The sequence below is a fragment of the Microcoleus sp. AS-A8 genome (assembly GCA_039962225.1).
In the GTDB taxonomy this organism is placed as follows: domain Bacteria; phylum Cyanobacteriota; class Cyanobacteriia; order Cyanobacteriales; family Coleofasciculaceae; genus Allocoleopsis.
The window spans coordinates 1-50,490 of sequence record JAMPKV010000037.1; the positions used below are offsets into that span (position 1 = coordinate 1).

The following is a 50,490-nucleotide window of genomic DNA, read 5'->3' on the forward strand; positions in this document are numbered from 1 at the left end:
ATCGACTCTCAAGGTCGCGTGATTGGCACCTGGGCTGATGTACTCAACCGCGCTAACTTGGGATTTGAAGTAATGCACGAGCGTAACGCTCACAACTTCCCCCTCGACTTGGCAGCGGGTGTTGCTGCTCCTGTAGCTCTAACCGCTCCGGTTATCAACGGCTAAGAACTCGCTTCTAGCAAAAAACAATCCCTAAATCAATAAAGAGCGCTCCCTGAAAGGGGGGCGCTTTTTAGTAGTATCTTTTACCCCCCCAACCTCCTCACGCTTAGCTCCGGCTTATCAAGGGGGGAGTAAGAACTCTATGTGTAGCAAACATTTAGAGAATAGGTCAGCAGAAGCTGGTCTTTATTCGCCTTTTTGAGATTCTTTATCCTTCAACGTTTTAAATTCCCCTTTTTCCTTAGCTTCCCTGATAGAAGACTCCACTAGATAAGCGGCTAGATTGGCGACTGGTCTGCCTTGGTATTCAGCCCAAGCTTCCAATTCGTCATAAACAATGTCAGGAAGCGTTAAATTGACTCGTTTGCTCACGTCGCTTGGGGTTTTTGAACTCGAAATCACGCTTCCATAGTACATTTCAGGCTCTACCCGTGAGAAGAAGGGTCAAATAAGTTACTAATCAGGTTCTTCTGGTTAAGAGTCGTCCTCACCAGCTTCTTGTTGCTGCTCCTCGTACAACTTCAGCAACTGTTCGCGTCTTTGTTTCACCTTTTTGATTTGCAACTCGTGATAAGCCAACTGCTCGTCTGCTTCCTCAATCAGTTGGCGTAAGATTCCCCCAAACGCTGTTCCTCTGGGGCTGCAACTGGAATCAGACCACGACCGATTTTCTCCACCAGTTCTGACCGAGAGATTTTCCTGTACCGCGCCATCTTGTCCAAACCCTCGATGCTTGTAGGAGTCAGAGAGAAGTGCGCGTCCTTCTTGATTTCTCCGTACTCTGAGTGCTTGGCTTTTGGCATCTTTTTCGGTCATGAGGAACATCCTGTCTAGGATAGCAAGATTAACTTTACAGTTTTAGCGCCAGGATGTTATGTTTAATCTAGATATCCTAGACAGGATATCGACCTTCGCTAGCGGGTGGACTATCCCGAAAGCGATAGCGAAGCGCTGCTGCGAAGCGCAGATCGCTCCAGCGCTGGAATAAGTCCTAAAGGGGCATTGGCTTGCAGGCCATAGAAGACCTAGTTGAGGCAGTGTCTCGTGTGACGGCACACGGGCTGTGATAGCGAAGCGCTGCTGCGAAGCGCAGATCGTTATGCTTTCGAGAAATAGCCAAAGCTAGTACGGCGAAGCTTTGCCACTTCTTACTTAATTACTTAATTACCGAGTTAAGGAAATGGCAGAACGAGGAGCACGATATTATGCGGTTCGCACTGAACCCCAAGCCTATTCAACACAAGCAATCCAGGAAGTAAGAATTCAACAGCTCGAACAGGAAATCGCGGTCTTGAAACAGCGAAATGCTGACCTGACCCTGTGCCTGGATGAAGCTGTGGCGCACATTCATCGGCTCAGTCCGAGGATTTCGGCGCGGATTGTTGCGGAGATTGACAAGCTGAAACCAAGAGGTAAACCGCCTCAGCCCTATGTGCAAGAAGAGATTCCGTTTTCAAGTCCCTACGGGAGGTGATGATTAGAGGATAAGTTTTTTTGTGGCTACTTCCATTTAGTTCGTGTTGGCGTTGGGCGATCGTTTTTTTGGGTGCGATCGTCCTTTTTTTTTGGCTTTCACTAAAGATGGAAAACCGTACACGGCAAGAACGGTAAACGCTATAGGACTGATTATTGTTGAGTTTGCTAAGTTGGGATTAGATAACAAACACTTTTAACAAACAATGAATCCGAGAAAACCCAAGCCTACGCCTCCCAAGTTTCCCCGCCGCTTTTGGGGCAGCAATGGAGATATTCTCACAATACCCTTCTACAAGCTGCTACCTACTTCGAGAGCCTACAAGCTTAAGGAGATTTGCCAGAAGCATGGAATCCCCCTTCATGAGGTTAAGGATAGGAGGACAAAAGAGGCGTATATCGAGAGGTTGCGACAAGAGTTCTTTGCCAGAATTAAGGCAAAGGAAGCTTTAGAAGCCTATCGCGTTCGACTTGCAAAGTGGGTTGAGGAAAACGGCGATACTCTTGTCTAACTTCTAGACGGAAGCTGAAAGGGCACGACAATGTCGTGCCCCTACCATCATGCGGAGATTAAAACTAAACGGGATTAATACCGCTCCCAAACTGTAGGGTGGGCAATGCCCACCCGTCTCCGAAGTGTAGATACTGGTGGGGATAGCGATCGCCAGGATTCACGCCATACTGAAACTATCACTTGAAGAGTTTTTGGAGCGATACCCAGACAATGGTTAGCAATCTCAAAGAACTCATTGACGAGCCAGAACTTGCAGGAATTGACGATCCAGAAGAGAGGTTCACCACCAGCAGCGTGAGTTGGCAAATCTATGAAGCCTTACTAACCAAACTGGAAAACAACTCTCATTACCGCATCACCTACTTGGATGGAGTCCTAGAAATCGTGTCGCCGTCCGCAAGACATGAAAAACTCAAAAAACGTCTGGCTACACTGATAGAGTTCTATCTCATCAGAAAACGAATTCAACACACTCCAATGGGGAGTACTACTATCAGGAACAAACTCAAAAAAGTTGGAGCAGAACCTGATGAATGCTACTGCATTGGAGAAGAAAAAAATATCCCAGACCTAGCTATAGAAGTAATTATTACCAGTGGCAGCATTGACAAGCTAGAAACCTACCGACGATTGGGAGTGGCTGAGGTTTGGCTTTGGGAAATTAATCGTCTCAAGCTCTACCATTTACGGGAAGAAACACCAACAGTATTTTTCTCAACTCACGGGTACGAACAGCTCACAGCGAGTGAGTTATTGCCAGAACTTGACCTATCTCTACTCGAACAATGCGCCCTAATTTCAGACCAAATTCAGGCAATTGACGAGTTTGAAAAAGGTATTCATTAACCCCAAGCAACACGTAAGGGCACGACAATGTCGTGCCCCTACCATCATGCCCAGATAAAACTCGCGCGGGATTAATACCGTTCCCAAGGCGGCTGGAACCCGCGCCGCTTCAGAATATCCACCTCCACCTGCTGGATGCGAGTATCCAATTCAGGATTGGTCTGCCCAGACTGCGCCTGTTGCTCCGCGTTCAATTCCTTGAACTGATCCAGTGCCGTAAAGCGCTGGTCATCCGCAACATTCAGTTCAGCCAAATTGGTACGGGCGATTAAGTTTTTCGGCTCAATTTTCAGTACCCGCTGGTAAATTTCCCTCGCCTCAGCAAATTTCTGCTGAGTAAAGCGAACGCCTCCCAAACCTAAGAGCGCTCCTGTATTATTTGGCTCCCGCTGCAAAATCTCCTGGTAAGACGCAATGGCGAGTTCATAATCCTTCAGCGCCGTTGCTAAGTCAGCCTGGACGAAGTAAGCCCCAATATTATTTGGATTACGGGCAATTAACTTCGCCACCTCTTCCTTCGCCGCGACGGGATCGCGCTTGGCAATCACCTGAAGCCTGCGAAGTTGTACCGGCGTATTATCCGGGTCGATCGCCAACAGGGAATTATACAGCGCCTCCCGTTCAGCCGATGCAGGCAGAGAGCCTACCAGACTGAACAATTCTGGCGGTGCATCATTCGGCCTTTGTTGCAGCCATTCGTTGAGAACCGCAGAAGCTTCCGCTTCCGTCATGCGATTGGCTTGGTAAGCGAGACTAGCGCGTCCCAATTTCACGACCAAATCGTTGGGATCGCGAGTTAGCAGTTGGTCGTAAATGGCGATCGCATCATCCGCTCTTCCCTGAGCCACGCGAATTCCCGCTAACCCTCGCAGGGCACTCGATAGCAGCCTATCCGAGGGATTACGACTAATAATCGACTCATACCGCCGCGCACTGGCTTCCAAATTTCCCTCGCGACGGTCAAGATCCGCCAGCAATAACTCTGGAGTCAAGTCCTTAGCCCCCATTGCCGTCGCTTGGTAAGCCGCTAGAGCCTGCCTCGCTTGGGCAACTTGATTGCGCTGGAGGTACATCTGAGCCACCCGGACATTCAAGAACGGCGCATCCACGTTCGATGCCAGCAAACTCTCGTAAATTGGCAGTAATTCTGGGTCGGGTGGGTCGATGGGCACCAACGCTTGAGCCAGCGCCAGTCGATCTGTGGCATCCTCCGGCAGCGGTTGGAATTGGGACAGCAAGCGCTCCCGGAATTCGGCTTGGGAGAGTTGACCCAGTTGGTTAGCCAAAATTAACTGCTTTAGCTGTAGGGTCTTATTATTCGGTTGCGCCGCTGCCGCCTGTTGATACAGCGAAAGCGCCTGAGCTCGTTCCGACGGCACTTCACTTAAGACATCAGCAATTTCTCGCACCAAAGCTGGATTTGGGTCTGGCGTAGAGGCGAGTACCTGCTGATAAAGCGCTACGCCTTCGGAGTAAAGGTCGGTTCGCCGCTGATCTCGACCAATCGTGGTGAGGGCACGCGCCAAGGGCAATGCTGAATCCTGTCTGCCTCGCAAGGGTTCTAGAGTTGCCAAGGCTTGGTCAATCTGTCCATTGGCGGCATAGGATTGGGCTAACTCCGATCGCAGTTCAATCGCTAACCCATCGAGTTTCTTGGATTTACGCAGCTCTTGCTCTAGGACTTGAACCGATTGAGCGGTACTGCCCGTTTTCCGCAGGGCGATCGCATAAGGGGGTACGCCATAGTCGGTAATCTTTTTCCCGGTGGCTTGGTAACGCCTAAAGAATTCCAGCGCTTGCTGATAATTGCCACTGTAAGTATAGATTTTGGCGGCTCCCAGGAGGGTGTCGGGGGAGGGATTGTTGGCTAAGGCGACTTGATAATCCGCAAACGACTCCGAATAACGCCCTTGAAATCCTAAGAGTAATGCACGCTGGGCGCGGGCTTCGTTGTCGTTGGGGTTTTGGCTTAACAAGGTGTTGAGTGCCTCAATCCCCCGAACCTGCCACTCTGGACGATAACCACCGAGTACGCCCACGGCTTTGAGGGCGGGGACGTTGTTGGGAGCTTGTTCGAGTACGCGTTGATAAGCCCCCCACGCTTCGGCGTCTTTCCCGGCTTTTTGATAGGCTTGGGCTAATCCTAATTTCGCTTCTAAGGAGTTGGGAGAGCTGCGGAGGGCTTGTTGAAAGGCGGCGATCGCATCATTCGCCAATCCCCTTTGGAGGAGAGATTGTCCCCGACGCACGGCAGCCGGAATCGCTTGTGCAGAGGCCGATGGGACGATCCCATCTACAGGGATGAGGGGCAGTCCCCCCGCTAGTCCGCACATGATGAAGCAGGTCAACAAACGTGACCAGCGAGAATTACTCCTATCTGGAGAATACTCCGATCTCATCATTTAAAAGCCCTCCCAAGGTTAAGAAGATCGAATTCGGTTTTTACCCGGAACCCAGCCACGAGATCGGAAAACTCATCGCGGGCTTGTAGCGTTACACCGGCTCGGAGATAGGATGTGAGGCGGAAATCATAGAACACTTCCCACACATCGGGCAGCTTTGCCTTATTGGCGCGGCGCAGGCTACTGCTGGACAAATCTCGCCCATAGCCGAACCCTAAGCGGTCATCTTTCATAAATAGGTCTAAGAAGTTGAAGCCGGCGCTGTAGGTATCTCCACCCCGACCCATGGATGTATTTTGGTAGTGACCGTAGCGACCAAACAGCCCCATCTTAATTTCTGGAATATAGTATTCCGCATTGATGCCGTAGGAGGTTTCGCGATCGCTCGTGCGGGGACCCAATTCCCCATTGCCTCGCGCAAGTCCGTAGATTTCCTCGAATCCATTCCTCTGATCATCGCGATCGGAGGCGTAGGTGGCACGGATAATCCCGTTGTCAAACCGATAAGCCAACTCGCCGGCAAAGCCATCGACGGCTAATTCTCCCAGACTTCGAGAGGAAGAAAAAGCGGCGGCTCTGGCATTAAGATTGTCCGCGATATCCCAGTTCAACAGGGCGGCAGGACGAGAGCCAATTCCCGTTCTCGCCAGTGCCGGGTTAGTTTGAAACACCGGGTTGAAGAAATGGGTGAGGGAATCTTTGGCGAAGCTATTGCGGTCAAAATACGAAGTCAGATCCAAAATACCGGCGGTGAAGCGCAGGTTGGGATAGCTGGGTAACGAAGCCGTAACATACAGTTCAGTAATATCTAATCCCGTTCCGGCGGTGTCGGAAAACCCCTCTCCGGTGGTTAAATCTACCGTTCCCCCAAACAGCAAATTGGGAGAAACAGGATTTAGTCCAGTCAACCGTGCCCGTGCTCCTGTCTCTCCCTGGGTGATAAAACCGCCTTGGAACACGAGGGAGGGAGCTAAGGGATTGTTGGTTCTTAGAGCGTTCTCCGATTGTGCCTCTTGGGCGGCATCTATGGATGATTGGGCTTGAATATTGTCCCCAAGCAGACGCGCAGCGCCTGGACCCGAATATGGCTCCGACGTAGCGGCGGTTGCTCTGGTGTCGATGGCTTGAGCCAGCATTGTGGGTTGATTTCCCTCTACCACGGACTGGGGCACGCGGGGTTCAACTGAGTTCAGGGGTGCATCAACATCACGCAGAGCAACCGATGGCAGAATCGTTGTGGGTTGATTTCCTTCTGCCACGGACTGGGGCACGCGGGGTTCAAGGGCTGAAGGAAGGGGTGCAGGCGCATCCAAAAGGGCAAACGTCGGGAGAATCGTTGTCGGTTGCATTCCCTGTGCCGACTTTTCCAGAACCTTATATTCAACCCCATCTAAGGTCGGGGAAAAGGCCGTCGCGGCGGCTCTAACCCCTGGAACAATTGTAGTGGGTGGCTCTGTCTGTGCTTCCAGTTGGGGAACTTGAGGCTCAACCGCGTTCGGTGTCTCTGAAAGCTCTGTTGCAGGGGGAACAAAGCCCGGAAGAACCGTCGCGGGTTTGTCGGATGAAACGTTAGCTGGAGAGTTGGGATTTTGGGTGGTTGTCCCGTCTTTGGCAAAGGATAGGGAATTGGCAATCGGTACCGTGTTCACAGCCTCCTCAGTAGAGGCTTGCGGTTGTAACGAGGAGAAATTCCCTGTCTCTATAGCCGATGGGGCAAAATTATATTCGGTAGCTTGAGTTAGACTTTTTGAGGTAAACGCAGGAATCCGAGCTCTTGACGTGATTGTGTCCTGTTGGGCTACGCTTGGCTGGGCTAACGCCTCAAGCCGTTGAGTAGGTGCCAAACCGGCTGGTTCTGGTTGACCTTGGCTTAATTTAGCTTGAGCATCAAGCTCACTCTCAGGGGAATTGGTAAGACTGGCTTGTTCTTCTTCAGCCGTCTGATTCGTTATATTAGCGGCTTGGTCTGTAATATTAGCTTGAGCTGGTTTTATCCCCAAGAAGGCAGCAACCGCAAAGATGGATAATCCTCCAGTTGAAATCGCTCCAAAGGTCTTTAGGTAACTCAACCAAACAGACCGCTCTTTAGCGATTGCATTTGGCACTGCGCTATGCGCGATCTGCGCTTCGCAGCAGCGCTTCGCTATCGCTATTTGCTTATCAGTATCACTAGTTTTTTGATTTATGTCTCTCATGAACACCACAGCTACATCTAGGCGGACTTGGGTAGCAACACTGTTGGTTGTTTTATTGTTCAAGGCGGGAAAAGAGCCTCCGGACAATTCTTCCAATTAGGTCTCATCAGCTTTCTTGGCAAAAAATCCCACTGGAAGATTGCCATGAAAGCTGTTGCTGGGTAGAAAGCAACGGTTAAAGATAATCTCTAAATTGAGTCGTTTAGTTTCTTCATTTCAAAAAATAATCAGTTCTGAAGAAATCAGCGTAATGAAGAGTCTCTCAAGTCGGAACAATTCCGCCAATCATGGCTCCCGTTCAGTGAGATCAGCTTTCACCCTGAAAAGCGGCATTGTCGCTCTTTAGCCCAGATTTATGGAGTTCATCTCTCCTATTGATTGATTCAACTTTTCTGATTTTGTTCCTTGATATAGGAAGCAAAATTTAGAGAATTAACAATTATGATTTTTCAGGATAATTAGGGTCGTTAAGTGACTTGAATAAATTTAGCTAATGAACGACAAACAGGATGAAATTTGAATCAATTTTCAATCCATTTGCAGACCTTATTTAACTATATAGCCGCCGCTTAAATCCTAATTTTTACCGAAAAATGCACCTTTTAAGTGAGACTTGTTTTCAAAACTTATGTTTCCCGTTTTCCTAACAAAAACCTGGTTATTTGTTTTAATTTTTGTTACTTTAGCTCCAGCCAATTTCACAGCAAAACCAAGGTTTTCCTTTCGATTGAATCAACACGGGTAGAACGTTTTCGCCCGAGTTCGCCGTACACTAGCTCTCTTATTGCCGCTTTTTTGGCGTAGCCAACTCCTGCGAGTTCTCACGGAAGGCAAGGCTCGACAGAAATACAGAGTGCGAGCGCTCCTGCAATTCATTTCTCTTGAACAGCCATTCAACCCGACAAGTCCTTTTCTTACCTTGAAGGAGGCTAAAAATGGCTCACTCAATCGGCGCGAACATGGGGTCTCTCTACCTTTGTAACCTGAATTGATAAAGATTTGACGAAGAACTGTCGCAGCCAGTATAAAGAAAGAATAAAGTTTATTTTTGTTATCCGGGTCATACTGATTAGCTGACCTGTACGAGGGAGAGTAATAAGAGACAACCCTTGTAAACGGAAGGAGCAATCCCTAGCACAGAGTTAGCCATTCACCCAAGGTTCCGAGATTCAACACAAAACGCTCAACCAACTAGGACTCGCTTAGGCGGAAGTCTCCCTATGTTACGGTCGAGATAGGATTTTAGACAAAAACTCACCCAAAAGTGAAAATCCTGGTGGGTCTGGATGATTAGGTCTTGAATTTTGACGATAGGGGTGCGATTCAACCTGAAAACTGAGTCATTTTTGCGAGAATCTGCTCTTACATTCGTTATCGTTCAGAGCCGGATTTTACAAAGATTTGAATACTGGCGCATCGGTTTTCTGAAACCTTTTATCTACCCGCTCTCATTCTTCCTTCTTATCCATCAATTCAGCTATCAGCTATGGGAATTCTGTCTCACCCTTCTTTCCAAAAGAAAGTCCTAACCTCACCCCCTTGGTGTTATCTCCGAGGCGGAGTGACGCTTGCCCTCCTCGCCGTTTTAACAACGGGATGTAACGAGGTGTCCTTAAAAGCAGGGCAATTACCTAGTCTCATACCCGACTTATCAACCAAGGCGGATTTTAAACTTGGGGTGACTCCCGCAGAACGTTCGGGAGTCTATACGGTAGCAGGAACCACCAATCTTCCAGACAAGAGTCGCATCGGAGTCGCGGCTGTTCGCTATCTGCAAGTCGGTAAGGCTGAAACTGAAAACTTCAAGCCGCATCAAACCTATTCAATTCTGGCTTATCAAGATGTTGAGGTAAATAAAGGGAAATGGCAAGCCGCCCTAAATCTCTGGAAAGTGGCACCGAATGGTCAGTTTAAAGAAGCTTGGCAACTGGAGCAGCTCTTACTGGGAATTTCGTTCAAACCCGAATCAGAAGTACTCTTCCTAGCCACCGTTGCGCCAACGGATTCGTTGTCGGAACTCGAACAACAATTACAAAAGCAAGACATCAAGCTAGTTAGTAACATTGTTCGCAATACAGTCGAGGGGGAACGGTATGTTCAGGCTAGTCAAATTCTGACGGTGGCTTTACCGATTGGTCAAACAACAGCCCCCCCAAAACGCCCGGAAGACCTTAATGGTGGCTGGGGACCTCGGTACCTGCTCATTGATGAGCCGCCAAATACGAACAAGTTTGAACAACCCAATAAACGTCGAACGAATGCTCCAATGGCACCGGCTGAGTATTTGCAGTAACGCATTCCCGCTTTAAGCCTAGTGGATGCGGGCGCAGTGGGTGCCCGCTTGAAGGCGCGACGGACTCTTAATCTATCCTCGGTTGATTGCTCTTTTATCTGCCTTCAGGTAAGGAGTAAGAATAACTCTCTTTAGAGAGAATTTTAAAACTCTCTTCAGATAGAATTTTCGGCTTTTTTAAGCCTTTTTGGAGGGAATAAAGAAACAGTGAAGCGACGTTTATTTCCCGTAAAGAAACTATGAATCCAAGCCCTTTTGCTTGCAGGGCAACGAAATGAATCCGTATAGTTAGTTGAAGGTTTATGAAGCAAACAGGTTCCTTGACTTGGATAAGGGAATTTTCCAAGAAACAGCCTCAAGGACACGTAAAAGTAGGATGAATTCAGATGAGCAAAGTTAAACTTCTAAATATCTCTATTGATAATATATCACAGGCAGAATTCTTTGAAAAGTGTAAAAGCGGGGTTGTTTTTACTCCGAATGTCGATCACTTAATGAAGTTACAAAGTGACCCAGAATTTGTCAACACTTACAAGGATGCAACCTACAAATTGTGTGACAGCAAAATTCTGTTTTTTATCTCTCGCTTTTTGGGAACACCCATCAAAGAGAAAATTTCTGGTTCTGACCTTTTTCCGGCGTTTTACCAGTATCACAAAAACAATGAAGATATTAAAATCTTCCTACTGGGAGCACGCGTTGGGGTAGCGCTTAAAGCTCAAGAGAAGATTAACGCACAAGTCGGAAGAACCATGATTGTGGGCGCACATTCTCCCTCATTTGGCTTTGAAAAAAATGAAGAGGAATGTGCGAAAATTATTGAACTGATTAACCAATCAGGCGCGACAGTCCTGGCTGTAGGAGTTGGCGCTCCCAAACAAGAAAACTTTATCAGCAAGTACAAAGACCAATTTACCAACATCAAGATTTTCCTAGCCATTGGTGCGACGATTGATTTTGAAGCGGGCAATATCAAAAGAGCGCCCAAGTGGATTAGCGAAATCGGCATGGAATGGTTGTACAGATTGCTAGCTGAACCCAAAAGGCTATGGAAGCGGTACTTAGTACATGGGCCTTCTTTCTTCTGGCTGATTCTCAAGCAAAAGCTTAATCTGTATGTAGATCCCTTTAATTCTGATTATTCAGAGCCTTATAAGGAAGTCTCTAGTCAGAACATATAAAGGGTTGAGACCCTTGATTAGTGTATTTATTATCGGGTGTGTGACGCAAATACTATTATTAGAGTTCTCTCGATTACGCCATTTTATGCCTAGTAACGCACCCGCTCATAGCGGTGCGTTATTACATTTAATGGACTGACAGAATTAAAAGTAAGTTTATAAATTTGCTCTAATTTTCGCTTCTATTTAAAGTAAGTATTTGCCTGCATTCATCCCTGAAAATTTTAGACAAATTTTCGCGGCATCTGAATTAATTAACCAAAAAAATCAAAGTCATTTAGATATTGAATATTTTAAATAATGATTGTTACAAATACTTTTCTTCCCCCTGGAATTTGGGGGGCTAGTCAGGTCGATGTGTAGCGCCTTAAATGTGAAATGGTATAACCCAGTTTCGGGGTCTAGCGAACTCTACAGATAGACGCTCAACGCCCACTGGCACTTAAAAAAAAGACCCCCACCGCTATGCTTGAAGCGCGGCGAGGGAAAACCAGGGTGCATCTACCTTTTCTCTTACTCAACAAATGTCTCGCGCCATCCGGAAAAATCAGCGATAGACACGGAAGTCGGGATGGGATGAGGCATATTCGTAGAAATCGCACAAGTTTAAGAAAAATTTTTGTTAAAACTGAATTGATGCCATGCGCTCTATTGCTGAGTCAGAAACCCCTGCCTTTAGGCGGGAGCGTGTAGAACTTCCGTGTAGAGCCTACAGCAAGATATTGATCCACATCAGGGCTTGCGAACCGTTTGTGTGTACGCAATGGGGTGCAAATGAAAGCGAGCTCTTCTATGCAAGAAGCGCTTTTCGAAAAGCAACGCGGGTGCCCTTTGGGCCATCGCTGTTATAGCCAAAAAATTTGAACGCAATTATCTCATTCAAGAATAAGGCAAGAGCAATTTTCTCTTCTGTAGGCAAAAACCGCGCCAACCCATCTCCAACCCTACGGGAGGAGAGCAGAATTTCCGACCAACTGGCTCATCCGGATCAAGTTGTAAAGGCTCTGTATCAAGTAGTTGGTATCTCCTGACTCCAGTCACAATTGTGCTCACACAACCACAGCTAGTACCAGTCAGGTAAGACTTTTTTAACCAATCCAATCCCCTGAAGGGAATGGCCATCAAGGGCAGCATCCTGTAAGTTAGACTTCACCCCAGAGCGAGGCATGAAACCCTTTTATCGCAAGGCATTTGCCCATCTACCCGCACTCAATCGAAACATAGGAGCGAGCTCGGGTCGTCGAACGAACCGCCGACATCGCTTCCGGCAACAGTCTCGACGCTTGCTGCTGTCACTTTGCTGCGCCGTCCTCCTCGGACTCTATGGCACCTTGGCTATAGCCCAGAGTGAAGCCCCCTCCACGTCAACGGAGACGTTCCGCGAAGGCACAATTAACGAAACCAAAGAACGCTCCACGGGCGGAGTTAACCTCCCCAATCCACCCATCAAAGGGCCTGAAGTCGCAGCGCCTCCCACAGGAGACCCCTACGTCTTAGAATTCAATCGCTCTCCGGTGGTGGGTAAACGCTTCAGTTTGCGGGGGATTTACGACGAAGCGCGACTCGGATTTACCCGTCCCCGCGACTGGAAAATCAAAACGGTCAAAGCCCAAATCCGCTATCGCCATTCCCCAGCTCTCTATGCCACACGCTCGAACCTGACCGTTTTGATTAACGGTGCGACCATCGGCAGTATCCCGCTCAACCGCAAAGATGGCGAAATCGGGAATTCGGTGTTCAACGTGCCCGTCGAGCTGCTTCAGAATTATAACGAACTCACAATTGGGGCACTGCAAAATAACTCCCCCACTTGTACCCAAGACCCCTTCGACCCTTCCCTGTGGACGGAGATACTGCCCGACTCAAAAATCACCTTTGATTTCGCGTCTCAACCGGTCACCCTCGACTTCAGTCGCTTCCCCTACCCCATTTTTGACGAACTCAGCCTATTTCCCAATCAAATCGCTTATCTGCTGCCCAGCGACGTTGACGACACTTGGCTCACGAGTGCCAGTCGCCTCCAAGCCACCATCGGACGCCTAGCCGAATTCCGCCGCGTGGATACCCGCGTCGTCAAAACCCTGGATGAAATTAACAAAAATCTACCCAAAACCGCTCCCCCTGAGCGGTTGCTCGTCATTGGCACCCCAAAACAGCAGCCAACCCTGAAGTCTCTCGACCTGCCGCTGAGTCTGAAAGACAATCAGGTTCTCGATAATAAGGAGAAGGCTTACCCGCCTGATGTTGGGGTTTTGATGTTAACCACCACCCCCAACAAAAAATCCCCCGTGCTCGTGGCAACCGGCAACGGGCCGGCTGGCGTCGCCAAAGCGGTACAGTTTTTAGTCCAGGCTAAAGACCGCCAAATTGGTACCGGTCAAAGCATCATCGTCAAAAACCTGACCCAGGTGCCATCCCCAGCCCCCCGCGATTGGCCTGGGTATTTGCCCCCCACCGACACCTTCAAACTCAGCGACCTCAAGAGAAGCGATAACAAACCCTTCCAAGATGTCACGGTTCGGGGTTCGGATTCGCCACCGATTGAAATAGACTTCAAGTCGGTACCCGATGCTCAGTTTGGGCAGGGGAATACCCTGAACCTGGTTTACAGCTATGGCCCACAAATTAATGCCAAAACCTCCCTCGTGGAAGTCAAGCTAGATGGAGTGGCGCTGGTCGGCAAACGCCTCACCTCTATTAATGGAGGCACCCGCGAGACTCTGAAAGTGGCCCTGCCTGGAGATTTAATCAAACCCACCTCCAAACTTCAGGTGGATTTTCGCCTGGATGCGCGGGAACGTCGTTCTTGTAGCCGGGTGACCGACCAACAGCTCTGGGGTACGTTGCACGCCGATACCAGCTTTAATCTCAAGAGCACGAATGCGGTTCAACTGCCAGACCTCAGGCTCTTGCAGCACGGTTTCCCCTTTGGGGCACCTCAAGACTTATCGACAACGGCGATTGTGGTTCCCAAAAAGCCCTCACCCACTGAGATCTCAACCTTGCTGGAATTCAGCACAAGATTGGGCCGCTTGAGCAAAGCCAAGTCAGTGCAGTTAGCGGTTTACGCCGGTTCTTCCAAAACGCCCGAACAGCTCAAAAAGCGCCAGTTGGTGGGAATTGGCACCCAAAAGACCTTCCCGTTCCCGGAAGCGCTCAAGGCCGGTGATTTTCAGCTGAAAGACAACCAGGAACGTCAGCAGAATCTAAGTGAGATTCAGACCTTACCCGACTCTGATGGCGTGATTAAGGAAATTATCTCACCCTTCGCTAGCGATCGCATTCTCTTAGCCCTAACCGCTCAAACGGAAAATGGCTTAAAGCAAGTACAAGACTTTTTGCGCCAAGACCCCTTGTTCTTCCAACTCAAGGAAGACACGGTGCTCATCAGTGCCAATACGGCTAACCCCGAAGCCTATGACCCCAATGCTTATAACCTTGAGTTTTTGCAGCGTGAACCGAAGCGTACCGTCGATAAAACACCCGTACAACGCCGAGTTTTCCGATTCGTATCGGGAAGTTGGTTCATGTTAGCTCCAGCCATGGTGGCAACATGCCTGATTCTTTACGGCGTTATCCAGTTGTATCTCAAAAAGATTGCTGGTCAGGAGAAATAAAAAAGTGTGAAGTGTCAAGGATAACAAGGGTGGCATCGAAACTCCTACTTTCGACATAACCCTTGATGAAAAAAATTAAGTGATTAGACAGCCGCGTTGCTATTGTTTTCACCCAACACTCTTCACACCTCACACTTCACACTCAATCTTTCAGACTTCATCCCTCATTCTTCATACTTGCCAATGACGAGTACATCCTCAAAAGTCAGAGAGAAGCCAAGTCGCAAACACATTGGGATTTCTAACGAGCAACGGAAGCGCCTATCGAACTTGCTTGTCGAGCGCGTGCCTCAGGCTTTTGACGCCGTTCTACAGGCGCTGCCCCACACTCACCTGCTGGTACTCATTGGGTCGCTGATTTGGCTGTCTATTCCCATCATCGCGGTACGTCCAGCCATTTGGCAGCAAGGGGTAGTCGCCGCTGTGCTCATCGCCGTGGGACGCATTGTTCTTCAGATGGAGGAGCAGCAACCCACTAAAAAAGTGAGCGAGTACCTTCATTTGTTTTTGATCGTTGTGAGCGTGGTGACAACGTTACGCTACCTGTATTACCGCGTCAACTACACGCTCAACTTCGATGACATCATTAACGGATTCTTCTGTTTCTTGCTATTTACGGCAGAACTTTATGCGATTTGTACGCTGGTTCTAGCCTATTTTCAGACCCTAAAAATTAAAGACCGCAAGCCTATTGATCTCTCCCTTTATCCCCAAGAACAATGGCCCAAGGTTGATATTTACATTCCCACTTATAACGAAGATGTTGAGATTGTCCGCAAGACAACTCTATGCGCTCTAGCGATCGATTATCCCGATGACAAAAAACGTGTTTACGTCCTAGATGATGGACGTGCGGAAAAGTATAAAGCCCGCCGAGAAGAATTGCGCCAAATGTGTGAGGAACTGGGCGCAACAATGCTGGTACGGGATAATAACGACCACGCCAAAGCCGGGAATATCAACACCGCCTTTAAGGTTACCGAAGGCGACCTGGTGCTGATTCTCGACTGCGACCACATGCCAGTCAAGGATTTTTTGATGAATGTGGTCGGCTTCTTTTTTAACCCCAAAGTTGCCTTCGTACAAACCCCTCACTGGTTCTATAACCCAGACCCCTTTGAGCGCAACCTCCTGACTCAGGGGAAAATCCCCGTTGGTAATGAGCTGTTTTATAAAGTCCTGCAAAAGGGCAACGACTTCTGGAATGCGGCGTTCTTTTGCGGTTCAGCGGCGGTGATTCGCAAGGAGTATGCGCTGCAAATTGGGGGAATTGCTACCGAAACCGTGACGGAAGACTGCCACACGGCGTTCCGCTTGCATTCTTTGGGCTACGAGTCGGTCTACTACGACAAAATTATGGTGGCGGGCTTAGCACCGGAGAAATTCTCCGCCTATGTGGGACAACAGGTGCGCTGGGCGCGGGGGATGGCTCAGATTCTGCGGATTGAAAACCCGTTGATCAACCGAAAACTGAATTTAACGATTCCTCAGCGAATCTGCTATTTCAGTGCCACCTCACACTTTTTTTATGGCTTTCCCCGGTTGATGTATGCTATTGCGCCACCGCTGTTTCTGCTATTTGGCATTAACTCGGTGAAAGGGTTGGGGTTAGAAACTTTGTTCTACGCCCTGCCTCACATTATCCTGTCGATGCAGACCAACCACATCCCCTACAAGCACGTCCGTTTCTCGTTCTGGAACGAGATTTTTGAGTTTGCTATGTCGTTCCAGGCGGGAATTGTCACGCTGTTAGCTCTGGTTAACCCGAAGCTGGGTTCGTTTAACGTGACGGATAAGGGATTGAGCGTTACCAAGCGCAGCTTTGACTTCGACTCCGTGCGGTACTTGGTGATTGTGGGGGCAATTGGAGGCGCATCCTTGCTGGCAGTGCCGTTTTGGCTGTGGCTTTCGCCGGAGGATACTCAGGCGGTTCTGATCAATACTTTTTGGTGTGTTTTTAATTTGTCCTTGGTGTTGGCGGCGATTTTAGTCGCTTTTGAGCAGCCCCAACTGCGACGGGCGCACCGCTTACCTCGGAAGCTGACAGCCATCATTCACGAAGGTTCCCAGAGTTGGCAAGGAACGACGGTGGATGTGAGTGAAAGCGGTTGCCAGGTTTTGCTGGATGAATGGCCGAACATCTCCGATGAAGTCAAAATTGAGCTGGTGGGAGACTTCGGGGCACGAGCACTCCTATCGGGAAAAGTGATTCGCGCGATCGCCACGAGTAAACTTCAAGCTAGGTTGTTTATTGACTTTGTGGAACCCACGCGCACCCAGATTGATGACCTGACGTTGGTTATCTATTGTGATGTGAAAGAGTGGTATTCTCAGACGCGCACCGAGGTGGACGATCCGATTGAATCGCTCAAGTTCATCATTACGAGTATCAAACGTGTCTTCCGTGAATTCCGCCCTGCGATTGGCGTCAAAGTCCGCAAGCAGGTGAATGGTTTTGCACAGCTTTATTGGGAAGGTTGGGAAGGACACTCCTATACAGCGACGCTGACGGAAATCGGGACGCAGGATGTTCGCTTAGAAATCGATGGCAGCGATATTTTCAATCTGGAGGTTATGCAGAATACACAACCGGTGATTGGTTTGTTGTTGAGTCAGGAGGAGAATGACTCGCAGCCAACTTCTTTGTTGGCGAAGGTGGAATTGATAGAACCGTTGAGTAATCCTACTTTTGGCCATTCCAGTACGGCGAAAGCCAAGACGCCAAAGGACGCGACGCCCCAACGCGTTGAATCGGAAACCGTCATCCAAGAGAACACCACCCTCCATGCACGCGTGACAGACAAGGGTAGCGATCAACCCCGGCATCCAAAAGGTACGAAGAGTGAAAACACGAACCTTTATGCGATTGAGTTAAGTTTCCCGGAGTCATTAAAACGACAGCAGCAAGCCAAAATTAAACGGCTTTTGACGACACTGAATTAAAGTCTGAATTGTGGCAACCGAGTGCAGGGCAAAAGTCCATAATCTCGGATAAAATTCACATTTTATTGAGTGAAATTACCCACCAACAAGCACTTTTTGATGGGATCGTTTCCTTTGCCGATATGAGATAAAAAAGGTAATGGATAGAGTCTTTTATTCTCTCGAAAAATCATAATTTATCCTCTCACATTATCTTCATTGACTTTTATAGCCCTTCATGGGCACTTTACCTGTTTTCTGAGCAAAGCCTGTTAAACTTATAAATAATAAGTCCATTACTTATTCATCTACCCTCTTAACTGAAATTTTTCTTTTCCAGAGGATGTATAACGGCTCTTGAGTTCTACAATCAACTCACTTAAGCTATCCTTCGAGAGATGATCTGACGTGACTCTTCATACAAGCAACCGGTTGTTACAGCCAGCTTGATGGGTTTGATAGCGCGCCGTGAGAGGCAAACAGAAGGTCAACGCTCTCGACAAGAAGAAGACGCCGTCCTTTAGAGAAGAAAATAGTTACGCCTACCAAGAGAAGGGGCCATCTATCTTCAAAATATAAATTCGGGTAGGCAGCTACTCCTTGCTTGAGATTTGCTATTCACTTTTTTCGCTATTCAGGGATTAACAAGGGAAGATTCAATTTTTTTGAATCGGTTTTTAGGGCGATTTTCTCTGATTTGTTCGATTAGCCTAGAATAGCCAAGTTAGGGGTATTATAACCGCCTAATCTATTGCTTTATCGAGGGTGAATTGTTAGACCAAATCAACCCTTATAGTTTCAACGATTGGATGAGACCCAGGTAGATACAAATGAACACCATGTCTATGGCTAGCTACAGATCTTCCCAAAGGCTAAACCCACTTTCGTTATTAGCACAATTATCTAGTCGTCAGGCTAATGGGTGTTTACAAGTATCTAGTGGATCTGTTTCTTGGTCAATTTATCTAGAACAGGGAAAACTGATTTATGCCTCAGATTCAGTAGACCCCTTTGAGCGACTCGACCGTCATTTGCGTCGCCTCAGCCGTCAAATTCCTACGCTTGTTAGTGCAGTTCGAGTACAGGTTCGTCTAATATTTGAATCCGACTTGGAGAGTCAGTCCAGTCAAAATCCTGAATACCAAGCCATTTGCTGGTTAGTCAATCAACAGTATCTCAGGGAGCAAGATGCCGCCAATCTCATCGAAGAATTGGCAGAAGAAGTAATTGTGTCACTTCTTTCAGTAAAAGAAGGAAGTTATCAATTAATTGAACAAGACAAATTAGAGGAACTCCCTAAATTTTGTCGCCTCGATTTGCGAACGATAGTTGAACGCTGCCACGAACAGCTACGACGACAACAGACTGTACAACCAACCAGCGTAGCTTCAGAACATCCGCCTAAGCAGGTTGTTCAAAACGGTGCTCCGACCAAGCTAGAAGTAGTTCCCAAAAATCCTGTACAGAGTAATACAGCACCCCCAACACACCCTACGACTATAGCTGGAATCAACCCCGGTAAGGCGCTCTCAAAAAGCACCTATACGATTGCTTGTATTGATGACAGTCCAACCGTTTTAAATGCCATCAACTCTTTCTTGGATGACAAAAGCTTCTCCGTTGTCATGATTAATGACCCGGTAAGAGCGTTAATGCAAATTGTCCGGATTAAGCCGGACTTGATTTTGCTGGATGTGGCAATGCCCAACTTAGATGGCTATGAGCTGTGTTCTCTTTTACGCAAGCATTCGATGTTCAAAAATATCCCAATCATTATGGTGACTGGAAATACAGGATTTCTCGACCGAGCTAAGGCTAAACTGGTCAAAGCATCAGGCTACCTGACCAAGCCTTTCAACCAGTCGGAATTACTAAAAATGGTGTTTAAGCACTTATCGTAGGGAGTCTTCACTTGTGCTTGATTCATACCTGAGATCACGAAAGTCAATTGCGGCACAAGTGGAGAATCTGTACACCTTATCCGGAGCCAAGTTAGCAAGAGTCGAGTTAATTAATTGTGAGGCCAGGAAGCATGAGTAAAACTTTGATGGGCACAATTTTAATCGTAGATGATAACCTCTCAGAGCTGGAATTAATTAGCCATTATCTGAGAGAAGGAGGTTATACCGTCATCAATGCCGTTGGAGCTAAAGAAGCTCTCAATAAGGTTTTGGAGCAAAAGCCAGATGTGATTATTACCGATGTCGTCATGCCTGGAATGAGCGGTTTTGAGTTATGTCGCCGCCTCAAAACTCATCCGGATACCGAAAAGGTACCCATTGTCATTTGTTCTTCTAAAGACCAGGAAATTGATCGGCTGTGGGGAATGAAACAAGGTGCCGATGCCTACCTAACCAAACCTTTTACCCGCGAACAAATTCTTCGTGCCATCAAAGCCGTTGCCGTTTGACGAGACGCTCCATTCTGAAGAATCAAGACTAAAGACGGAAATAGATAGGGTGGTATACCAGAGGCTCTTGACAGAACGTTTCCCACATCTTTTATTAACCCCCACAAGGGCTGGAGATTGTACCCAAAAATCATAATTCTTATTTCTTTTGTCAATGAATAGTTCAGCACTCGCCCACATCACGAAGCCCAATCCCAACAAAAAAAATCTGGGGGATGCCTATCTCAAATTTCAGTTTGGTCAACAAACACCAGCTGTTTTATCCATGAGTCAGGCACAGGAGGTTTTTGTCTTACCCGTTGGGCGTCTGACAGCCATGCCCAATATGCCTTCCTATGTCATGGGATTGTTGAATCGGCGTTCAAAAGTGCTGTGGGTCATTGACTTGGCCAAGATGCTGGGCTTACCCGGAATCGAAACTAATGTTCAACATTACAATAGCGTAATTATCAATAGTGGGTCAGTCTCTCTATTGCTCATTGTGCAAGCCGTTGAAGGTGTGTTGCGCCTAACACCAGAGAACATTCAACCCCCCCTGGGGCAAGTCTCATCAGGTCTAGTGCCCTATTTACGCGGATGTGTCTTGCTCGATACAGAAATTTTATTAGTTCTAGATGCCGAGGCGATTATGCGATCGCCTCTTTTACACAACACTTAGGCTCTATGAACTGGGGAATTTTAAAAGTCTGAATTGTTCAGGATGAAGGAGGAAAAAAGGTTCTGCTCTCACCCCCTAAAAATTATCAGAAAATCCTGGGATTTGTGAAAATTTGCATTGGCCTTAATTCTAACCCTAAACCTAATTTTCATCCTTCATCCGCCAATAAGGAAAAGGAGCGAGAGCCTGACATCCTTCCTCCTTAATTCTCAGTTCCCCAAAAAGCCAATTTATTATTATGTAATGGTGCTTGTTTCATGGTTAAACAATTCAATACAGCAAGCTCTGGTGATAACTCAATTCCTGATAGCATCAGCCAAAATAGCTCTAGCAGCAATTCCTCATTTCATCCAGTCTTGGATGCCGGCCCTGTTCGCAGTGGCGTTACTCAATCCATGATGGATAGAACTTCACTCCAGAATACGAGTACCCCTCTGGCTTACGTACCCCCTCAACCATCCAGCAGCTCTGTTTCCGATCATTGGTGGGGGCGGATGAGCTTCAAAACCAAAGCAACCGCTTTAGCTATTGCCCTTGGCGTCCTCCCAGTCATGGCGATTGGGGGAACCAGCTTGGTTGTCACCCAAAGCGCTATCAACTCCGAAGTCAAAGAGGCTGATGCATCGGGTCAAACCGTAAAAGCCCAACAAGCTAAAGCCCTAAACAATCAATTAGCCCTCATCCTACTTTTAGGCATCGGGGTAACAGGAGCGCTGGCGGGTTTTTTAGCAAATCTCTTTGCCGAACAAACGACCCGAAAACTGCGACACGCCACTCATGCTCTTGATCAACTCAGCAAAGGGGAAGTGAATACCCGCCTATTGGTGGAAGGCTCTGACGAACTCGCCGAACTCGGTTCTAACATCAACGGCATAGCTAAGTTTGTTGAAACAATTGTTTTAGAGCAAAAAGCCAACCGGACGAAACTCCAAAACTATGCCGACACGTTGAGCGCCTCCACTCGTGGGGACAGCCAATTCCTCTTCGACCAAGCCGTCAGTCAAGCCAAAGAGCAACTTGGCGTAGAGCGTGTGGTCATCTATGGCTTTGAACCTGATTTATCCGGCTGCATCGTCGCCGAAGCGGTCGATCAGGGTTGGCCTAGAGCCTTAGCCGACCGCATCAGTGACCCTTGTATTCCAGGAAAACTCTTAGACGAATACAAAAAAGGGCGAGTCGTTCCCACCAGTGACCTCCGGGCTACTAATTATTCCCCTGCACACCTACAGTTGTTAAACCGACTACAGGTCAAGGCCAACTTAGTGGTACCCATCGTCGCCGCCGGTAACCTCCTCGGACTAATGGTGGCGCATCAGTGTTCCAGCACTCGGATCTGGCAGGATACAGAAATTCATTTCCTCCAGCAGTTAGCCACTCAAGTCGGACTGTCTTTAACAGGTGTGAGTCTGGCGCAATCGAGAAAAGCCGAAGCCGAACGCGCCCAACAACTGAATGAAATTATCTCTCGTGTTCGGGAATCGATCAAAGTCGAAGAAATTTACCATTCTGCCATTACAGGCATCCGAGAAGCCCTAAAAACCGACCGCGTGATTGTCTATCTGTTTGACGAAAACTGGCAGGGAACCATCGTGGCGGAATCCGTAGGCAGTGGCTGGCCCAAAGCCCTGGGGGCAAACATTGCTGACCCCTGTTTTGCCGAGCAATATGTGGAGAAGTATAAGCGGGGTCGAGTTAAAGCCACCGAGAATATTTACGACGCGGGCTTAACCAAATGTTACCTGGGTCAACTCGAACCGTTTAAAGTCAAGGCCAATTTGGTCGCCCCGATTCTGGCAGAAGGCAAGTTACTCGGTCTGTTGGTGACCCATCAGTGTTCCAGCACGCGGCCTTGGCAGGAAGCGGATATCACTTTCTTCAAGCAGGTGGCGATTCAAGTTGGTTTTGCTTTAGACCAAGCCGCTCTGCTTGAGCAGCGAGAACAAGCCCGGATTGTCGCAGAAATGGTTTCTGTGGAGCAACGTCAAGAGAAAGAAGCCCTCCAGCTTCAACTTTTAGAACTGCTCAGTGATGTGGAAGGGGCGGCGAGGGGTGACCTCACGGTGCGTGCGGATGTCACCACTGGGGAAATTGGGACGGTGGCGGACTTCTTTAATGCGGTAATTGAGAGTCTGCGGGAAATTGTTACCAATGTGAAAACAGCCGCGACTCAGGTCAACACTTCACTGGGAGAAAATGAAGGGGCAATCCGTCAGCTTTCGGAAGAAGCCCTCAAGCAAGCTCTTGATACGACTCGCACCCTGGACTCGGTTCAAGAAATGAGCCGTTCGATTCAACAGGTGGCAGAAAACGCTCGTCAAGCCGCCGTTGTCGCCCGCACCGCCTCATCCACGGCGGAAAACGGTGGGCTGGCTATGGACCGCTCCGTGCAAAATATCCTCAGCTTGCGAGAAACTGTTGCACAAACAGCTAAAAAAGTCAAGCGTTTGGGTGAATCGTCCCAACAAATTTCCAAGGTGGTTTCCTTGATTAACCAAATCGCCCTACAAACCAACTTGCTAGCGATCAACGCCGGGATTGAAGCGGCACGGGCGGGTGAAGAAGGTCAGGGTTTTGCTGTGGTGGCGGAAGAAGTCGGGGAGCTGGCAGCGCGATCGGCAGCAGCCACGCGAGACATTGAACAAATTGTTGAAAATATCCAAAAAGAAACGACAGAAGTGGTCGAAGCGATGGAACTGGGTACAACCCAGGTGGTGGAAGGTACCCATCTGGTTGAGGATGCCAAGCAGAGCTTGAACAAAATTTTGGATGTGTCTCGGCAAATTGACACGTTGGTGCAATCGATTTCAACGGCAACGGTGTCCCAGGCGGAGACGTCTCAAGCCGTTACCGAGTTGATGAAGGAGATTGCCCAAGTCTCAGAGCGCACATCCGACTCTACCCGAAAAGTCTCCAGTTCTCTCAAAGAGACCGTCGGGATTGCTCAGGAATTACAGGCATCAGTGGGTACATTCAAAGTCGGTGATTAGTGATTGTTCATCTTCTAAGGGTTCAGGGTTCACGGTGGATAGCCATGAACCCTGAACTATCAACCATGAACCATCCTTTAACGGACTCATCTACTCTCGGACTATTTAACAATCACCTTTTCTACCATGTCACAAGACAAGGAACGTGAAATTCAGCTCCAGTTCCTCGAAGAAGCACAAGAGTACCTGGATACAATTGAATCAGTACTCCTCGGCTTAGCCGGTAGCCACATTGATGGTCAACAAATGGATGCTGTCTTGCGAGCAGCCCATTCGGTCAAGGGTGGTGCCGGAATGATGGGGTATCAGAGCTTGAGTCAACTGGCTCACCGTCTGGAAGATTCTTTTAAAGTCTTAAAAGCTCAGAGAAACTCCATCGTCATTGACCCGGAGCTGGAAAGCTTGCTGCTCTCAGCGGTGGATCGCCTGCGCCAGGTACTGATTCTCAACCGTAAAGGGACTGACGTTGAGGAACAGTGGTTGGTGAGTGTTGGCACCCCGGTGTTTGACCAGCTCTCATCACGTCTCGGTGACCCGGTGGCAGATGATGCCGCCACCATGCTGGGAGCCGAAGACGGCACCAATGTGGCAGCACTGCTGTTTGAGACGGAAGTGGAGGGGTGTCTCAATCGCCTAGAGTCCGTTTTAGCTGACCCAAAAACGCCTTGCTTAGAGGAAGAACTGTCCATTATGGCCCAAGAGCTGGGAGGCTTGGGCGAAATGCTACAGTTGGAGGCTTTTACCCAACTGTGTGAATCAGTGATTCAACACCTGGAAGCGGCCCCAGACGCGGTGAGAGAGATTGCCAGAGCTGCGCTCACCGCTTGGAAGCGATCGCAAGCTTTAGTCCTGGTCGGTCAAATGAATATCCTACCGACCCAAATCGACTGGTCGAGAGGAGAGATGCCTGTCAACATCTCTACCGATCAGAGAACTCAACCGATAATGATTCCAACCCGAATCGAAGCGGCTGATCTAATTTATTCAGAAGAGGAGTTGGCGGCTGCCTTTGACATCGATACATCTGAGCCGACTCCCTTCTTCACTAACATTCCGATTCCTTCACTGACCGCCGACGAAGCGGAAGTGGAACATCTGATGGATGAGATTTTTGAAGGACCCGTTGTAGTACCCTTCAATAACACTTCTACTTCTGCATCTGTCCCCATCGATTCCCCAACCCATGAAGACATTGCGGCAGAACATTCCTTATTCGTAGAGGAAAATTGGAAAGAGGAGGAATTGACCGCAGCCTTTGATATTGATGTACCGACGACTTTGCCCACCGTCCCTCAAACTCCGGTTCGGAAAGACGCGACCAAATACGTCAAGAGCCAGGATGAGTACACAGAAGAATCCGTTGCGGTACCGACAACCAGCACTTCTCTTTCTAGAGAAGTTCAAACGGTTAAGAGTGAAGTTATCTCCAGAGATATCAAATGGCAAGAAGTCAAGCCAGACTCCACATCCAGTCCTCAAACGGCAGAAACTCAGGAAAACACAGTCCGAATTCCAGTCCGGCAGCTTGATCGACTCAACGAGCTATTTGGGGAACTCACCATTGAGCGCAATGGCCTCTCATTGCACTTAGGACGTTTACGTAACCTGATGGAAACCCTCAGCCGCCGAGTTGGTAATCTGGAGCAGTCGAATATGCGCCTCCGGACTACCTACGACACAGTGGCAACCCAATCAGTTCTCGAAGGAACTCTCTTGAGGGGACTGGGGAGCGGAAACTGGGGACACGGAGGACAAGAAAAACCGGGCAATACGGCTTCCTCGCCCAAATCTTCTCAATCCTCAAGTCCTCATGAAACCACCTTCCCGCTGAACAGTCAGTTCGATGCCTTAGAAATGGATCGCTACAGTGACTTACATTTGTTGTCGATGGAAGTGATGGAAACCATCGTCCAAATTCAAGAAGTCACCAGTGATATTGGACTGACGCTTGAGGATACCGACTCGACAACTCGTGAGTTAAACCAAACAGCCAAGCAGCTACAAACCCACCTCACCCGGCTACGGATGCGGCCTTTATCCGATTTGGTGGGACGATTTTCCCGAGCTCTACGAGACCTTTCTTTGCAGTACGGCAAGCAAGTCGAACTCAAAGTTGTAGGAAAAGGAACCCTAATTGACCGAACCATCTTGGAGGCTCTGAGTGATCCCTTGATGCACCTGGTGCGTAATGCCTTCGACCACGGGGTTGAGGACGTGAACGCAAGGGAGATGCAGGGTAAACCAAGAACCGCTGTGATTGAAATTAAAGCCGCTCACCGGGGTAACCAAACGATCATTACCGTCAGTGACGATGGCAAAGGGATTAACCTTCACAAAATCCGAGCCAAAGCGGAAGCCATGGGCTTGGATGCGGAATTACTCGCTGCCGCCAGTGAGGACGATTTGCTCTCACTGATTTTTGAACCCGGATTTAGCACGGCGGAGCGAGTCACCGACCTGTCGGGTCGGGGTGTGGGCATGGATGTTGTTCGCAACAACCTCAAGCAGATCCGTGGCGACATCCGAGTGGATACAACCCCAGGTCAAGGAACAACTTTTACCCTTACAGTTCCCTTTACCCTCTCTGTTGCGCGAGTCCTGCTGGTGGAAAGTAATGGCATGTTGTTGGCCTTCCCCACCGATGTGATCGAAGAAATGCTTTTACCCACTGTCGGTCAGGTGTATAAAACCCCTGGCAGCGAAGTCCTCAAATGGGAAGGGGAAATGGTTCCCCTGACTCGTTTAGATGAGTGGCTAACGTTTTACTGCCCCCGGAGAGTCACAACGCCTGAAGGTGTACCCAGCATTAGTGAACCAACAGTGCTGATGGTCAGTCTTGGGGAGCAGTTGCACGGGCTGGTCGTAGACCGCTGCTGGGGTGAACGGGAGGTGGCTATTCGTCAAGTGTCTGGGCCTTTGGTCATGCCTCCCGGCTTTGCTAGTTGTACAATCCAAGGCGATGGAAAGGTCGTACCACTGGTTGATGCGGCTTCTCTGCTGCGCTGGGTCAAGAGTGAGCGCGCGCCAACAGATCGAGGCGTCGGGACTGGAGAATGGGGACTCGGAACGGGTCAAGAAGACAAGAGAAATTTGGCACTTCATTCGTCCGGAGATGAAACTAAGGCGATCCCCAATGCCCAATCCCCAATCTCCAATCCTCAATCCCCAATCCCTCAAAGCCAAAAAGACACGATTCTCATTGTTGATGACTCGATCAATGTCCGCCGATTTTTAGCCCTAGGTTTAGAAAAAGCCGGGTATTTGGTGGAACAGGCTAAAGATGGTCAAGATGCGGTTGAAAAACTGTTGGGTGGATTGATGGTTAGTGCCGTCATTTGTGACATTGAGATGCCTCGTCTTGATGGTTATGGGTTTTTGGCTCGAATCAAATCAGACCCAGCTTTCAACGAGTTACCGATTGCCATGCTCACCTCTCGTAGTGGCGAGAAGCATCGACAACTGGCCATGACGTTAGGCGCAGCGGCCTATTTTTCTAAGCCCTACAACGAGCGAGAGTTATTAACAACCCTTCGAGAGGTGATTACAGAAAGTCGAGAAATATTGCCCATTCCTTCAGGCGTCCGATAAATCCCAAGGCTGGAAACATAGAACGTATACATCATGGGGGTATTAAAGTGGATTGAAATGCTCATCTTAACTAACCTGTAACCCTTTTTAATCTTCATCCTGCACGGAGGGCCGCACTACTTTCCACCAAGGCTTGCCTTCTTTTCATCCCCAATTCCCGATCCCCAGCTATGGCTATTTTTTCGCCTCTTGCGTCCCGACGTAAAAGCCGGCGCGTTGCCGAGGCCACCCAACAACTAATCGTTTTTCGCCTACTTGATGTTGGCTTTGCCCTACCAATTAGGGCTGTCCAAAAAGTGATCCCCAGAGACAAAATTTATGGCGCACCTGGGGGTGGTGGGGTGAGTCTAACCCTTTATCAAGAGCGAGAGTTAATTGTCATAGACGTAGAACGTCGGATTTTTAGAGTTGCACCTAGTAAAGATTCATTCAAAGATATAAGTCATCAAGCAGAAGAAGCACCTACTGATACAGATCCAGTACAACATTACTTACTGATTGTCCAAAGTTCCTCTGGACAATTGGTGGGATTACCTCTTGTTGAGCCACCCACTTTGCAGCGTGTGCCCTCCTCAGCTTTTGCCCCCCTCTCAGCGTCCTATCTTTCTGAAGGCAATCTTCGATGTGTTAGTGCACTGATCAAACGAAATAACGATGAACCTCCTCTATTTTTGCTCAATCCAGACCAGTTAGTTCAGTCTGAGCTGACTCTACCCCCAGCATGATGGGTATACTCTACTCAATTGTTCGCTCCTCATGAGAGTCGCTCTTTGCTTGGCGTAGTCGCCTCCATCCACATGATTTCTAATGTGCCTAAGTTTTCGCAACAAACAAAACAGCTAGTCCAAGAGACGTGCGATGCGTCCTGCTGCGGCTTCTCCAAGGAAGTACGCCGCAGTATAGACGCTCGTAAACTCGATAACGTAGATGCTCGTGGACTCGCTAAGGCTTCGCTATCGCTATTGCTATTGCTATCGCTATCGTCTGTAGAGTAGCTTGGCTTCACACTTCCTGGGAATGGATCTACTTCAGCACCGATTTCTGTAACCTGGGGTTCAGCAGTCACCGGAGATTCAACAGCTTCCGGTGGATTAGGTAAATCGCCCGTTCTCGAAACCTTCGATGAGCAATATTTCTGAATAGCACTCACGACAAGAGCAATTAGAGGCAAAGTGTTTATGCCAGTATTTGTTGATTCTCCTTGGTCTTTCTGCTCAGAAGCTAACTCTAAAGACATTGTTGTCACAAAACTAATTCGTTGTTTTGGGTGGAGTTCCGGAGGGCTGTTAAGTTCCTCCAGGGTGACTTGGATTTGCCTTTCGGTCGAGTGCTGTCCTGAAGCTGAGCTATCAGACATAGCGAGATTTTGTTGAGGGGCAGCAATATTTAGAACAGCCTTCCATCCTAAGGACACCTCAGTATCAGCCGAGTCAGAGTTCCTCGATTCTTGATGCTGCGCCACAGGAAACACGATGAATTGGACTTGAGTAGCTCCGTGGTGATTGATGTTTCCATCTGGCTCTTCAGCTTGGGAAACAGTAGGAGCTTCTTCCACTGGCAACGAACTCCTCTCTGGGGTATCCACCGCCTCTGTCCGCGCTACACCGCCAACACAGCCAAAAAGTGGAGAAATAGAATCGGTTATTTCTCTTGAATTTTTGGTCTGGAGATAACGGTTATCAGTTGCAAGCATTGCAGGATTAAAAATTTCATCCTGAGCTATGTCGTCGCATGAGTGTTCTCTCTGAGCTAACAAATTTTGGCCTGGGTCTGGATCAAGTTTGGTAGGATTATCTACTTTAAACGCTATGTCGTCGCATGAGTGCTCTCTCTGAGCTAACAAATTTTGGCCTGGGTCTGGATCAAGTTTGGTAGGATTATCTACTTTCTCCTCCGGTTGGCAAAAGGATTGATTTTGCGTGGTTTCAGTCGGTGGAGAAATTGTATGTTTTTCTTCTTCTTCACGTAGATGTACTTTTTCAAAATGAGTTGAGGGCGGTGGGTTTGACTGATCAATTGGCATGTCAGGTAACTTCCAGGAATATTCCAGGTGAATACCCTCTCCGCGTGTGGAACCAATCCCTAGCGCCTCTAACTCCCTGAACCAGGAACGAATGACATCAGGTCGTGGACGGTGGCGACTATCGTAGCCGCTCTGAACTGTTTTGGCTTTAATCCAACTATTGCCAGTTGCCTTGTCCATCCGTTTAGATAACTCCACGACCTTGGCTAAGTGAGGTGCCATTTCTCCCAAATCGGTCGTACAGTTAGCGTGGATCAGCTTGACTTGACCGATGTAGAACTTAGCTAGTGCGATCGCACGTTCAATCATAGAAAGTGGGATTTCTAGATCAGGGAGAGTTTTACCTGCTGTGAGTTCATGGAGGATGTGAAGATTGAGTGCCAGTCGCCCGATGTAACCTTCCATTTTGGAATAGACGGCTCTCATGCCTGGTGAGGGATGGGAGATGCGAAGCTGCTCTAGCTGGTTATAGACGGGCTGGTAACGCTTGAATGCTTCCCTTGAGAGTCTGTATTCTCTTTTTGGAAGTTGGTCGATCGCACGATAGTAATTTAATAGATGCTCGGTCAGATCAAAACTGTCGCTGTCCTCATCAGCCAGTTTGGCAGCCGCTAGAGGTTGATTGACAAACAGGAACCTTGCCCATTGACCATCTGGATCTGAGCAATCTCTCATCAGTTGTTTGAGGACGTCTGGCTGGATGGTGCCGTAGATGGAGAGAAGCAGCCCATCGAGGTCGGCTTTAGTTCCTGCGGCGCGTAAAACTGTTGCTCCTGTGCCGTCAAAAGCGGAGAGGATGTCTTGGCGATCGCTTCCACGACCCCCGGTATATTTGTTCTGAGAGGCGAATAGTCCTGCTAGTTCATCGACTAGAGCCAGAAGTGCTTTATCGGGATGAGCTTGGAATTGATAGAGAAGTCCTTCTCCCGTGGCATTGGTGAAGTAGTAAAGTCGCTGTTGAGGTGATTTCGGTTTGCCCTGGGGAAATTTCTCAGAACGCTCTTTTGACTTGCACCGATCCCAGATGACAATGTCTTTTTCGTACTGAGTCAATGCCTGAAGGTAAGCTTCTCGTTTTTCCCGCTGGATAACGGAGAGGGGCTTTTTGATGATGGCTTTGAGGATGGGCGATTTTTTCTGTCCTGACTCGGACACTAACCCAGCAAAGAGGGTAGGCGGGACGCTGAAGCCTTGGCCTTTATGAATGACGAGTTCAGTTTTAGTTTTGTGGAGACTCGAAGCGGCGACCAAGACTGAGGTAAGACACACCTCAGGACGGATATTGAGAGAGTGGGCCAACTGAGTCAGGGGTTGAGCAAGGTCAGTGGGGAGAAATTCGCTCAAGTTTAGGGATTGGTCTCCAAGTTGGAGGAGGTTGTCCACTTCTGATCTGCAATGCTCCCTTGATTGTTCTCGCTCCAATTCCTGATCTATCGTTTCAAATAACCGGGAAATTTCCCGCTCTGATATTCCAGGATTATTTGTTCTGATTCTGATTTTAGCGGCTTGTAGTTCTGAGGGTGGTAAATCTTGAATCAGAATGTCTTTGATTTGGTTTCTGATTATTGTTAAGAGAGGCTTTTGTTCAAGCGATTTAACCACCATTGTTCCCCTGACCCTGTTTTTATCATCTTTGCTGTTGTCTTCGTCACCATTAGGGCTGCCGCCTGTAGGTAGGCGTCCACCACCTCCAGAACCATTCCCACTGCCGGCCCCCCACTCTGTGGTAATGACCTCTTGGATATGAGCGGGACATTTGGCTTTAAACGTTGCCTTGTCCAGCCGATAAACTTTTTTCCAGCAACTCTCCTCACCACCTCGGTAGAGTGCGGCTGGGTGGCAAGAGGCTGGGTCAATCGTGTGAAGAATGCGATTAATTCGGTCGAAGTCCAGCCCTAACTGAGTGCCAGCGTAATGGGCTAATGTTACTGCGTCGCTAAAGATCGAGATGCCATTGGACTGTGCCCAGTTCTGCCAGCCGTACCATTCTTTAGTAGCTGTTGTCAGAGCTGAGGAGCGATCAAAATGAAGTTGCGCTCCGTTGGAGCCTGTTGGACAATTGCCGTGTAAAATGTCGCGACTGGTGTCGTTGCCCAACATTTCCAGCGGGATGCAGCCCACAGAAGGCTGATGTGTAAAGGATGTTAGCGTAGCGGGGTTTTGCCCAGGGAGAAGAGTTTTTTCATCTTTTATTTTTCCTACTCCACCCTTTTGTACCTTTTTAGTGGAATAGATTCCGATCGCATCCATTGATTCGACTTCTACTGGGATGGCGCGTTGAATCGATTGATAAGGATTGCCACTGGGGCCAATTGTGGGAGCCAACACGGTAAAACGTCCTTCAAAGAGCGCTTCACCAATATGAGAACCACCGGGAGTTAGGGAGAAGTTGGTAAAGTTGGGTTTTTGTTTAACTTTGATGCCAATTCGCCAGCCACCTGAATGCGATCGCTCAATAAATGTCTGCTGCAATTCAGGATGTTTCAGAATTGACTTGGCAGCGGCGTCACAATCTTCCTGGGTTGGGAACTGCTTAACGTCAAAATCGAGCCAGACGGTATTGTTCCAACCTCCAAGCGTTCCAACCCCGTTGCTAGGATTGGTAAACCAGGCTTTTATCTCCGAACGTTTCGGGAGTCGCTTCTGATACTTCCGATGATTGATTAAGCGAGGGTTGCCTTCTGCGTCTATAAAGGATGGATTTTTGCCAGTGTAAAGGGGTAGCGGCTGGAGGTCTGCTGTAACTGGACAGTGTGACCATACACCTTGCTCTGCGTTTCCTGGATCGATTTTGTGATATTCCCATGCCGATTGAGCGGGTGCTACGGGTAGGGCTGGGTAGTTGTGAGAGATGAGCCAGTCAATAACTTCTTGGCGTTCTGAAGAGGTGTCTCGATTAATTGGAGTGTGTACCATCTCATTTACCTCCCTGGTTAACCGCGTACAGGTTACATATCGGCTCTAACGGTTGAATTGAGAGGCCAGACGTGTAGTCAAAGAACGGAATTATCGTGTACATTGGAAGTGACATAACGTATGTGCTGACATAACGTGTGCATTTGAAGTGGCATTTAAAGTGACATTTGAAGTGGCATTTAAAGTGACATTTGAAGTGACATTTGAAGTGACATTGCGTGTTCATTTGAAGTAACATAACGTGTTCATTTGAAGTAACATAACGTGTGCATTGGAAGTGACATAACGTATTTATTTGAAGTGACATAACGTGTTTATTTGAAGTGACATTGCGTGTGCATTGGAAGTAACATAACGTGTTCATTTGAAGTGGCATTTGAAGTGGCATTTGAAGTGGCATTTGAAGTGACATTGCGTGTGTATTTGTAGGTAGGTCTTTTATCGGGGATCTACCTATCTGTTTTTTTAAATTTTCTTGAGCCTCATTTGGTGAAGTGAGGCTAGTAATTCTGCCAGGTCTTGGGGTAGAATGAAGTACAGAAAGTTTCATATCTTTAAGGTATCCACGTTCAGTTCTTAGCTGCGTGGGTGCTTTCATTTACAGGGCTGGTTAGCTGCTTTGGTTAGGCAAGAACTTGGGGCAGCACCGGCCTTTAATTATTTGTCTAATTTCTACTTCTGGCTTTTCATCGCGAGAGTCTTTTGGAGTCAAGATTAAGGCGGTAAGATTCTTGGCTTCATGGGGAGTTCTGTGACGGAAGCGATACCACTCTTGCTAGTCTCGGGAAGGGAGAGTTAGACATGTGGTGCTATGCCGACAGAACAAACCTGAACAATATGGAGAATGTTTTTCATTCCCACGTTGTCAAGACTGGCAAGATGCACTCTATCAGCCGAGAATTTAGGCAAATAAGTACAAGGCCGTGGGGAACACGGTTTAAACCTGGGTTGGAAGCAGCGAGTAAGCCTTTGTTCTCTTCTTGCTTCCTAGCTAGATGCTAGGGGGAGTTTAATTTTACTCGTCGGTTTCCTCTTTGAGGGTGTCTCGGCGTTTTTCCTGTAACAGTTTTTCCTGTAACAGTTCTTCTAGGTTCTCGTTTCGGAGAACTTCTTCTATCATTTCGCGGACGGTATCTGACATTGTTATCCCTTTCAGGTAGCAATATAGTTTAAATCGCTCTTTTAGTGCTTCAGGCAATCGAAACCTGAGGTAGTCGTCTCTTTCCAGCGTTTGTTGCTTCTGGATATTCGTCATCATTTAAGTTCCCAGATGCGTTATGTCTAGCCGTGTGCTGTGATAACAGCATAGCAGATAATTTAATTGTTTTTGTGTGATTAAGCAATAGGTATTTGGAGGGCTTGCTTCTTTGTTTTTCTATGCAATAGAGTGCTTAATTAAGTAATGCAGTAATTAAGTAATGCAGTAATAAGTTGGTTGTGTAGTTTGGATTGGGGAGTTTATTTGTTATGTCTTAATTCCCGAATCCATTGTCTGCCTTTGGCTTCAGCACTTGAGGCGCTGTAATAGGTGCCGCTATGACGGTAGACTATGCCGTTGAGTGAGAGGGCTTCAAAGTGATGTGCGTGGGCATCTTTGTACACGAGTAGGATGAGTCCTTGGATGATGGTGATTAGGTGAATTTTGGTTGGGGTCATGGTTGCAATTTACGGTTTTGATTCCTGCACTGTTTACCCCCCTCAGTCCCCCCGAATTCAAGGGGGGAAGCTAGACTCCGACTCCTGTTCTTCCCTTAGCAACCGGAGGTCAGACTCCAACTCCTGTTCCCCCTAAAGCATCGGGGGTTAGGGGGGTTATGCAAGTTCTGTGCTGAATTTACTTTTGAGTTGTTTGGGATATGTGCATGGCGGGTTGGACGCTTGGGTGAGAAGCGTCTACGGGCTTGGGCTTAGAATGGGTTCTAGCTGAATAAGGGTTCTGTCCTGGGGAAAGGCTTGTGATAGCTCTCCCAGGTGTTGTTTGATTCCTTGTTTGGGGGTCGTGTTTGCCTTAATGCAAGGTTTTGCATTGGGTGGACTTCTGACCCGGTCTGGACGGGCGGCGTGTTCTTATGGGTACTCTCTTTAAGTCCTTTTTTGGGCTGGGGTATCCACAGTAGTCATGCCGACTTGGGAGCTGTTCACTTGTTTTAGGGCTGCTCCATAGGCTGTATGCGGCTTGTAAATTCCTCGTAAACTAACAGTACACGCCTTGTACAGCAATGTCAACGACATCTCGACAACTAACTATCCGGCTACCTCAAATAGAGTTAGATCGGATAGAGGCTTATAGTAAGCGCACTGGCAGAACTAAGACAGATCTTCTGCGAGAGTTTATCAGGTCGCTGCCTGAGCCTGAGCCTGAGTCTGAGAAGAAGTAAGTTAGGCGCAGCCGTAACCCACCAAATGCCTGTTACCTCATCGACATCGATGCGTTACGCGAGAGCTAACGCATCCTACTGAGTACTGACTGTAGTTATCAGGAAGTCAGGCTCAAGACGAAAGCCAGTCCTGTGCAGGAGCTGGTAAAAGTGCTGCTGAAAATGCAGTAATGCAGTAATGCAGTAATTAAGGTATTAATGCAGTAATGCAGTAATGCAGTAATTAAGGCAGGTTAGGCGCAGCCGTAACCCACCAGATGACTGTGAGTAGAATGATGGAGAATCTTACCGAATATCGAGAAGCTGAAAGCTGTTGACACTAGGCATCTATAGAAGCCAAACTCGGACACAGGTAGAACCAAAAAAATATAGCGGCTTTTGGTGCGATCTTGATTAACCCGTCCGTTAGCACAACGGGATGTTCCTTGTAGGGGTTGCCTTCTTCATCGCCCAATTCCGAATAAAGCCCTGCCCAACTATTTGATTAGGGCGGAATTGTTCAAGAGTGACGACCGTCAAATCGAGCTAAAGCGAAAAGATTTAAAACTACTATGACCTTTTCTCAACCAGAACAATCTTCGTCTCAAGAACCTCGCCGATTATTGATTACGGGAGGTGCTGGGTTCATTGGCTCGAATTTCGTCCATCACTGGTGTGAACACTATAAGAGCGATCGCGTAGTGGTGCTGGACGCCCTCACCTATGCTGGGAACCGCAACACACTTAAAGAGTTAGAAGGACTGGAAAATTTCCGGTTTGTTCAGGGAGATATTTGCGATCGCGCCTTGGTCGATACTCTGCTCGAAGAAGAAGCGATCGACACCGTGGCTCACTTTGCGGCAGAGTCTCACGTTGACCGCTCGATTTTAGGGCCAGATGCGTTCGTTCGCACCAATGTTGTCGGCACCTTCACCCTTTTGGAGAGCTTCCGGAATCACTGGGATCGTCGGGGCGGCAAAAATAGCGATCGCTTCCTCCACGTTTCCACCGATGAAGTCTATGGGACACTTGGGCCGGATGATCACCCGTTTACCGAAACCACCCCTTACGCCCCCAATAGCCCCTATTCGGCATCCAAAGCAGGCAGCGACCACCTCGCCCGCGCTTACTACCATACCTATGGTGTGCCGACGATCATCACCAATTGCTCCAATAATTACGGCCCCTACCATTTCCCCGAAAAACTAATCCCCCTGATGTGTATCAACATCCTGCTGGGCAAACCCCTGCCTGTTTACGGGGATGGACAGAACATTCGGGATTGGCTGTATGTCCGAGATCATTGCCGTGCGCTCGATGTCGTTATCCACAAAGGAGCACCGGGCGAAACCTATAACGTTGGCGGTAACAACGAAGTCAAAAATCTTGACCTCGTTCACATGCTGTGCGACCTGATGGATGAGTTAGCGCCCAACCTGCCCGTGAAACCGGCAAAAGAACTCATTACCTTTGTGAAAGACCGACCGGGACATGACCGCCGTTATGCCATTGATGCGACTAAAATCAAAACAGAACTGGGTTGGTCTCCCTCTGTAACCGTAGAAGAGGGACTGCGTCAAACCATTGAGTGGTATCTGAGTCACGAAGATTGGTGGCGACCCTTGCTCTCAAAAGAGTATCAAGAATACTACGCCCGCGTTTACGCTTAGACCGAAACATTAATCTTCTAGGAAGGGTTGGCACTACTGGCGAAACGCACTAATAAGGGTGCAGCTAAGATGTCATTAGAAAACAGAGACCTTAAAACCGAGTCTTAGTAATCCAATTGGGAGGTAAGACTTGACAAAAGTCGGATTAGTTGCTATTGGACGAAATGAAGGCGCTCGCCTCAAAGCGTGCCTGCATTCCGCGAAAGGGAAAGTGGCACGCATTGTCTATGTCGATTCTGGATCGACGGACGGCAGCATCGAGTTGGCGCGATCGCTAGGTGTGGATGTGGTTGAACTTGACCTGTCCACCCCCTTTACTGCCGCTCGTGCCAGAAATGCGGGATTCGACCATCTGCTTTGTGCCGAACCCCAGCTCGACTTTGTCCAATTTGTGGATGGAGACTGCGAGATCGTTGAAGGATGGATCGATCGCGCCGAAAAGGAACTCGAAGCCAACAAAAACATAGCCGTGGTCTGCGGTCGTCGGCGAGAGCGCTTCCCCGAACAGACAATCTACAACCAATTGTGCGACATAGAGTGGAATACTCCAGTGGGCGAGACCAAAGCCTGCGGGGGAGATTCCATGATGCGCGTCGAAGCCTTCCAACAAGTCGGCGGGTTCAATCCCACGCTGATTGCTGGGGAAGAACCCGAACTTTGCGTCAGACTGCGCCAGAACGGGTGGAAAATTTTCCGTCTCGATGCGGAAATGACCCTACATGACGCACAAATGACCCGGATGGGTCAGTGGTGGAAACGGGCAACTCGTGCGGGTCATGCCTACGCGGAAGGGTCTTGGTTGCATGGGGGCGAACCAGAGCGGCATTGGGTCAAGGAAACCCGGAGTATTTGGCTCTGGGGCTTGTTTATTCCCCTATTAGCCTTGGGGACAGCATGGCTAACCCACGGCTTAAGCCTGTTGCTACTGCTCGTATACCCGTTGCAGTTCATTCGCACGTTCCTCAGCTTGCGCCGCCAAAACCTCAGCAGTAAGAACGCGGCTCTCTATGCCCTATCGTGTACCGTGGGTAAGTTTGCACAGGTAGAAGGAGCCTTGAGCTTTTTACGCACTCGACTCAAGGGCAGCCAAAGTACACTGATTGAATACAAGCAGTAACGCTTCTTCCAGCACTGCAAGAGCGAACGTCAGGGTTAATCAACAGTTCCATGTCTGAGCAAATTCGATAGCGAAGCGAAGATCGCAAGAGCGGTTGATTATTGTTCAGCCTTTGTGACAATCCGTCACAGCAATGTTAAATTGACACCCCTAGAGCAGAAAGCGTGCTTGGGATTTTTAGCTCGATGAGCTTGCCTTGACTATGAAGCATTTACCGAAGCATTTACCGACCTTACAACCGCCAGGACTTTCTCCCCAAACGTATAAGTTACCGAAGAATACGCGGGACTCATGGACGCCGTTTCAAGAGGGCTTGAACCGATGATAGCGAAGCGCTGCTGCGAAGCGCAGATCGTCTGCGTCCATGAAGATCGGGCCGAATATCTCGTTGGGCTGAAGCTTACCGTCTTGAGCCTTGTACGCTATTGTCCAGACTTGCCCATCCTTATCAGTTGTCCTCGTCCCCCTGACTCTTTTCGTCAGTGGGCTGGAACCCTGCCTAACGTTCAGTTGCTCACCGACCCCAATCTCGCCGGACTCAGTTGGAACGTGAAGCCAACGATTCTCCTGCGCTGTCTGAATGAGGGTTATCGTGATGTTATTTGGATCGACGCAGATATTTTAATTAACCGGGATTTCCGCCCACGTCTGGCTCACCTGGATGATCAGACTCTGGTAGTCACCCAAGAAGTTTACTGGGGTCAGGAACAAGGCGGGAGCCATCGGACTGTTGCTTGGGGACTTCAGCCAAGCCGGACTCTACCGGCAACAGTCAACACGGGAATTGTCCGAGTAACCCCCCATCACGTCGAACTCCTCAAGGCTTGGCAGACAATGCTTGCTCACCCAGCTTATCGGCAGGCGCAGCTCCAGCCCTACTACGAACGTCCGCTGCACATGCTGACAGACCAAGAAGTCCTCACCGCCCTTCTGGGAGCAACCGAGTTTTCCGATATACCCGTCGAAATGCTGGAGCGCGGAGTCGATATCGCCCAATGTTTTGGACCTGCGGGCTATACCCCCACAGAACGACTGCACAATATCAGCCAAGGTCTACCTGCGTTCATCCACTCAATGGGGCGCAAACCTTGGGAGAGAGCGCCGTCTCCTTCATCGATTTGGAGTTCTGGGGAACCACTGCCTAGGCGTCTCCGCAAGTACTACGATTACATTCATCTAGAGCTTTCTCCCTATACATCCATCGCCCGCGAATACCGGGAACAGCTTGGAGAAGAGGCGACTTGGCTGGAGGTGAAAAGTACCCCCGCACGGCTCTTGGCAACACTGTCGGCAAATCATCCCACACTGCAAGGTTTACCCCTAGCTGTTTTTGACGCTGGAGTCCGTCACGCCCGTCGTCTGCTCCGCATCGGTCGCTACCGCCTCGATGCGAGCTTCAACCTGGAGTCTTCACCCCTCGAACCCATGCACGACTAAAGCCAAAAGTCAAGGTTGTGTTATAACGTACTTGAGTTGAGCGAACTCGTACAGGGACACAGAGGATGAGGAACATGACCGATCGAGAACTAGAGGAGAAGCGTTAAGGATGCGAGTTGTAATTGTGGCGGAAAATGCCTCGACGAAACTTGGAGGTGAAGCGTTCGATCCGCTGCATTACTTCCGGGTACTGCGATCGCGTAATATTGAAGCCCACTTAGTGGTGCATTCCCGCACGCAAGCGGAACTGCAAGCTCTGTATCCAGAGGATTGCTCACACATGCACTTTGTCCCTGACACCTGGCTGCATCAGTTGTTATGGTTTTGCGAGCAGCGCTTGCCGAGACGGGCGGGGGAGGTCACAATGGGGCTGCTCAGTCACCTGTATACACAGACTATCCAGCGCCGCCTGATCCGCCAACTGGTTCACGAACACCAAATTGATGTAGTTCACGAGCCGATCCCGCTCTCACCCAAATACCCGTCACTGATATTTGAGGTTGGAGCCCCTGTCATCATTGGACCCCTAAACGGCGGTATGGAATTTCCGCTAGCATTCCGCTCTCGCCAAAACTATTTCGAGGAATTGACGATAGCCGTTGGTCGCCAAGTTTCTAATTTCTGCAATCGCCTTCTTCCAGGCAAGCTGAGGGCCAAGACGCTGCTCGTTGCTAATGAGCGAACCAAGCAGGCTCTACCATCTGGTGTGCGCGGCACAGTGATTGAACTGGTAGACAATGGGGTAGATTTATCCGTGTGGCAACCTGTGGCTCCAGTCGCTTATGAGCCGAACCAGAGGGTTCGTTTTGTCTACGTCGGTCGGCTGGTGGACTGGAAAGCCGTAGACTTGCTGCTGGAAGCCTTCCAACCCGTTCCCGCCCAAACCGATGCCATCCTAGAAATCATCGGCGATGGCAAGCTACGGCAGGAACTGGAAGCGCTCTCGCAGCGCCTAGGATTGACTGACCGTGTTGTATTTACGGGCTGGCTGTCTCAAGCGGAGTGTGCTCTCAAGCTACAGCAAGCTGACGGAATGGTTCTACCTAGCCTGCTGGAATGCGGCGGAGCCGTGGTTCTGGAAGCCATGGCCATGGGACTGCCAGTTATTGCCACAAATTGGGGTGGCCCTGCCGATTATCTGGATTCCACCTGCGGGTTTTTGATTGACCCGACTTCAAAAGAAGCGTTTGTGAACGGGCTAACCGACGCCATGATCAAGCTGTCCCTGTCACCTGAACTTCGGCTGTCTATGGGACGCGCAGGACTTGAGCGTGTCCAGAAGTATTTTGACTGGGAGCGTAAAGTTGACCGAATCCTGGAAATTTATCAGGAGACTTGCGCCGAAAAGCCGACACAATGTATTGGTTCAGGCAGGGGTTGAGGTTGCTGCAAGCCACCAGACTGGGGGTTGCGTGGAACCTTACCAATTATTACGGGGAAGGGAGGGGTCAATTTCTTGTGTCCAATCCTTGATTCCACCTTGAACTTTTGTACCCTTAATGCCCGCTTTTTCTAGGAGTACCAAGGCTCTAGCTGAACGTTTTCCTGAGGTACAGTAAGCCAGCAATTGGCGACCCTTGAGTCTAGACTTAATCTGATCAATGCCTTTTCCTTGCTCAATATCAGAAATCGGTACAAGGACTGAACCCGGAATGTGAGACAGTTTGTACTCTTCAGGGGTACGAACATCCACAAGCAGGTAATTTTTCGCTTTACTATCCATTAATTGCTTGAGCTGCTGCACGCTCATTACAGGCGTTTCCGCCTCCTGAATGGCATACCCAAGCACAGGCCAATCTGACGCCGATGCTAAGGGTACACCGGCTTGAATGAGTGGTCTGAGCAAATCTGAATTGTGACGCACAGCCAAGACACCCGCGACTGTTCCTACTACCACGACTAAAGCACAACCGGATAACCACCGACGTTCAAACATATCCTTGATCGAGTCCTATAGAGGAGACAGGTCAAACGAAGTATGAAGTATAAAGTATGAAACTACCCAACCTCCGAAAGCTAGGCTCTGGTCAGGATGGGGCATGTACCGATAATTTATCTTCTCACTTCATCCTTTACACTTCAGAATTTTATATAGTTAAAATTGACTCTATAAAACTCTGAGCTAACGTTTATATCCTAATAGATACGAAAGAAAACAATAAGATTATCGAGAAGTCTTCTTAAATAATTTAAACATCCAAAAAGTTTTGAAGTTTGTGTAAACTGACATGCTTCCGGCGCTAATTCTACGGATAAAGAACTCGAAATTCCACTTCATCGCTCGGACTTGTATGGAATGGGGAACTCTCCAAAGATAGAGATTATTTCCCCTTTCGGAATCTTTGAGGCAAGACGGGATGAAAGGTTTTGCAGAAGCTAGAATACAAGCGCAAAAATTTGATTTGGGGTCATTCCTTAATCAAATTCACAAATGGCGGCTACCACTCTAGTTAAGTCAGCCTCGGTTAAGTCATTGTAAAACGGCAGACGGACTAAGCGCTCGCTCACATCTTCCGTTACTGGACAGTCTCCTTCCTTACCGCCAAACTTCTGTCCCATCTCCGACAAGTGCAAAGGCAGATAGTGGAAAGCGCTGATGATATTCTGAGCCTTCAAGTGAGCAATCAAGGCTTGACGCTTTTCCAGGGAAGGCATCAACAAGTAGAACATGTGATAAGCCTGTTCACAGTGGTCTGGCACAATCGGAAAGCGGATGTCATGCTTCTCGGCCCAGTCCTGAAGATGTTTGTGATAATACTCCCATACCTCCCGCCGTTTCGCTTGAATCTGCTCCTGGACTTCTAGCTGAGCATACAAGTAGGCAGCGAGCATATCCGAAGGAAGATAACTCGAACCAACGTCAACCCAAGTATATTTGTCCACCTGACCGCGATAGAAGCGGCTGCGGTTGGTTCCTTTCTCGCGAATCACCTCAGCCCGTTCTATATACTGGGGATCGTTAATTAGCAGAGCACCACCCTCGCCACAGTTAAAATTTTTGGTTTCATGAAAGCTCTGGGTAGCCAGACACCCAAAAGTGCCTAGATACTTCCCTTTGTACTTGCCAAAAAGCCCATGGGCATTGTCTTCAACAACCGCGACACCATGTTGTCCAGCCAATTCCATAATGGCGTCCATCTCACACCCAATCCCAGCATAGTGTACGGGGACAATAACTTTAGTACGGGGTGTGATCAGTTTTTCCAGGTTATTCTCGTCCAAGTTGAGTGTATCTGGACGGATATCACAGAACACAGGATAGACACCCCGTAGAACAAAAGCATTGACTGTAGAGACAAAGGTGAACGAAGGAAAAATCACTTCGTCACCGGGCTGGAGATTCAGCAACAGCGCTGCCATTTCTAAGGCATGGGTACAAGAAGTAGTCAGTAGCGCTTTAGAAACTCCTAATGTCTGTTCCAGGAGAGTATGACATTTCTTAGTAAAAGGTCCATCGCCACAAGTATGTACGTTCTTGATGGCTTGTCGAATATACTCAAATTCTTTTCCAACAGCAAAAGGTTGGTTAAAAGGAATCGTAGACACAAGTCACCCCCACTTGAAGTTTGTTATTATAATTCAGCTTTTCGCTAGCATCAATAGTTTTGAGGAACGAAGCACCAAAACCGAGATTACCTAAAATTTCTGATCTTCTGTACCTGTTATGCAGAAATTAAATACAGAAACTCTGTAAGCCTTACTGGGAAGTGCTTCGAGTTTAAAAAATCTGTTAATTTATACAGATCTTTCCCCAATAAGGCTTTTGGGAATAAGGCTTTTGGGCTGATTTGGCATACTAAGTAATGAAGAGCCATTTTTATACAGTAACCTCAGTCATCATCAAAGGAAAACTACAGTCGAAAATAGAACTCTTGCTCAAGTCAATTTTTACGACCCGACTGTAGGACTTATCGCCCTTTTGTTTGCCATTTATGCAAGAGAGCTAATGATCCTGATTAAGTGACAAATCCAGAAGAGGTCGCATGGCATCAGGATCAACCGTTAGTTCAGTTGCTCATCCCAGTCCAACGAAGTTGATTAAGACTCGGAAGTCTCGACAGCATCCCGCTCTGTACGAACCCACTTCTTTTGGGGTTGAATCAGAAACGCCAGATACAGTGGAATCTTCCCAAGAATGTAGAAGGGCACGGATAAAAGTGTTTGTACCGGGAAGTCCTCTCGACCAAACTTCGCCCAAGCGCTAGCGATTGAGATAAAAATGAGTTGCCCTTCTATGGCTAAAAAAATCGAGGGCATCCATGAAGCACCCAATGTCCCCGCCAATAACGCACCTCCCATGAAAACGACCCAAATCATCACTAATAGGGAGAGGGGTGGAATACACAAATCTAGGGCAAGCGCCAACAGGTCGAAACGTCTTTTCAGCACAGCCGCTTTGAGCAGTTTTGGTACTTGTGTCAATAGCGTTTGCAAGTGACCATGTTCCCAGCGCGTCCGTTGAGATTTGGCGGCTTGCTCCTGCTGCGGGAGACGCCCTATCACTTTTGCCTCCTCTTCAAAGACAGGAGCAAGTCCTGCGATCGCTAAATCTATAGAGAGCTGCATGTCCTCAACAATATTGCCACTAGCAAGGGTCGCCTTCACAATGGCAGACCAAGGGAAAGCCATACCCGTACCCGTTAACAAGCAGGGCAACCGCAGTTGCGTTAATCCACTGGGACGGACTAAGTTTTTCACCATAAACGCCAGCGCCGAGACCGAATCCTTGGGGCCTGGGTTAGCGGGTTGTTCCATGAGGTAGATGGCTTGAACGGGTCGTGCAACCGATGCGGCGACGCCAGCAATCCGTTCAATAGTGCCTTGCTCAACAATACAATCTGCATCAACAATCACAACCACGTCTGGGGGGTCTGCCTCGATAGACCGCAAGCCATAATCTAAGGCATACCCTTTGCCCCTTTGATCAAGGTCTTGTCGTTCAACTACGATTGCCTTGGGCACCGTCCTCGTATGAGTTCCGGCTTGGGCAATCCCATCAAGTATAGGTTCGCTCAGCACTTGCTCTTGGGCAATGCCCACGTTCGCTAACAGTGCAATTTGACTTTCGCAGCAGCGCTTTGCTATCGTCGCTGTTTCATCAGTACAATTATCGGCAATGACGACAAGGCGATCTTGACCCGTTAACTGAGGCAATATTGTCTCTAGCGTTGTACCAATGCCAACCGCTTCATTGTGAGCGGGAACTAAGACCGCTACTCTTGGTCGGGGTACGCTCTTCACCCATGACTCAGTTCGACCCGGTAATAAGGCTGCAATGCATTCAATAAAAAGAACCGCGATGGGAACGAGCAGTCCAAGTGCGATTACGAATAGGATGATATCAACAACTAAAAACACTGGCTGATAGTTGACAAATAAGTGGATTGGCTTAGCAACAAGTCAACGGCCTAGAGCGTCTTACACCAAATTAGCCGTTTATTGTAAGAACAGACAAGACCAAAGAAACAAAAGATAGCTGGAGAACACCTTACACAAATCGAGTAATTTGTCTCACTATGTCTAGTTTTGGGCTAATTACCGCTTGATAAGAGCCTCCGTTCTTAGGTGAGCCACTAAAATTGTAACAAGCTGAACTTATAACCCAAATAAACAACACCAGAAGCCCAGCCTGTGGGAGCCAATAACCCCCAAATAGATTTCAGCTAAACTCTATTAGGGAGAGTATCTGAGAGATTCAGAGGTTAGATTTAATTCCGCCTACCTACTTAGCAATTCTCCTAGGAATCCTAGGCTTGTAATTTTTAATTCAAGGGTAGATGTTAGGGAAGCGGACTGATGTCCAAGCAAGTCAGGGTCTAGGATACAGCCTCCAATTTTTGATAACATCAAGTGGGTTAAAAGTCCCACTAGTTACTTAAAAGCTACCGTTGGCATAGGCTAAGCACTACTACGGAAAGCCAGCAGAGACATCCGGAAAGATGATTTCAACGCTCGCGCAAGCTGTGTCCGCTTCACTATTACTGGAATCCTAAGTAAGGCAGAGGAAATCCGCCTACTTGAATATTTCGGTCTGCGGAAGGCAGGCTGCTGCTAGGAGAACAGGAAATGGTTACGTCCGTCAGGGCCACAATAGCTGAGATGAGAGTGAGCCTGTACTAAGTGCAGTCTTGCACAAATAACTAAGCTGTTGAAATCCCCCCATCTCCCCATCCTCCTATCTGCCCATATAGTGTAGGAACTGCTTAACAACTTCTGCTGGCGCTGTACTAAGCCTCCAGACGCCGTATAAAACCAGACGAAGAGTGCGGACACGTTCCTTTGCCGAAGCACGCGGCGCTATCATCAGATTCGGTTCAGAATTCGGAAATGGGTATCTAACGTAGCAACGGCGGATGAAACTGGAAGCCCGTCTTTTACTGCATAGCAACCAATAAGGGTACTTCACACAATTTGTTCCTTTTCATGGAAACCAATAAATTGTGTAAACAAAAATTTACAAAGAGAAAAAAGAAAAAAACGGTAATGCATAGCTAAATACATCAAGCGGGAAATCCTTCCGTGATACCGCCAGGATTAACAGGCGAAAAAGCCAATCCTCAGTACTCAGTTGTTCCGTACACCGTTGTTCCATCCGGCATGATAGCCAGACTTAAGTCAGCACCCTTTAGATTAGTCTTGATCAGAATCGCCTTGGTTAAATCAGCGTAACGCAAGACAGCATTATTAAAATTAGCTCCTGTTAGGTTGGCTCCCGTCATATGTGCTCCGACCAGCGTAGCATTACTCAAGTTGGCACTCTCTAACTTAGCACCGGTTAGATCGGCATCTCGAAGCTCGGTACGATTCAGGGTAGCCATACTTAAATTTGCCTTAGCCAAGTTGGTATTTAAGAGTTGAGCGTTACTGAGATCAGCACCTTTAAAGTCACTCTCTTGAAAGTCAGCTCCATCCAAGTCGGCATAAGTTAAGTTAGCTTGATTGAGACGCGCACCGCTCATTTTGGCATCTTTGAGCTTAGTATTCTTGAGATTGGCACGGGAGAGATCAGTATTTCTCAAGTCAGCACCACTCAAGTCTAGACCACTCAGATTAATTTCACGGAGGTCACACCCAACACATCTCTTGGTTTTCAAAATCAGTGCAACATCTATTTTTTTAGCTTTTAGCGGTTGAACAGCTTTTTGAAGATTTTCCAGAGGCTTAATTCTTAGCGGTTGCGTCATATTTTCAGCAACGGATAAACGTACTGCAATCGGCAGTGTGGCAGCAGCTAATAGCGTTAAGACGATAATAACGGTTCTTAAGTTCATACGCCAAAGCCTGCGAATTTTGAGTTGGGACTATCCCTTTATTTACTTTACTCGCTCGATAAATCAAAAGACCGGATTCAGAGCTTAAAGTTTCGATAAACTCAAAGCAAATTAAACTCTCACAAAATTAATTTAGGAATCAAATATCCGGATTTTTTTAGGAAGTTTGCCTTCTCACAGTGGAATTCATCCGCGTCATTCTCATAAGTCAGTTAAGGTGAAATCTATGTAACAACCAGTCTGGCTGACCGAAGATAATGGGATACAAGCTCCGTAACTATTGCTCCGGGTCCTTCTAGGACGGCTTTTAAAAGGAATTGATTTTCTGATTAGGTATAATGGCTCAAGCTAGCCCACTACAGGTAGGATTCGTCGGTACTACCAATCAATTCACGACGTAAAGTGATGGTGGTAGCTCCAGGTGCGAAAAACCTCTTAAAAAAACGCATGGACTCGACAGACTAACGAAGCCAGAAAAGTAAACATGATTGGGAAAGCAGAAAAACGTACCGTGGAGTATGCTCACTAAAGCTCCGCTGGGAACGAGAGGAAAAATCCTAAGAAAGCTTGAGGAGATAAGCCCTCTGGGATTGTCTAAGTTAGACTCGGTGCTTGGTTCAATCGAACGGGTATCTGGTTTAAGTACTGCCGCAAGGATAGGCAATGTTTATTGGCGTGTCGATGAACCAAGAATCTCCGCACATAAGAGAGCGGAGAGTGTCAAATAATGCATTCAGTAAGGCAGTAATTACGCTTACATGTCCATCATTGCCTTAATTAATCAGAAGGGCGGCTGCGGAAAATCTACCACAGCGGTACATTTTGCCTACTGGCTAGCCACCAAAAAGAAAAAGAAGGTACTGCTGGTAGATGCTGATGCCCAGCAGTCCAGCTCAGAATGGATATTAGGGATGGAGTCGGCAATTCCCTATAAGGTGGTACAGACCCCCGACGACTTGTTAGAGCAGATTCCGGAGTTAGCAGAGCAATATGATCTGCTTATTGTTGATGGTCCGGCTTCTTTAGCTGAAGCCACCCGTGCAATTCTGTTCCGTGCTGACCTAGCAATTGTTCCAGTACAACCCACAGGCGTTGATTTGCGTTCGGCTTCTGATGCTGTGAGAGTAATTAGGCAAGCTCAGTCTGTGAGAGGAGGCCCTCCAGCCGCGGCGGTGTTTCTGAGCAGAGCTGTGAAAGGGACAAAGCTCAAAGATGAAGCGCTTACCCTTTTGAGCAAAACGCCAGAGGTACTCCTACTCAAAACGGTGATTCATCAGAAACAAGGGATCGCCGACACATCAGGTCAGTCCGCAACAGTCTGGAATTTCCCTGGTGCAAGAGCGAAAGAATCCGCGCAGGAGTATGAGCGATTGTTCAAAGAAATTCTGACAATGCTATGAGGAAGAGAAAAAGTCGGAAGTCCCTAGATGATATCCTGGCGCAGCAGTTTATCTATGGTGAAAGACTGCAAGAGCTAGATCGAGGGCTTTCCCCAAAACCAACCTCATCTAAACCTCCCTTAGAACCAAAAGCAGATGTACCATTAGGCGCGACGGAAGAAACACCCAACGAACAGCTTCTGACGGATAAATTCCAAACCCCACCCAAAGAAGCCACAATCCGCTTCACCGTTGATTTGCCTGCGTCGATGCATCAGAGGTTATCCCTCTTGGCGGCAAGAACTGGCAAAAGGAAGGCAGAGATTGTACGGTTATTGCTGGATGAAGTCTTAAAGGATGTGCTACAGTGATATGCGCCCAAAAAAGAAGGCTTCTCGATGCACGAGTAGCAATGGAACAGAAGTATACGCTAAGCTCAGCAAGCCGCAAAAAAAAGCTTTGTAGAGTTCAGCAATAATTCGTGCCATCAGGGACAAAGGTTGCCTCAAAACTAGGGGTAAATTGAATATTGCTATCACAGGAGATTGCTTAGGTGCATTCTCTTGGAATTCTTCCTATTCATCTATTAAGAGTGAAATAGACTGAACCCGAAAAAGCAAGAGTGGGTTCACCCCCTGCTCTGTTGATTTAGTTTCCCCATCTCTGGCTTTTGGTGAAATAGGGAAAAAGAAAAACATGTTGCCCGATGAGTGCAAAGCACTCGTTAAAAAAATCAACGTTCCAGAGAACTTAGGCCAAGACTCATGGAAGCGGTAAAGGTGCTTTGGGTAGGATAAGGTGGGGTATTGTACCACAAGAGACAATGGAATACGCCGCATCTTTCAAAAGTCGTAAAATCACCCTTCATTCGTTCGGTCGTCCCACCTCTATTGCCGAAGCAATTTGTTACATGAGGAGAGTGAGCCAGGCCGATCCTTGAGTTAAGGCCAAGATAGATTTCCCTTTTATACGGGATGTTTCAGCCTTCATCCACCGTCGTGCTATCACCCAATTGACGATTCGGTTCTCCCCATTCACAGGGCTTGCTGTCCTGTTACATTAGAAGAGGGTCGAGGGAAGGACCAAAACACCCCAAACCTAGACCGAATAAGAGTTTGAAACCCGCCAAACCCGAAGAGGCCAAAAACCTTATTGGCGGGTGAAGGGTATAAGTGAAGCTTAGGGAGTAATTAAAAAGGAGAAAACCCCCAAAAAAATTTTCGGGTTTCCCCACACAATCCCAAAAAAACTGCTACAGTAGTGAAGTGTTCGATTAAAGCTTCCCCCAAAAAGGATGTAAGCCAAGCCGGACACGCTGAACCTAGAAAAACCAATAGTTTGAAAGCCAAAATAAGTACCAATCCTCGTCAGAAATCAATCAAGTTTTGGGTTAACCCCCAAGGCTGAAAAAAAGAAGAGGATTCCGGAAATCAAAAGTTTTCGGAGCCAAAAGTAACTTTCTATCAAAATGGAGAGTTTGATCCTGGCTCAGGATGAACGCTGGCGGTCTGCTTAACACATGCAAGTCGAACGGGACTCTTCGGAGTTCAGTGGCGGACGGGTGAGTAACGCGTGAGAATCTGCCTTCAGGTCGGGGACAACCACTGGAAACGGTGGCTAATACCCGATGTGCGCAACGTGAAAGATTTATCGCCTGAAGAGGAGCTCGCGTCTGATTAGCTAGTTGGTGGGGTAAAAGCTCACCAAGGCGACGATCAGTAGCTGGTCTGAGAGGATGATCAGCCACACTGGGACTGAGACACGGCCCAGACTCCTACGGGAGGCAGCAGTGGGGAATTTTCCGCAATGGGCGAAAGCCTGACGGAGCAAGACCGCGTGAGGGAGGAAGGCTCTTGGGTTGTAAACCTCTTTTCTCAGGGAAGAACAAAATGACGGTACCTGAGGAATCAGCCTCGGCTAACTCCGTGCCAGCAGCCGCGGTAATACGGAGGAGGCAAGCGTTATCCGGAATTATTGGGCGTAAAGCGTCCGCAGGTGGCACTTCAAGTCTGTCGTCAAAGACTGGGGCTTAACCCTGGAAAGGCGGTGGAAACTGAAGCGCTAGAGTGTGGTAGGGGTAGAGGGAATTCCCGGTGTAGCGGTGAAATGCGTAGAGATCGGGAAGAACATCGGTGGCGAAAGCGCTCTACTGGACCACAACTGACACTCAGGGACGAAAGCTAGGGGAGCGAATGGGATTAGATACCCCAGTAGTCCTAGCCGTAAACGATGGATACTAGGTGTGGCTCGTATCGACCCGAGCCGTGCCGTAGCTAACGCGTTAAGTATCCCGCCTGGGGAGTACGCTCGCAAGAGTGAAACTCAAAGGAATTGACGGGGGCCCGCACAAGCGGTGGAGTATGTGGTTTAATTCGATGCAACGCGAAGAACCTTACCAGGGCTTGACATGTCCGGAATCCCTTGGAAACGAGGGAGTGCCTTCGGGAGCCGGAACACAGGTGGTGCATGGCTGTCGTCAGCTCGTGTCGTGAGATGTTGGGTTAAGTCCCGCAACGAGCGCAACCCTCGTTTTTAGTTGCCATCATTAAGTTGGGCACTCTAGAGAGACTGCCAGTGACAAACTGGAGGAAGGTGGGGATGACGTCAAGTCAGCATGCCCCTTACGTCCTGGGCTACACACGTACTACAATGCGACGGACAAAGGGCAGCGAGCGAGCGATCGTCAGCTAATCCCATAAACCGTGGCTCAGTTCAGATCGCAGGCTGCAACTCGCCTGCGTGAAGGAGGAATCGCTAGTAATTGCAGGTCAGCATACTGCAGTGAATTCGTTCCCGGGCCTTGTACACACCGCCCGTCACACCATGGGAGCTGGTTTTGCCCGAAGTCGTTACCCTAACCCGCAAGGGAGGGGGACGCCGAAGGCAGGGCTGGTGACTGGGGTGAAGTCGTAACAAGGTAGCCGTACCGGAAGGTGTGGCTGGATCACCTCCTTTTAAGGGAGACCAACTTCCTGCTCATACCTGTGTCCAATGTGAATCAGGTCAACAGTGAAGCTATCCCTGGTCGGTCGAGATTGGTGAAAAAGGCTTTCAAACTATATTGGGTTCGGC

Annotated in this window: 31 protein-coding genes and 1 rRNA gene; 22 read left to right on the forward strand and 10 right to left on the reverse strand. The window is 48.3% G+C overall.

Annotation, left to right across the window (positions count from 1 at the left end; all coding sequences use genetic code 11):
- Positions 1-165 (forward strand): photosystem II q(b) protein (locus NDI48_29910; GenBank protein MEP0835382.1); only part of this gene is annotated, 165 nt, incomplete at its 5' end.
- 183 nt (positions 166-348) lie between these two features.
- On the opposite strand, the gene NDI48_29915 is transcribed toward NDI48_29910, so the two are convergent.
- Together NDI48_29915 and NDI48_29920 are read right to left on the reverse strand one after the other, a co-directional pair.
- Positions 349-534, reverse strand: a complete 186-nt coding sequence (locus NDI48_29915) for a hypothetical protein (protein MEP0835383.1) — start codon at positions 532-534, stop codon at positions 349-351.
- A gap of 102 nt (positions 535-636) precedes the next feature.
- Positions 637-978: a hypothetical protein gene (locus tag NDI48_29920; GenBank protein ID MEP0835384.1), complete on the reverse strand. Its 342-nt coding sequence runs from the start codon at positions 976-978 to the stop codon at positions 637-639.
- A 364-nt stretch (positions 979-1,342) separates the two neighbouring features.
- Between NDI48_29920 and NDI48_29925 the strand changes: the two genes are divergently transcribed.
- From NDI48_29925 to NDI48_29935, 3 genes are all read left to right on the forward strand, one after another.
- A complete protein-coding gene (locus NDI48_29925; GenBank protein MEP0835385.1) occupies positions 1,343-1,636 on the forward strand; it encodes a hypothetical protein in 294 nt (97 codons plus the stop codon).
- Between the two features lie 205 nt (positions 1,637-1,841).
- Positions 1,842-2,147 carry a hypothetical protein gene (locus NDI48_29930; GenBank protein ID MEP0835386.1) on the forward strand — a complete coding sequence of 102 codons (306 nt, stop codon included), beginning with the start codon at positions 1,842-1,844 and terminating at the stop codon, positions 2,145-2,147.
- A gap of 212 nt (positions 2,148-2,359) precedes the next feature.
- The gene (locus NDI48_29935; GenBank protein ID MEP0835387.1) at positions 2,360-2,995 is read left to right on the forward strand and encodes a Uma2 family endonuclease; all 636 of its coding nucleotides are present in this window, start codon (positions 2,360-2,362) and stop codon (positions 2,993-2,995) included.
- A 71-nt stretch (positions 2,996-3,066) separates the two neighbouring features.
- On the opposite strand, the gene NDI48_29940 is transcribed toward NDI48_29935, so the two are convergent.
- Positions 3,067-5,397 (reverse strand): tetratricopeptide repeat protein, encoded by a 2,331-nt coding sequence (locus NDI48_29940; GenBank protein MEP0835388.1) that lies wholly within the window; start codon positions 5,395-5,397, stop codon positions 3,067-3,069.
- Complete coding sequence (locus NDI48_29945) at positions 5,394-7,655, reverse strand: hypothetical protein (GenBank protein ID MEP0835389.1); 2,262 nt, start codon at positions 7,653-7,655, stop codon at positions 5,394-5,396. Before NDI48_29945 ends, NDI48_29940 begins: the two co-directional genes overlap by 4 nt.
- Before the next feature lie 1,423 nt (positions 7,656-9,078).
- Here NDI48_29945 and NDI48_29950 point away from each other — a divergent pair.
- The 10 genes from NDI48_29950 (at position 9,079) to NDI48_29995 (ending at position 27,973) form a co-directional block, all read left to right on the forward strand.
- Positions 9,079-9,885: a hypothetical protein gene (locus NDI48_29950; protein ID MEP0835390.1), complete on the forward strand. Its 807-nt coding sequence runs from the start codon at positions 9,079-9,081 to the stop codon at positions 9,883-9,885.
- Positions 9,886-10,271: 386 nt separating this feature from the next.
- A complete protein-coding gene (locus tag NDI48_29955; GenBank protein MEP0835391.1) occupies positions 10,272-11,066 on the forward strand; it encodes a WecB/TagA/CpsF family glycosyltransferase in 795 nt (264 codons plus the stop codon).
- Between the two features lie 1,166 nt (positions 11,067-12,232).
- Positions 12,233-14,683 carry a cellulose biosynthesis cyclic di-GMP-binding regulatory protein BcsB gene (locus NDI48_29960; protein MEP0835392.1) on the forward strand — a complete coding sequence of 817 codons (2,451 nt, stop codon included), beginning with the start codon at positions 12,233-12,235 and terminating at the stop codon, positions 14,681-14,683.
- A gap of 183 nt (positions 14,684-14,866) precedes the next feature.
- A complete protein-coding gene (locus tag NDI48_29965; protein ID MEP0835393.1) occupies positions 14,867-17,626 on the forward strand; it encodes a glycosyltransferase in 2,760 nt (919 codons plus the stop codon).
- Between the two features lie 809 nt (positions 17,627-18,435).
- Complete coding sequence (locus NDI48_29970) at positions 18,436-19,506, forward strand: response regulator (protein ID MEP0835394.1); 1,071 nt, start codon at positions 18,436-18,438, stop codon at positions 19,504-19,506.
- A gap of 131 nt (positions 19,507-19,637) precedes the next feature.
- Positions 19,638-20,015, forward strand: a complete 378-nt coding sequence (locus NDI48_29975) for a response regulator (protein ID MEP0835395.1) — start codon at positions 19,638-19,640, stop codon at positions 20,013-20,015.
- A 154-nt stretch (positions 20,016-20,169) separates the two neighbouring features.
- Complete coding sequence (locus NDI48_29980; protein ID MEP0835396.1) at positions 20,170-20,673, forward strand: chemotaxis protein CheW; 504 nt, start codon at positions 20,170-20,172, stop codon at positions 20,671-20,673.
- A gap of 257 nt (positions 20,674-20,930) precedes the next feature.
- Entirely contained in the window at positions 20,931-23,660 is a 2,730-nt protein-coding gene (locus NDI48_29985) for a methyl-accepting chemotaxis protein (protein ID MEP0835397.1), read from the forward strand.
- A 126-nt stretch (positions 23,661-23,786) separates the two neighbouring features.
- Positions 23,787-27,248, forward strand: a complete 3,462-nt coding sequence (locus NDI48_29990) for a response regulator (protein ID MEP0835398.1) — start codon at positions 23,787-23,789, stop codon at positions 27,246-27,248.
- A 170-nt stretch (positions 27,249-27,418) separates the two neighbouring features.
- Positions 27,419-27,973: a chemotaxis protein CheW gene (locus tag NDI48_29995; GenBank protein MEP0835399.1), complete on the forward strand. Its 555-nt coding sequence runs from the start codon at positions 27,419-27,421 to the stop codon at positions 27,971-27,973.
- 29 nt (positions 27,974-28,002) lie between these two features.
- Here NDI48_29995 and NDI48_30000 read toward each other — a convergent pair whose 3' ends face one another.
- Both NDI48_30000 and NDI48_30005 read right to left on the reverse strand, forming a co-directional pair.
- The gene (locus NDI48_30000; protein MEP0835400.1) at positions 28,003-32,187 is read right to left on the reverse strand and encodes a DUF3987 domain-containing protein; all 4,185 of its coding nucleotides are present in this window, start codon (positions 32,185-32,187) and stop codon (positions 28,003-28,005) included.
- A 1,458-nt stretch (positions 32,188-33,645) separates the two neighbouring features.
- Positions 33,646-33,843 (reverse strand): hypothetical protein, encoded by a 198-nt coding sequence (locus NDI48_30005; protein ID MEP0835401.1) that lies wholly within the window; start codon positions 33,841-33,843, stop codon positions 33,646-33,648.
- Positions 33,844-34,406: 563 nt separating this feature from the next.
- On the opposite strand from NDI48_30005, the gene NDI48_30010 reads away from it, so the two are divergent.
- The 5 genes from NDI48_30010 to NDI48_30030 all read left to right on the forward strand — a co-directional run bounded on the left by NDI48_30010 (position 34,407) and on the right by NDI48_30030 (position 40,149).
- A complete protein-coding gene (locus NDI48_30010) occupies positions 34,407-34,565 on the forward strand; it encodes a ribbon-helix-helix protein, CopG family (GenBank protein MEP0835402.1) in 159 nt (52 codons plus the stop codon).
- Positions 34,566-35,116: 551 nt separating this feature from the next.
- Positions 35,117-36,214, forward strand: coding sequence for a dTDP-glucose 4,6-dehydratase (rfbB, locus tag NDI48_30015; GenBank protein ID MEP0835403.1), 1,098 nt, complete (start codon positions 35,117-35,119; stop codon positions 36,212-36,214).
- 130 nt (positions 36,215-36,344) lie between these two features.
- Positions 36,345-37,331: a glycosyltransferase gene (locus tag NDI48_30020; protein ID MEP0835404.1), complete on the forward strand. Its 987-nt coding sequence runs from the start codon at positions 36,345-36,347 to the stop codon at positions 37,329-37,331.
- 321 nt (positions 37,332-37,652) lie between these two features.
- The gene (locus tag NDI48_30025) at positions 37,653-38,768 is read left to right on the forward strand and encodes a putative nucleotide-diphospho-sugar transferase (GenBank protein ID MEP0835405.1); all 1,116 of its coding nucleotides are present in this window, start codon (positions 37,653-37,655) and stop codon (positions 38,766-38,768) included.
- Positions 38,769-38,877: 109 nt separating this feature from the next.
- The gene (locus NDI48_30030) at positions 38,878-40,149 is read left to right on the forward strand and encodes a glycosyltransferase family 4 protein (protein MEP0835406.1); all 1,272 of its coding nucleotides are present in this window, start codon (positions 38,878-38,880) and stop codon (positions 40,147-40,149) included.
- 39 nt (positions 40,150-40,188) lie between these two features.
- Here NDI48_30030 and NDI48_30035 read toward each other — a convergent pair whose 3' ends face one another.
- The 4 genes from NDI48_30035 to NDI48_30050 all read right to left on the reverse strand — a co-directional run bounded on the left by NDI48_30035 (position 40,189) and on the right by NDI48_30050 (position 46,039).
- A complete protein-coding gene (locus NDI48_30035; GenBank protein ID MEP0835407.1) occupies positions 40,189-40,704 on the reverse strand; it encodes a rhodanese-like domain-containing protein in 516 nt (171 codons plus the stop codon).
- Between the two features lie 479 nt (positions 40,705-41,183).
- Entirely contained in the window at positions 41,184-42,314 is a 1,131-nt protein-coding gene (gene rffA, locus NDI48_30040) for a dTDP-4-amino-4,6-dideoxygalactose transaminase (GenBank protein ID MEP0835408.1), read from the reverse strand.
- 492 nt (positions 42,315-42,806) lie between these two features.
- Positions 42,807-44,126 carry a glycosyltransferase gene (locus NDI48_30045; GenBank protein ID MEP0835409.1) on the reverse strand — a complete coding sequence of 440 codons (1,320 nt, stop codon included), beginning with the start codon at positions 44,124-44,126 and terminating at the stop codon, positions 42,807-42,809.
- 1,199 nt (positions 44,127-45,325) lie between these two features.
- Positions 45,326-46,039: a pentapeptide repeat-containing protein gene (locus NDI48_30050; GenBank protein MEP0835410.1), complete on the reverse strand. Its 714-nt coding sequence runs from the start codon at positions 46,037-46,039 to the stop codon at positions 45,326-45,328.
- A 758-nt stretch (positions 46,040-46,797) separates the two neighbouring features.
- Between NDI48_30050 and NDI48_30055 the strand changes: the two genes are divergently transcribed.
- The 3 genes from NDI48_30055 to NDI48_30065 all read left to right on the forward strand — a co-directional run bounded on the left by NDI48_30055 (position 46,798) and on the right by NDI48_30065 (position 50,373).
- Entirely contained in the window at positions 46,798-47,439 is a 642-nt protein-coding gene (locus tag NDI48_30055; GenBank protein MEP0835411.1) for an AAA family ATPase, read from the forward strand.
- Complete coding sequence (locus NDI48_30060; GenBank protein ID MEP0835412.1) at positions 47,436-47,789, forward strand: hypothetical protein; 354 nt, start codon at positions 47,436-47,438, stop codon at positions 47,787-47,789. The genes NDI48_30055 and NDI48_30060 overlap by 4 nt, the downstream gene beginning before the upstream one ends.
- Positions 47,790-48,883: 1,094 nt before the next feature.
- A 16S ribosomal RNA gene (locus NDI48_30065) occupies positions 48,884-50,373 on the forward strand.
- Positions 50,374-50,490 lie beyond the last annotated feature (117 nt).

Bases quoted from the DNA above. Each gene is read 5' to 3' on its own strand.
- NDI48_29985 (MEP0835397.1), top strand. From the start codon at position 20,931: ATGGTTAAACAATTCAATACAGCAAGCTCTGGTGATAACTCAATTCCT.
- NDI48_29955 (MEP0835391.1), top strand. From the start codon at position 10,272: ATGAGCAAAGTTAAACTTCTAAATATCTCTATTGATAATATATCACAG.
- NDI48_30010 (MEP0835402.1), top strand. From the start codon at position 34,407: ATGTCAACGACATCTCGACAACTAACTATCCGGCTACCTCAAATAGAG.
- NDI48_29935 (MEP0835387.1), top strand. From the start codon at position 2,360: ATGGTTAGCAATCTCAAAGAACTCATTGACGAGCCAGAACTTGCAGGA.
- NDI48_30055 (MEP0835411.1), top strand. From the start codon at position 46,798: ATGTCCATCATTGCCTTAATTAATCAGAAGGGCGGCTGCGGAAAATCT.
- NDI48_29980 (MEP0835396.1), top strand. From the start codon at position 20,170: ATGAATAGTTCAGCACTCGCCCACATCACGAAGCCCAATCCCAACAAA.
- NDI48_29925 (MEP0835385.1), top strand. From the start codon at position 1,343: ATGGCAGAACGAGGAGCACGATATTATGCGGTTCGCACTGAACCCCAA.
- rfbB (MEP0835403.1), top strand. From the start codon at position 35,117: ATGACCTTTTCTCAACCAGAACAATCTTCGTCTCAAGAACCTCGCCGA.
- NDI48_30060 (MEP0835412.1), top strand. From the start codon at position 47,436: ATGAGGAAGAGAAAAAGTCGGAAGTCCCTAGATGATATCCTGGCGCAG.
- NDI48_30000 (MEP0835400.1), bottom strand. From the start codon at position 32,187: ATGGTACACACTCCAATTAATCGAGACACCTCTTCAGAACGCCAAGAA.
- NDI48_30050 (MEP0835410.1), bottom strand. From the start codon at position 46,039: ATGAACTTAAGAACCGTTATTATCGTCTTAACGCTATTAGCTGCTGCC.
- NDI48_30035 (MEP0835407.1), bottom strand. From the start codon at position 40,704: ATGTTTGAACGTCGGTGGTTATCCGGTTGTGCTTTAGTCGTGGTAGTA.
- NDI48_29960 (MEP0835392.1), top strand. From the start codon at position 12,233: ATGAAACCCTTTTATCGCAAGGCATTTGCCCATCTACCCGCACTCAAT.
- NDI48_29975 (MEP0835395.1), top strand. From the start codon at position 19,638: ATGAGTAAAACTTTGATGGGCACAATTTTAATCGTAGATGATAACCTC.
- NDI48_29970 (MEP0835394.1), top strand. From the start codon at position 18,436: ATGAACACCATGTCTATGGCTAGCTACAGATCTTCCCAAAGGCTAAAC.
- NDI48_30005 (MEP0835401.1), bottom strand. From the start codon at position 33,843: ATGACCCCAACCAAAATTCACCTAATCACCATCATCCAAGGACTCATC.
- NDI48_30025 (MEP0835405.1), top strand. From the start codon at position 37,653: ATGATAGCGAAGCGCTGCTGCGAAGCGCAGATCGTCTGCGTCCATGAA.
- NDI48_29940 (MEP0835388.1), bottom strand. From the start codon at position 5,397: ATGATGAGATCGGAGTATTCTCCAGATAGGAGTAATTCTCGCTGGTCA.
- NDI48_29990 (MEP0835398.1), top strand. From the start codon at position 23,787: ATGTCACAAGACAAGGAACGTGAAATTCAGCTCCAGTTCCTCGAAGAA.
- NDI48_29930 (MEP0835386.1), top strand. From the start codon at position 1,842: ATGAATCCGAGAAAACCCAAGCCTACGCCTCCCAAGTTTCCCCGCCGC.
- NDI48_29995 (MEP0835399.1), top strand. From the start codon at position 27,419: ATGGCTATTTTTTCGCCTCTTGCGTCCCGACGTAAAAGCCGGCGCGTT.
- NDI48_30030 (MEP0835406.1), top strand. From the start codon at position 38,878: ATGCGAGTTGTAATTGTGGCGGAAAATGCCTCGACGAAACTTGGAGGT.
- NDI48_29920 (MEP0835384.1), bottom strand. From the start codon at position 978: ATGACCGAAAAAGATGCCAAAAGCCAAGCACTCAGAGTACGGAGAAAT.
- NDI48_29950 (MEP0835390.1), top strand. From the start codon at position 9,079: ATGGGAATTCTGTCTCACCCTTCTTTCCAAAAGAAAGTCCTAACCTCA.
- NDI48_29965 (MEP0835393.1), top strand. From the start codon at position 14,867: ATGACGAGTACATCCTCAAAAGTCAGAGAGAAGCCAAGTCGCAAACAC.